This window comes from Rhodococcus sp. PvR044, assembly GCF_040548995.1.
In the GTDB taxonomy this organism is placed as follows: Bacteria; Actinomycetota; Actinomycetes; order Mycobacteriales; family Mycobacteriaceae; genus Rhodococcus_G; species Rhodococcus_G oryzae.
Map to the genome: position 1 here is coordinate 114,081 of NZ_JBEPSX010000011.1, position 56,513 is coordinate 170,593.

Annotated in this window: 54 protein-coding genes and 3 pseudogenes (2 of these 57 cut by a window edge); 34 read left to right on the forward strand and 23 right to left on the reverse strand. The window is 69.4% G+C overall.

Going from position 1 to position 56,513, the window contains the following annotated elements:
- From ABIC28_RS22425 to ABIC28_RS22435, 3 genes are all read left to right on the forward strand, one after another.
- Positions 1-452: the 3' portion of an ABC transporter ATP-binding protein gene (locus ABIC28_RS22425; protein ID WP_097213221.1), read on the forward strand. The gene continues 328 nt to the left of window position 1, outside the view; the window shows 452 of its 780 coding nt (coding positions 329-780); its start codon lies beyond the left edge, outside the window; the stop codon is at positions 450-452.
- Between the two features lie 52 nt (positions 453-504).
- A complete protein-coding gene (polA, locus tag ABIC28_RS22430) occupies positions 505-3,240 on the forward strand; it encodes a DNA polymerase I (RefSeq protein ID WP_097213222.1) in 2,736 nt (911 codons plus the stop codon).
- A gap of 105 nt (positions 3,241-3,345) precedes the next feature.
- Positions 3,346-4,539 carry an alpha/beta hydrolase family protein gene (locus tag ABIC28_RS22435; protein ID WP_257017650.1) on the forward strand — a complete coding sequence of 398 codons (1,194 nt, stop codon included), beginning with the start codon at positions 3,346-3,348 and terminating at the stop codon, positions 4,537-4,539.
- Between the two features lie 28 nt (positions 4,540-4,567).
- Here ABIC28_RS22435 and ABIC28_RS22440 read toward each other — a convergent pair whose 3' ends face one another.
- Positions 4,568-5,002, reverse strand: coding sequence for a protein-tyrosine phosphatase family protein (locus tag ABIC28_RS22440; RefSeq protein WP_097213223.1), 435 nt, complete (start codon positions 5,000-5,002; stop codon positions 4,568-4,570).
- A gap of 60 nt (positions 5,003-5,062) precedes the next feature.
- On the opposite strand from ABIC28_RS22440, the gene ABIC28_RS22445 reads away from it, so the two are divergent.
- Positions 5,063-5,836 (forward strand): PIG-L family deacetylase, encoded by a 774-nt coding sequence (locus ABIC28_RS22445; RefSeq protein ID WP_097213224.1) that lies wholly within the window; start codon positions 5,063-5,065, stop codon positions 5,834-5,836.
- A gap of 82 nt (positions 5,837-5,918) precedes the next feature.
- Here the strand turns inward: ABIC28_RS22445 and ABIC28_RS22450 are convergent.
- From ABIC28_RS22450 to ABIC28_RS22480, 7 genes and pseudogenes are all read right to left on the reverse strand, one after another.
- Positions 5,919-6,042: pseudogene (locus ABIC28_RS22450) on the reverse strand (VIT1/CCC1 transporter family protein); the annotation flags it as partial.
- 155 nt (positions 6,043-6,197) lie between these two features.
- Positions 6,198-6,716, reverse strand: a complete 519-nt coding sequence (locus tag ABIC28_RS22455; RefSeq protein WP_354580956.1) for a DUF2231 domain-containing protein — start codon at positions 6,714-6,716, stop codon at positions 6,198-6,200.
- Positions 6,717-6,796: 80 nt separating this feature from the next.
- Positions 6,797-8,035, reverse strand: coding sequence for a sensor histidine kinase (locus tag ABIC28_RS22460; protein ID WP_354580958.1), 1,239 nt, complete (start codon positions 8,033-8,035; stop codon positions 6,797-6,799).
- On the reverse strand, positions 8,032-8,673 hold the full coding sequence (locus tag ABIC28_RS22465; RefSeq protein WP_502945065.1) for a response regulator transcription factor: 642 nt from the start codon (positions 8,671-8,673) through the stop codon (positions 8,032-8,034). The genes ABIC28_RS22460 and ABIC28_RS22465 overlap by 4 nt, the downstream gene beginning before the upstream one ends.
- Positions 8,559-8,935, reverse strand: a pseudogene (locus ABIC28_RS27280) (SURF1 family cytochrome oxidase biogenesis protein); the annotation flags it as partial. The pseudogene ABIC28_RS27280 and the gene ABIC28_RS22465, both read right to left, overlap by 115 nt.
- 157 nt (positions 8,936-9,092) lie before the next feature.
- Positions 9,093-9,455, reverse strand: coding sequence for a thioredoxin (trxA, locus tag ABIC28_RS22475; protein WP_077041823.1), 363 nt, complete (start codon positions 9,453-9,455; stop codon positions 9,093-9,095).
- 121 nt (positions 9,456-9,576) lie between these two features.
- A complete protein-coding gene (locus ABIC28_RS22480) occupies positions 9,577-10,089 on the reverse strand; it encodes a 2'-5' RNA ligase family protein (protein WP_209926550.1) in 513 nt (170 codons plus the stop codon).
- Between the two features lie 19 nt (positions 10,090-10,108).
- Between ABIC28_RS22480 and ABIC28_RS22485 the strand changes: the two genes are divergently transcribed.
- From ABIC28_RS22485 to ABIC28_RS22510, 6 genes are all read left to right on the forward strand, one after another.
- Positions 10,109-11,278, forward strand: a complete 1,170-nt coding sequence (locus tag ABIC28_RS22485) for an isocitrate/isopropylmalate family dehydrogenase (RefSeq protein ID WP_354580963.1) — start codon at positions 10,109-10,111, stop codon at positions 11,276-11,278.
- 86 nt (positions 11,279-11,364) lie between these two features.
- The gene (locus ABIC28_RS22490; RefSeq protein WP_179800656.1) at positions 11,365-12,309 is read left to right on the forward strand and encodes an ABC transporter substrate-binding protein; all 945 of its coding nucleotides are present in this window, start codon (positions 11,365-11,367) and stop codon (positions 12,307-12,309) included.
- Between the two features lie 20 nt (positions 12,310-12,329).
- Positions 12,330-13,319 (forward strand): amino acid ABC transporter permease, encoded by a 990-nt coding sequence (locus ABIC28_RS22495; RefSeq protein WP_097213231.1) that lies wholly within the window; start codon positions 12,330-12,332, stop codon positions 13,317-13,319.
- Between the two features lie 22 nt (positions 13,320-13,341).
- Positions 13,342-14,103 (forward strand): amino acid ABC transporter ATP-binding protein, encoded by a 762-nt coding sequence (locus ABIC28_RS22500; RefSeq protein WP_354580965.1) that lies wholly within the window; start codon positions 13,342-13,344, stop codon positions 14,101-14,103.
- A 46-nt stretch (positions 14,104-14,149) separates the two neighbouring features.
- On the forward strand, positions 14,150-14,995 hold the full coding sequence (locus ABIC28_RS22505) for an SPFH domain-containing protein (RefSeq protein WP_097213232.1): 846 nt from the start codon (positions 14,150-14,152) through the stop codon (positions 14,993-14,995).
- Between the two features lie 4 nt (positions 14,996-14,999).
- Entirely contained in the window at positions 15,000-15,161 is a 162-nt protein-coding gene (locus tag ABIC28_RS22510; protein ID WP_179800654.1) for a type II toxin-antitoxin system antitoxin, read from the forward strand.
- 11 nt (positions 15,162-15,172) lie between these two features.
- Here ABIC28_RS22510 and ABIC28_RS22515 read toward each other — a convergent pair whose 3' ends face one another.
- Positions 15,173-16,066: a class I SAM-dependent methyltransferase gene (locus ABIC28_RS22515; RefSeq protein ID WP_354580968.1), complete on the reverse strand. Its 894-nt coding sequence runs from the start codon at positions 16,064-16,066 to the stop codon at positions 15,173-15,175.
- Positions 16,067-16,252: 186 nt separating this feature from the next.
- On the opposite strand from ABIC28_RS22515, the gene rpsA reads away from it, so the two are divergent.
- Complete coding sequence (gene rpsA / locus ABIC28_RS22520) at positions 16,253-17,728, forward strand: 30S ribosomal protein S1 (protein WP_097213234.1); 1,476 nt, start codon at positions 16,253-16,255, stop codon at positions 17,726-17,728.
- A 98-nt stretch (positions 17,729-17,826) separates the two neighbouring features.
- Here rpsA and ABIC28_RS22525 read toward each other — a convergent pair whose 3' ends face one another.
- Positions 17,827-18,072: a hypothetical protein gene (locus ABIC28_RS22525; protein ID WP_077041818.1), complete on the reverse strand. Its 246-nt coding sequence runs from the start codon at positions 18,070-18,072 to the stop codon at positions 17,827-17,829.
- A 125-nt stretch (positions 18,073-18,197) separates the two neighbouring features.
- Complete coding sequence (locus ABIC28_RS22530) at positions 18,198-18,410, reverse strand: hypothetical protein (protein ID WP_027502000.1); 213 nt, start codon at positions 18,408-18,410, stop codon at positions 18,198-18,200.
- 124 nt (positions 18,411-18,534) lie between these two features.
- Between ABIC28_RS22530 and coaE the strand changes: the two genes are divergently transcribed.
- Positions 18,535-19,755, forward strand: a complete 1,221-nt coding sequence (coaE, locus tag ABIC28_RS22535; protein ID WP_354580971.1) for a dephospho-CoA kinase — start codon at positions 18,535-18,537, stop codon at positions 19,753-19,755.
- A 39-nt stretch (positions 19,756-19,794) separates the two neighbouring features.
- Here the strand turns inward: coaE and ABIC28_RS22540 are convergent, their stop codons facing one another.
- Entirely contained in the window at positions 19,795-20,304 is a 510-nt protein-coding gene (locus ABIC28_RS22540) for a ribonuclease FAU-1 family protein (protein ID WP_097213236.1), read from the reverse strand.
- 80 nt (positions 20,305-20,384) lie between these two features.
- On the opposite strand from ABIC28_RS22540, the gene uvrB reads away from it, so the two are divergent.
- Both uvrB and ABIC28_RS22550 read left to right on the forward strand, forming a co-directional pair.
- Positions 20,385-22,547 (forward strand): excinuclease ABC subunit UvrB, encoded by a 2,163-nt coding sequence (gene uvrB / locus ABIC28_RS22545; protein ID WP_097213237.1) that lies wholly within the window; start codon positions 20,385-20,387, stop codon positions 22,545-22,547.
- 70 nt (positions 22,548-22,617) lie between these two features.
- Positions 22,618-23,484: an SCO6745 family protein gene (locus tag ABIC28_RS22550; protein WP_097213238.1), complete on the forward strand. Its 867-nt coding sequence runs from the start codon at positions 22,618-22,620 to the stop codon at positions 23,482-23,484.
- 16 nt (positions 23,485-23,500) lie between these two features.
- Here the strand turns inward: ABIC28_RS22550 and ABIC28_RS22555 are convergent, their stop codons facing one another.
- Positions 23,501-24,466 carry an ABC transporter permease gene (locus tag ABIC28_RS22555; protein WP_179800655.1) on the reverse strand — a complete coding sequence of 322 codons (966 nt, stop codon included), beginning with the start codon at positions 24,464-24,466 and terminating at the stop codon, positions 23,501-23,503.
- Positions 24,463-27,276: an alpha/beta fold hydrolase gene (locus ABIC28_RS22560; RefSeq protein WP_097213239.1), complete on the reverse strand. Its 2,814-nt coding sequence runs from the start codon at positions 27,274-27,276 to the stop codon at positions 24,463-24,465. Before ABIC28_RS22560 ends, ABIC28_RS22555 begins: the two co-directional genes overlap by 4 nt.
- 148 nt (positions 27,277-27,424) lie before the next feature.
- On the opposite strand from ABIC28_RS22560, the gene ABIC28_RS22565 reads away from it, so the two are divergent.
- Positions 27,425-27,877 carry a universal stress protein gene (locus ABIC28_RS22565; RefSeq protein ID WP_097213240.1) on the forward strand — a complete coding sequence of 151 codons (453 nt, stop codon included), beginning with the start codon at positions 27,425-27,427 and terminating at the stop codon, positions 27,875-27,877.
- A 70-nt stretch (positions 27,878-27,947) separates the two neighbouring features.
- Here ABIC28_RS22565 and ABIC28_RS22570 read toward each other — a convergent pair whose 3' ends face one another.
- The 4 genes from ABIC28_RS22570 to ABIC28_RS22585 form a co-directional block, all read right to left on the reverse strand.
- Positions 27,948-30,248, reverse strand: coding sequence for a HelD family protein (locus tag ABIC28_RS22570; RefSeq protein ID WP_097213241.1), 2,301 nt, complete (start codon positions 30,246-30,248; stop codon positions 27,948-27,950).
- 118 nt (positions 30,249-30,366) lie between these two features.
- Complete coding sequence (locus ABIC28_RS22575) at positions 30,367-30,780, reverse strand: hypothetical protein (RefSeq protein WP_097213242.1); 414 nt, start codon at positions 30,778-30,780, stop codon at positions 30,367-30,369.
- On the reverse strand, positions 30,777-31,613 hold the full coding sequence (locus ABIC28_RS22580) for a DoxX family protein (protein WP_097213243.1): 837 nt from the start codon (positions 31,611-31,613) through the stop codon (positions 30,777-30,779). Before ABIC28_RS22580 ends, ABIC28_RS22575 begins: the two co-directional genes overlap by 4 nt.
- Positions 31,614-31,665: 52 nt before the next feature.
- Positions 31,666-32,355 (reverse strand): MBL fold metallo-hydrolase, encoded by a 690-nt coding sequence (locus ABIC28_RS22585; RefSeq protein WP_097213244.1) that lies wholly within the window; start codon positions 32,353-32,355, stop codon positions 31,666-31,668.
- A 170-nt stretch (positions 32,356-32,525) separates the two neighbouring features.
- On the opposite strand from ABIC28_RS22585, the gene uvrA reads away from it, so the two are divergent.
- Positions 32,526-35,483, forward strand: coding sequence for an excinuclease ABC subunit UvrA (uvrA, locus tag ABIC28_RS22590; protein ID WP_097213245.1), 2,958 nt, complete (start codon positions 32,526-32,528; stop codon positions 35,481-35,483).
- 82 nt (positions 35,484-35,565) lie between these two features.
- On the opposite strand, the gene ABIC28_RS22595 is transcribed toward uvrA, so the two are convergent.
- The 3 genes from ABIC28_RS22595 to ABIC28_RS22605 all read right to left on the reverse strand — a co-directional run bounded on the left by ABIC28_RS22595 (position 35,566) and on the right by ABIC28_RS22605 (position 36,822).
- Entirely contained in the window at positions 35,566-35,694 is a 129-nt protein-coding gene (locus ABIC28_RS22595) for a hypothetical protein (protein WP_257017658.1), read from the reverse strand.
- Between the two features lie 291 nt (positions 35,695-35,985).
- Entirely contained in the window at positions 35,986-36,405 is a 420-nt protein-coding gene (locus tag ABIC28_RS22600) for a DUF1801 domain-containing protein (RefSeq protein WP_257017659.1), read from the reverse strand.
- A gap of 72 nt (positions 36,406-36,477) precedes the next feature.
- The gene (locus tag ABIC28_RS22605; protein WP_077041805.1) at positions 36,478-36,822 is read right to left on the reverse strand and encodes a DUF1844 domain-containing protein; all 345 of its coding nucleotides are present in this window, start codon (positions 36,820-36,822) and stop codon (positions 36,478-36,480) included.
- A gap of 295 nt (positions 36,823-37,117) precedes the next feature.
- Between ABIC28_RS22605 and infC the strand changes: the two genes are divergently transcribed.
- The 9 genes from infC to ABIC28_RS22650 all read left to right on the forward strand — a co-directional run bounded on the left by infC (position 37,118) and on the right by ABIC28_RS22650 (position 45,015).
- A complete protein-coding gene (gene infC, locus ABIC28_RS22610) occupies positions 37,118-37,822 on the forward strand; it encodes a translation initiation factor IF-3 (RefSeq protein WP_097213247.1) in 705 nt (234 codons plus the stop codon).
- Positions 37,823-37,875: 53 nt separating this feature from the next.
- A complete protein-coding gene (gene rpmI / locus ABIC28_RS22615) occupies positions 37,876-38,070 on the forward strand; it encodes a 50S ribosomal protein L35 (protein WP_027503190.1) in 195 nt (64 codons plus the stop codon).
- Positions 38,071-38,136: 66 nt separating this feature from the next.
- Positions 38,137-38,526 carry a 50S ribosomal protein L20 gene (rplT, locus tag ABIC28_RS22620; RefSeq protein WP_027503191.1) on the forward strand — a complete coding sequence of 130 codons (390 nt, stop codon included), beginning with the start codon at positions 38,137-38,139 and terminating at the stop codon, positions 38,524-38,526.
- A 23-nt stretch (positions 38,527-38,549) separates the two neighbouring features.
- On the forward strand, positions 38,550-39,362 hold the full coding sequence (locus tag ABIC28_RS22625) for a TrmH family RNA methyltransferase (RefSeq protein ID WP_097213248.1): 813 nt from the start codon (positions 38,550-38,552) through the stop codon (positions 39,360-39,362).
- Positions 39,363-39,426: 64 nt separating this feature from the next.
- Positions 39,427-40,497 carry a phenylalanine--tRNA ligase subunit alpha gene (gene pheS / locus ABIC28_RS22630; RefSeq protein WP_269590124.1) on the forward strand — a complete coding sequence of 357 codons (1,071 nt, stop codon included), beginning with the start codon at positions 39,427-39,429 and terminating at the stop codon, positions 40,495-40,497.
- 34 nt (positions 40,498-40,531) lie between these two features.
- A complete protein-coding gene (gene pheT / locus ABIC28_RS22635) occupies positions 40,532-43,018 on the forward strand; it encodes a phenylalanine--tRNA ligase subunit beta (protein ID WP_354580980.1) in 2,487 nt (828 codons plus the stop codon).
- Between the two features lie 112 nt (positions 43,019-43,130).
- Complete coding sequence (locus ABIC28_RS22640) at positions 43,131-43,604, forward strand: hypothetical protein (RefSeq protein WP_354580982.1); 474 nt, start codon at positions 43,131-43,133, stop codon at positions 43,602-43,604.
- A gap of 30 nt (positions 43,605-43,634) precedes the next feature.
- The gene (locus tag ABIC28_RS22645; protein WP_269590121.1) at positions 43,635-44,732 is read left to right on the forward strand and encodes a DUF2332 domain-containing protein; all 1,098 of its coding nucleotides are present in this window, start codon (positions 43,635-43,637) and stop codon (positions 44,730-44,732) included.
- Between the two features lie 94 nt (positions 44,733-44,826).
- Entirely contained in the window at positions 44,827-45,015 is a 189-nt protein-coding gene (locus ABIC28_RS22650; protein WP_097213253.1) for an adenylate cyclase, read from the forward strand.
- 54 nt (positions 45,016-45,069) lie between these two features.
- Here the strand turns inward: ABIC28_RS22650 and ABIC28_RS22655 are convergent, their stop codons facing one another.
- Both ABIC28_RS22655 and ABIC28_RS22660 read right to left on the reverse strand, forming a co-directional pair.
- Positions 45,070-46,722 (reverse strand): acyl-CoA dehydrogenase family protein, encoded by a 1,653-nt coding sequence (locus tag ABIC28_RS22655; protein WP_097213254.1) that lies wholly within the window; start codon positions 46,720-46,722, stop codon positions 45,070-45,072.
- A 29-nt stretch (positions 46,723-46,751) separates the two neighbouring features.
- Positions 46,752-47,372 carry a TetR/AcrR family transcriptional regulator gene (locus ABIC28_RS22660; protein WP_097213255.1) on the reverse strand — a complete coding sequence of 207 codons (621 nt, stop codon included), beginning with the start codon at positions 47,370-47,372 and terminating at the stop codon, positions 46,752-46,754.
- Positions 47,373-47,497: 125 nt separating this feature from the next.
- Here ABIC28_RS22660 and ABIC28_RS22665 point away from each other — a divergent pair.
- The 9 genes and pseudogenes from ABIC28_RS22665 to ABIC28_RS22705 all read left to right on the forward strand — a co-directional run.
- A pseudogene (locus ABIC28_RS22665) lies at positions 47,498-49,029 on the forward strand (class I adenylate-forming enzyme family protein).
- A gap of 97 nt (positions 49,030-49,126) precedes the next feature.
- Positions 49,127-49,615 (forward strand): DUF420 domain-containing protein, encoded by a 489-nt coding sequence (locus ABIC28_RS22670; RefSeq protein WP_143548500.1) that lies wholly within the window; start codon positions 49,127-49,129, stop codon positions 49,613-49,615.
- A 57-nt stretch (positions 49,616-49,672) separates the two neighbouring features.
- Entirely contained in the window at positions 49,673-50,746 is a 1,074-nt protein-coding gene (gene argC, locus ABIC28_RS22675) for an N-acetyl-gamma-glutamyl-phosphate reductase (RefSeq protein WP_097213258.1), read from the forward strand.
- A complete protein-coding gene (argJ, locus tag ABIC28_RS22680; protein ID WP_097213259.1) occupies positions 50,743-51,981 on the forward strand; it encodes a bifunctional glutamate N-acetyltransferase/amino-acid acetyltransferase ArgJ in 1,239 nt (412 codons plus the stop codon). Before argC ends, argJ begins: the two co-directional genes overlap by 4 nt.
- Positions 51,978-52,889, forward strand: coding sequence for an acetylglutamate kinase (gene argB, locus ABIC28_RS22685; protein WP_097213260.1), 912 nt, complete (start codon positions 51,978-51,980; stop codon positions 52,887-52,889). The genes argJ and argB overlap by 4 nt, the downstream gene beginning before the upstream one ends.
- A 127-nt stretch (positions 52,890-53,016) precedes the next feature.
- Positions 53,017-54,225, forward strand: a complete 1,209-nt coding sequence (locus ABIC28_RS22690) for an acetylornithine transaminase (protein ID WP_209926534.1) — start codon at positions 53,017-53,019, stop codon at positions 54,223-54,225.
- A complete protein-coding gene (gene argF / locus ABIC28_RS22695) occupies positions 54,222-55,175 on the forward strand; it encodes an ornithine carbamoyltransferase (RefSeq protein ID WP_209926532.1) in 954 nt (317 codons plus the stop codon). Before ABIC28_RS22690 ends, argF begins: the two co-directional genes overlap by 4 nt.
- A gap of 14 nt (positions 55,176-55,189) precedes the next feature.
- Entirely contained in the window at positions 55,190-55,690 is a 501-nt protein-coding gene (locus ABIC28_RS22700) for an arginine repressor (RefSeq protein ID WP_209928967.1), read from the forward strand.
- 70 nt (positions 55,691-55,760) lie between these two features.
- Positions 55,761-56,513, forward strand: partial view of an argininosuccinate synthase gene (locus tag ABIC28_RS22705; RefSeq protein WP_027503207.1) — the 5' portion only. The gene runs 447 nt beyond the window's last position; 753 of the gene's 1,200 nt are visible here — the first part of the coding sequence; its start codon is at positions 55,761-55,763; its stop codon lies off the right edge, out of view.

The following is a 56,513-nucleotide window of genomic DNA, read 5'->3' on the forward strand; positions in this document are numbered from 1 at the left end:
TTCCCGGGATGACCGTGCAGGAGAACCTCGACATGGGTTGTTATGCACGCAAATTCGAGACGAAGGCCGCGTATACCGAGCGCCTGGAGTGGGTGTTCGAGCTGTTTCCCCGGCTGCAGGAGCGCCGCACCCAGGTCGGCGGGACCATGTCCGGCGGCGAGCAGCAGATGCTGGCCATCGGCCGCTCGCTCATGTCGCGGCCGCGCCTGCTGATGCTGGACGAGCCGTCGATGGGATTGGCGCCCATGGTGATCCAGCAGATCTTCCGGATCATCGCGGAGATCAACGCGCAGGGCACCACCATCCTGCTGGTCGAGCAGAACGCGCAGCAGGCGCTCACCCGGACCGATCGGGCCTACATCCTGGAGACCGGCGCGGTGACCAAGACCGGGACCGGCAAGGAGCTGCTCGCCGATCCGGCGATCAAGCGCGCCTACCTCGGGGTGGGGTAGCGGTGGTCGGGGTGGTTCTCGGGTGTCGGTCCACGTCCCTAGACTCAGTGCGGTGAGCCCAGCAACCGATCAACGGTCCTCCGCCCGTCCCGACGGCGCCGCAACCGCCGACAAGCCGACGTTGTTGCTGCTCGACGGCCATTCCCTGGCCTATCGGGCGTTCTTCGCGCTGCCCGCCGAGAACTTCAAGACGCACAGCGGACAGACCACCAACGCGGTGTACGGGTTCACCTCGATGCTGATCAACCTGCTGCGCGACGAGCAGCCGACGCACGTGGCTGCCGCGTTCGACGTCTCCCGGCAGACCTTCCGCGCGGAGGCCTTCCCGGAATACAAGGCGAACCGCAGCAAGACCCCGGACGAGTTCAAGGGACAGGTGGAGATCACCAAGGACGTGCTCGGCGCGCTGGGCATCCCGGTGATGGCCGAGGCCGGTTTCGAGGCCGACGACATCATCGCCACCCTCACCACCCAGGCCACCGAGCTGGGTTACCGGGTGCTGGTGTGCACCGGCGACCGGGACGCCCTGCAGCTGGTCACGCCGGACGTCACCGTTCTCTACCCGAAGAAGGGCGTCTCCGAGCTCACCCGGTTCACGCCCGAGGAGGTCGAGGCCAAGTACGGCCTGACCCCGAGCCAGTACCCGGACTACGCCGCCCTGCGCGGCGATCCGAGCGACAACCTGCCCGGCATCCCCGGCGTCGGCGAGAAGACCGCGGCGAAGTGGATCCGCGAGTACGGCTCGTTCGACGAGCTGGTGCTGCACGTGGACAAGGTCAAGGGCAAGGTCGGCGACTCGCTGCGCGAGAACCTGAACAGCGTGATCCTCAACCGCCGCCTCACCGAGATGGTCCGCGACGTGCCGCTGCCCTACACCCCGGACCAGCTGGTGCTGGCGCCGTGGGATCGGGATCGGATCCACATGCTGTTCGACGATCTCGAGTTCCGGGTGCTGCGGGACCGGTTGTTCGACACCCTCTCCTCCGCCGAACCCGAGGCAGAGGAGGGCTTCGAGGTGCGCGGCGGCGCGCTGGCGCCGGGCGAGGTGGCGGACTGGCTGGCCGAGCACGCCCGCACCGGGCAGCGGCACGGGCTGTCGGTGGTCGGCTCGAAGCAGCCGTACGGTGGCGACGCCAGCGCGATCGCGATCGCGGCCTCGGACGGCGAGGGCGCGTACATCGTCACCGCCACCGCGAGCCCCGAGGACGAGAAGGCTCTCGGCGCTTGGCTTTCCGACGCGAGCGAGCCGAAGGCGCTGCACGAGGCCAAGGTGGCGATGCACGCCCTCCGTGGTCGCGGCTGGGTGCTGGGCGGGCTGACCAGCGACACCGCGCTCGCGGCGTACCTGGTCCGGCCGGGGCAGCGCAGCTTCAACCTCGACGATCTGTCGCTGCGGTACCTCAAGCGCGAGCTGCGGGTCGAGGAGTCGGGCGAGGCACAGCTCTCGCTGCTCGACGAGGAAGACCAGGCCGACGCGGCCGTCGCCGAGAGCGAGATCCTGCGGGCGAGGGCGGTGGTGGATCTGGCCGCCGCGCTGGACACCGAGCTCGCAGACATCGAGTCGGCCGGGCTGCTCACGGAGATGGAACTGCCGCTGCTCGGCGTGCTCGCAGACATCGAGTACACCGGCATCGCCGTCGACACCGCGCACCTGCACGACCTGCAGAGTCGCTTCGCCGACGCCATCAACGTGGCCGCCAACGCGGCATACGAGGTGATCGGCAAGCAGATCAACCTGGGCTCACCGAAGCAGCTGCAGGTGGTGTTGTTCGAGGACCTCGACATGCCGAAGACGAAGAAGACCAAGACCGGGTACACCACCGACGCGGCCGCGCTCGAGGCGCTGTTCGAGAAGACCGAGCACCCCTTCCTCGAGCACCTGCTCGCGCACCGCGACGCCACCCGGCTCAAGGTGACCGTCGACGGGCTGCTCAAGTCCGTCGCGGAGGACGCCCGGATCCACACCACCTTCAACCAGACGGTGGCCGCCACCGGCCGGCTCTCGTCCACCGAGCCCAACCTGCAGAACATCCCCGTGCGCACCGACGCCGGCCGCGAGATCCGGGACGGCTTCGTCGTCGGGGAGGGCTACGACTACCTGCTGACCGCCGACTACAGCCAGATCGAGATGCGGATCATGGCGCATCTGTCCGGGGACGAGGGCCTGATCGAGGCGTTCAACACCGGCGAGGACCTGCACAGCTTCGTGGGTTCGCGGGCGTTCGGGGTCCCGATCGAGGAGGTCACGCCCGAGCTGCGTCGCCGGGTGAAGGCGATGTCCTACGGGCTGGCGTACGGCCTGAGCGCGTTCGGCCTCGCATCGCAGCTGAAGATCTCCACGGAGGAGGCGAAGGGGCAGATGGACGCCTACTTCGCCCGGTTCGGCGGGGTCCGCGACTACCTGCGCGAGGTCGTCGAGCAGGCCCGCAAGGACGGCTACACCTCCACCCTGTTCGGGAGGCGCCGCTACCTGCCGGACCTGAACAGCGACAACCGTCAGCGTCGCGAGGTGGCGGAGCGGGCCGCGCTCAACGCTCCGATCCAGGGCACCGCCGCCGACATCATCAAGGTCGCGATGATCGACGTGCAGAAGGCTCTCGCCGAGTCGGGGCTGCGCTCACGGATGCTGCTGCAGGTCCACGACGAACTGGTGCTCGAGGTGGTCGAGTCCGAGCGCGAGCAGGTCGAGGCGCTGGTCCGGGAGAAGATGGCGGGCGCCATCGAACTCTCTGTCCCACTGGAGGTCTCGGTGGGCACCGGTCGCAGCTGGGACGCGGCAGCGCACTAGTCGGGCGACGGCGGGGGCGCATCAGCCCGTGGTTGGATTCGGCCGTCGGGAATGGGCGACCGTGGGGCGATGCCTCACGGTCGCCCCGTCCCTAGCGTGGGGCGGGTGATCAAAATCTCCTCCCGAATCGTTCCCGCCGTGGTCCTCGCGCTCGCGCTTCCGCTCACCACGGCCGCCGTCGGCGCTGCGTCTCCGGTCGCGGCGGCCGACGCGGGTTCGTCGGCCATCGGCACGGTCTTCCAACTGCCCTCTCCCACAGGTGCGTTCGCGGTCGGGCGCAACACCCTGCACCTGGTCGACGAGTCCCGCCCCGACCCCTGGGTCACATCGGACCGGCGCGAGCTGATGGTCAGCATGTACTACCCGGCCCACCCCGGGGCAGGCGCGCGGGCTCGGTACGCCACGACCGAGGAGATCAGGCTGCTGCTCGAGGGGCAGGAGTTGGCGGGCCTGGTGCCCGCCGAGGTACTCAGCGCCACCGGCACCCACAGCGTCGTCGACGCTGTGCCGGTGGAGGGCTCGTACCCGATGGTGGTGCTGTCGCCGGGCTTCACCGCCTCCCGCTACACGCTCACCGCCCTGGCCGAGGAGCTGGCCGCCCGTGGCTACGTCGTGGCCGCCGTCGACCATGCGAACGAGTCGTTCGGGACCGAGTTCCCAGGCGGGCGGATGTCCACCTGCCTCGCCTGCGGACGGACCGAGGATGAGGGGACCCTCGGCGTCGTCACCGCGACAAGGGCCGCGGACGTGTCGTTTCTCCTGGACCGGCTCACCGCACCCGATTCGGCCTGGCCGCATTCGCGCCTGATCGACAGGGAGCGCATCGGCATGGCAGGCCACTCGATCGGCGGCGCCAGCACAGCGGAGACGATGGCGTCGGACGATCGCGTTCGCGCTGGCGTCAACATGGACGGCTCCTTCCATATCTCGATGCAGCCGGACGGGGTGAAGGACCGGCCGTTCCTGATGATGGGCACCGACGACGAGGTCCACCGCCCCGGCGGCCGGGACGTGTCGTGGGACGCGGCGTGGAGCCGCCTCGTTGGGTGGAAGCGATGGTTGACCGTGGCCGGCGCGGGCCACGCCTCGTTCACCGACATCCCCGCCCTCGCCGAGCGGTTGGGGATGCCGGTCGGGGCCGCCTCGCCGATCGGGGCCGCACTGCCGGGGGGTCGATCGGTCGACCTCACCCGTGTGTATGTCGGCGCCTTCTTTGACCAGCACCTGCGGGGCGTCCCGCAGCCGATCCTCGACGGACCGAGCCCGGCCTACCCGGAGGTCAGGTTCAACAACCCGTGACCGGGTCGCCACCCTGTTGGTCGACCGGTCACGCGGCGGCGAAGCGGGAGACGTAGCGCCGCTGCCAGGGCGTCTCCACCGCATGGGAATCGAAATGTTCACGCACGAAGGCGACCGCGTCATCGGCGGGGACCCCGTCGAGCACGGCGATGCAGGCCAGCGCGGTGCCGGTGCGGCCCCTGCCGCCGCCGCACGCGACCTCCACCCGCTGCGTGCGGGCGCGCTCCCACGCTTCGCGCAGGGCGTCTCGGGCGTCTGTCCGATCGCTCGGAAGCCGGAAATCCGGCCACCGGACCCAGCGCGATTCCCATTCGTGGGCGGGCGGGGGACTGCCGAGCAGGTAGAGGCCGAACTCGGGACGAGCGCCGTCCGGCAGTGGCTTTCTCAGCGCGCGTCCCCGCACGAGCCGTGTCGACGGAAGCCGCAGCACTCCCGATTCCGCTGTGTCCCATGGCCGGTCCATGGTCGGCAAGTTACTCGGGTCACTCGGGGTCGTGGGGTGATGCTGTGGAAGCATTGCGGCATGAGCGTTCTGGTCTGCTTCCACGCCCACCCCGACGACGAGGTGTTCATCACCGGCGGTGTCATGCGTCAGGCCGCCGACGCCGGCCATCGCGTCGTCGTCGTCACCGCGACCGACGGCGCCCTCGGCGAGGTCCCGGAGGGTCTGCTCGCGGAGGGGGAGTCGCTCGCCGATCGCAGGCGCCGGGAGCTGGAGGAGTCCACCAGCGTGCTCGGAGCGCATCGAGTGGAGCTGCTGCACTACGCGGACTCGGGGATGGCGGGCACACCAGAGAACGCGAACCCGGCGGCGTTCTGCAACGCCGATGTCGAGGAGGCCGCGGCGCGCCTGGCCGCGATCCTCGTCGAGGAGTCCGCGGACGTGGTCACCGTGTACGACCCCAACGGCGGCTACGGGCACCCGGACCATGTGCAGGTGCACCATGTGGGCGTGCGCGCGGCGGAGATCGCGGGCGTGCCGCACGTCTACGAGGCGGCGGTCAGCCGTGATCACATCCGCAGGCTGATGGCGGCCAATCCGGAGTGGTCGGAGGACGCCCAGCCCCCTAACCTCGACACCTTCGGTCTGTCGGAGGAGGACATCACCACCGTGGTCGACGTGACCGCGGCGATGGGTGCCAAGCGGGCCGCGATGCACGCGCACGCCACGCAGGTCGGCGACTTCGGGCCGTTCCTGCAGATGCCGGAGGAGCAGCTGCGGGCCGCGTTCGGTCAGGAGTGGTTCCGGCGCCGGGGTGCCCCCGCCGGTCTGGCGGAGACGGCGCTACCGCTCTGACGCGGCCCGCGGGCGCTCACTCCTGAGCGGCCGCGACCTGCTCGCGGACCTTGTCCATGTCCAGCGCCTGGACCTGGGTCACGAGGTCCGCGTGCGCCGCGAACGACTCGTGCGCGGTCAACTCTTCGGCGACGGTGCGCGCGGTGGCGGGGGACAGACCATTCGCCTTCGCACAGGGACGCCAGTTCGTCGAGTTCGGCGTCAGGAATGGTGACGACAACCCAGCGGTGTGCGGCTTTACGGCATGGGTTCCGGCCTGCTCGACAGCATTCGAGGACTCCTGTTCGAGTTCACGGCGCGAATCGTGTTGCCGACGGCACCGCGTCACCATCTGTGCACGGCTGCCCGAAGTGGTCCGGCGTCACTGCGCGACCGGGGAATCGGCGGCGGTCGAGTCGCCCCAGACTGCTGCCGCACCGCTCTCTCCGATCCGGTAGACCTGCACCATCGATCCGACCGCCAGCGCCACCGCGACGACGGCAAGTCCGGTGGCGACGATGCGTGTCGCAGTGCCGCCCGTCGGCCCGCCGCGTCCGGCCCGCCACGCCTGGAATCGCGGGTGGTGGATCGCCCACCATCCGAGTGCGACGAGGAAAACGCCGGCCGACCAGTAGATCAACTGGTCCCCCAACTCGGCGTGGATCTGCACGAGGGGATCGCGCGGGGTGCGATGCTCGAGCCATTCACCGGCGTGCGTCGTGAGGGGTACGAGAATGAGCGTGACCAGGGCGACCAGCGGGGAGACGATGCCGATCCGCCGTCGCGTCGAGGGCCAGCAGACGGCCAGCAACAGGAGTAGTGCCGAGATCGGCACCAGGACCGCCACGAAGTGCACGAGCAATGGGTGGATGGGTAGACCGTTGAACGTTGTGGGCCCCATGATCACTCGCCTCCGCCGGGTGTGTCCGATGTACCGGCTGCCACGGTAGGCGCGAATTCTTGGAGCCTTCTGGGAGTGTCCTAGGGGTGCCTCGGCAGGACGAGCGTGAAGGTGGCCCCGCGACCGTTCCGTGGATCGACGAGTATCTCGCCGTCGTGGGCAGTCGCGATCTCACGGACGAGCGCGAGCCCGATACCGTACCGCCGGCCGCCGGCAGGCTGCTCGGGGCCGTGTGCGAAGCGGGTGAACAGCCGGTCCAGCTGCCGCGGTTCGATGCCGGTACCCGTGTCGGTCACCGCAATTCGCACCAGGTCGGTGTCGCCGTCGACATGGAGCGTGACCCGTCCGCCGGGGCGCACGTGGGTGACGGCGTTGTCGACAAGTCCGTGCACCGCGCGCCGCAGGGCCGGACGAGACCCGCTCACGATGCAGGGCGCGTCGCCGTGCTCGACGTCGACGTCGACGTCGACGTCGACTCCCAGCGACCGCGCGTGCGCCTCGACGCTGTCGCGGACCTGCTCGCACAGCGCGGCGACGTCGACAGGCTCCCGGGTGTCGGGTCCGGTCTCGAGGGCCGCCGAGAGCAGCAGGTCCTCCACCAGCTCACCGAGCGCGCGGGTGTCGGCGACGATTCCGTCGAGCTGGCGGGATACCTCCTCGGGCTCGAGCTGTCCGACGCGGCGGGCGAGCAGCTGCGCGCGGGTGTGCAGCACCGTGAGCGGGGCACGCAGCTCATGCGACGCATCGGCGACGAAGCGTCGCTGCAGCGACAGCGCCAGGGTCAATGGCCGAATCGATCTGCGGGACAGGAGGACCACCACGACCGAGGAAGCGGCAATACCTGTGATCTCGGCGAGGACAAGGGCCGCGAGCAACCGATGCCGCCCCGCTTCGAACGGCTCGAGGTCGAGGGCGGCGGCGACCCGGCCGTGGGTGTTGTCGCCGACCAGTGCGCGGTAATGCCGCTCACCCGCACGCAGGTCGGAGAAGCCGGCGGGTCCGTCGAGTAGACCCGCGATCTGGGGTGGTGCGTCGGCGCTCACCTGTGTCATACCGTCGGGTCCACGCAATGCGAGTGCCGTGCCGGGTGGGGGATCGTCGACGTCCTCGGTGGCCTCGACCACGGACCGCAGCTGCGTGTCGATCTGCCGCGACTGGAAGCGGGCGTCGACGAGATACATTGCGAGGCCCACCACCAGCAGCACCAGTGCGAGAGCCGCCGCGGCCTGCAGTGCCACGAGACGTCCGGCGCGGCGCAGCAACTGCTCGTCGCCGATGACGGCGGCCGGACGGGTCGCGACGGTCGGCCGCCGCCTCATCGGGCACCGAGCCGGTATCCGACACCGCGAACGGTCTGCACGACGTCGCGCCCGAGTTTGCGTCGCAAGTAGTGCACGTACGTGTCGACGGTGCCCGGCTCGTCGGCGCCGTCGAACGCCGCGTCGAGAAGTTGCGCCCGGGTGAAGACCTGGCTCGGTGCCGCAGCAAGGACGGTGAGCAGCGCACACTCGCTGACGGACAGTTCGACTGCGGTGTCGCCACCGATCACCATCCGACTCGCCAGGTCGAGCCGGCGCTCGCCCACCGGGAGCAGTTCCGCGCGGTCTCGGGGGCGCCTGCGAAGCGCCCGCAGACGGGCCAGCAGTTCGGGCACCTCGAAGGGTTTGATCAGATAGTCCTCCGCGCCGGCATCGAGGCCTTCCACCCGGTCCTCGACGGTGCCGCGCGCGGTCAGCACAAGGGTGGGCGTGGCGACGGCGTGTCGGCGCAGCCCGCGCAGCACCTCCACGCCGTCGAGTACGGGCAGTCCGCGGTCGAGAACGATCAGGTCGTACCGCCGCGTCAGCCCCAGGTGCAGGCCGCGCTGCCCGTCGGTCGCGACCTCGACGACGTAACCCTCCTCGGCGAGCAGGTCGCAGAGGAGGTCGGCGAGGCGGACGTCGTCCTCGACGAGCAAGACCGTCGGCGGGTTGGGTTCGGGCATGGTTCGAGGGTGCCACCAACTTGCGAGGTTCGTCGCACGGTGGGTGGGACGACGGCGCCCGGTTCCGATGCCGCCGGCGCGTCCGCGGTCGCCTTGGCCTTGCGGCGCTCGCGGAGTTCAGCGCGGACGAAGTACGCCAGACCCAGCGGGGACATGATGCCGAACGCCAGCACTGTAACCCGTACGACAGATACGGCCCTGCGTCGAGCTGCGGCAGTGGAGTGGTGCCGAGACCGACTCGGGGATGGCGGGCCCCCGAGAATGCGAACCCGGCGGCGCTCTCCGATGCCGACGTCGAGGAGGCCGCGGCGCGCCTGGCCGCGATCCTCGTCGAGGTGCCGCACGTCTACGAGGCGGCGGTCAGCCGTGAATTCAGACGGGCCCGCGGGTGCTCACTCCTGAGCGGCCGCGACCTGCTCGCGGACCTTGTCCATGTCCAGGGCCTGGACCTGGGTCACCAGATCCTCGAGCGCCGCGGGCGGGAGTGCGCCGGGCTGCGAGAAGACCAGGATGCCCTCACGGAAGGCCATGATCGTCGGGATCGACCGGATGTTGGCCGCGGCCGCGAGTCCCTGCTCGGCCTCGGTGTCCACCTTCGCGTGCACCACGTCGGGATGCTGCTCGGCGGAGGCCTCGAAGGTCGGGGCGAAGTTGCGGCACGGTCCGCACCACGACGCCCAGAAGTCGACGAGGACGACATCGTTCCCGCCGATGACTTCGTCGAAATTCTGCTGGGTCAGGGTCTGCGTGGGCATCTGGATCCTCTCGTCAATGCGTATCGACCGGGTTCAACGCGGCCGCGTGTCCGATTCTTCCCGCCCGGGGCGCGTCGGTGTGGGAGAACTCGCCTGCGGCGAGGGTGGGGAGAAACTCGCCTCAGGCGATCAGCCATTCCCGCTTGGCCTCGCCGTCCCACCGCCTGATCGAGACCGCGTGTCCGGTCAGGTGGGTGGCCGAGACGGCGCAGATCGCGGACCCGATCTGCTCGGGGAGCACCCGTCTGGCCAGCGTGACGTGCGGCGTCCAGTCCCCGGGATGGGTGTGCGCGGGGATCCCCTCGCTGTGGTGCATCAGGCGGAAGACGGTCCGCTGCAGCGACAGCAGACCGGCGGTCGGGACGACCAGGTGTGCCAGCGTCTTTCGATGACCGCCGAACACGACCAGGCCGCCGAGGGTGATCTGGAGGGCGGGGGCGAGCAGTCCCCGCTGCAGCTCGAGGTCGGTCTCGGGGTCGATGTGCTGGGCCACCGCGAGCGTGATGTGCGGGCGGTTCGAGACCTGCCGGACCGCGTCCTGACCGCGGATCCCGGTTCCGGAGACCTGGCGCCACTCCCGGCGCACCGCGGCGTCGAGGCGGTCGTCGAGCAACAACTCCACGGACTGCACCATGGTGAGCAATGATTGTCGGGTGAACCCGACGAGCGCAACGACATCGGAGCCGACCCGGCAAGCGACATCGGAGCCGGCCCGGCAGGCGACATCGGAGCCGGCCCGGCAGGCGACATCGGAGCCGACCCGCTTGGGCCTGCTGGTGGGAGACGGGATCGGCCACGAGATCGTGCCCGCGGCTCGGCGGATCGCGGACGCCGCCGTCGCGGCCGTGGGCGGCACGCCGGTGACCTGGGTACCCCTGGATGTCGGCCTCGAGGCAATCGGCGAGCACGGGACGCCGATGCCGGAGTCGACCCTGGTTGCGCTCGCCGACCTCGACGGCTGGGTGCTCGGCCCGCACGACAGCGCCTCCTATCCGGATCCCTTCCGAGGTCAGTTGACCCCCGGCGGAACCATCCGCAAGCGATTCGACCTGTTTGCCAACGTCAGGCCCGCACGTGCCTTTGCCGGGGTGCGCGCGGTGTCGCCCGAGATGGACCTGGTGATCGTCCGCGAGAACACCGAGGGCTTCTACGCGGACCGCAACATGTTCACCGGCAGTGGCGAGTTCATGCCAACACCCGATGTGGCGATGGCGGTCGGGGTGGTCACCAGGCGGGCCACCGAACGGATCGCCCGCGCCGCCTTCGAGCTCGCCTCCAGGCGCCGCGGCCGGGTCACGGTGGTGCACAAGGCGAATGTGCTCGCGCTGACCACCGGACTCTTTCGCGATGTGTGTCACGAGATCGGGACGCACTACCCGGGCGTCGAGGTGCGAAACGAACACGTCGACGCGATGGCGGCACACCTGGTGCGGCGGGGCGAGGACTTCGATGTGGTGGTCACCGAGAACATGTTCGGTGACATCCTCTCGGATCTGGCAGGGGAGCTGTCCGGTTCGCTCGGCACCGCGCCGTCGCTCAACGCGTCCGAGACCAAGGCGATGGCGCAGGCGGCACACGGGGCCGCCCCCGACATCGCGGGCCGCAATCGCGCCAATCCGACCGCGATGATCCTCTCGACCGCGATGCTCTTCGACTGGTTGAGCACCCGCGGCGGTGACCCCGCGCTCGGTCGGGCGGCGGAGCGGATCCAGACGGCGGTGGCGAACACCCTCCAGGCCGGGGTCGCGACCGCCGACCTCGGCGGGCTGGCGTCGACGGCGGAATTCGCCGAGACCGTGACCGCCAGGGTGGTCCGGCGCTGATCGAGGCGGCCGGTGTCGCTGTCGGGTGACGGCGGCGGCCAGACCTTTCGTCCGGTTGGCCCCCGACCCAGTACTCTTTCCTGGTGATTCCTCGATCCAACTCGTGTTCCGCGGCGCCCGTTCGGGCAGGCCGCCGAGCATGGAGACGCACCAGGGGCGTCGGTGCGGTCGTCGGGGCAACGCTCCTCGCGCTGGTGCTGTCCTCGTGCGTGACCAACAACGAGGGACTGATCCCGGTCGCGGACAACGTGCCCGTAGATCGGGTCGACGAGATCGCCGCGGACCTGCCGCGCGAGGTCGCCGCGTCCGGTCGGTTGATCGCCGGAACGAATGTCCCTTACGCGCCCAACGAGTTCAAGGACGAGGCGGGCAATATCGTCGGCTTCGACGTGGACCTGCTGAACGCCGTCGGCAAGGTCCTCGGACTCACGGTCGACTACAAGCAGGCGGACTTCGACAAGATCATCCCCGCCGTGCAGGCAGGCACCTACACGATGGGCATGTCCTCGTTCACCGATTCGAAGGAGCGCGAGGAGTCGGTCGATTTCGTCACCTACTACCGCGCGGGCATCCAGTGGGCGCAGCGGACCGGTGAGCCGGTGGACCCGAACAACGCGTGCGGGCTCCGGGTCGGCGTGCAGACCACGACCACCGAGGACATCGACGAAGTGCCCGCGAAGAGCGAGGCCTGCGTGGCGGCGGGTAGACCGCCGATCAAGAAGGTGAAGTTCGACAGCCAGGACGACGTCGCGAACGCGTTGATCCTCGGCCGGGTTGATGCCCTCTCCGCCGACTCGCCGGTGACCGCATACGCGATCAAGCGCAGCGGTGGCCGGATGGAGGCAGCCGGTGAGGTGTTCGACTCGGCACCGTACGGTTGGCCGCTCGTCAAGGGATCGCCCCTGGCACCCGTGTTGCAGCGGGCCATGCAGTACCTCATCGACGGCGGTCAGTATCAGCAGATCGCAGACAACTGGGGCGTTGGATCGGGCACGATCACGCAGTCGCAGATCAACGGGGCGGCCGGTTGAGCCGGGAAAGGTGGACACCGATGCCAGCACTGAGTGAGAGCGACGCTCCCGAGACAGGGGGTTCGCCGGAGCCGGAGGCGATCAAGGCGATACCGCTGCGCAGGCCCGGCCGCTGGATCGCCGCGATCGTCGTCGTGACCTTGCTGGGGCTGTTCGTGTACGGCGCCGCCACCAACCCCGCGTTCGCCTGGGATGTCTACGGCCAGTACCTGTTCGACCGACGGATCTCGTCCGCGGCCTGGGTGACCATCCAGCTGACGGTGCTGTCGATGGCGCTCGCGGTGGTGCTTGGCGTCGTGCTCGCGGTGATGCGGCTGTCCCCGAACCCGGTGCTGCGGACGTCGGCGTGGGTCTACCTGTGGATCTTCCGCGGCACCCCGGTGTACGTGCAGCTGGTGTTCTGGGGACTGTTCTCGTCCATCTACAAGACGCTGGACCTGGGCATCCCGTTTGTGCACCAGTTCGCGCACATCGAGCTGCAGGGCCTCGAGGCCGCGTTCCTGTTCGCGATCATCGGGCTCGGGTTGAACGAGGCCGCGTACATGGCGGAGATCGTCCGCGCCGGCGTCAGTTCGGTCAGCGAGGGCCAGACCGAGGCGTCCACCGCGCTTGGCATGTCGTGGTCGCAGACGATGCGCCGGACCGTGCTGCCGCAGGCGATGCGGGTGATCATCCCGCCGACGGGCAACGAACTGATCAGCATGCTCAAGACCACCTCGTTGGTCACCGCGATCCCGTTCAGCCTCGAGCTCTACGGCCGTGCGCGGGACATCTCTGGCGCGAACTTCCAGCCGATCCCGCTGCTGCTGGTGGCCGCGACCTGGTATCTGGCGATCACCAGCGTGCTCATGGTCGGCCAGTTCTACCTCGAGCGGTACTACTCGCGTGGCGTCTCGCGCACTCTGACCACGCGTCAGCTCGAAGCGCTCGCCGACGCCCAGGGCAAACCGGTCACGATCATGCCCGCGCCCGACACCCTGCCCGACACGCCTGGAGGCGAACGCCGATGATCGAGACTGGAGGCGAGCGACGATGACGCTGATGGTGAAGGCCGACCGGGTCTGCAAGAACTACGGCGCCCTCAGGGTGCTGCGAGGGGTGTCCCTCGAGATCGAACGAGGCCAGGTGCTCTGCTTGGTCGGGCCGTCCGGGTCCGGGAAGTCGACGTTCCTGCGCTGCATCAACCACCTCGAGCAGGTCAATGCCGGCCGGCTCTACGTCGACGGCGACCTGGTCGGATACTCCGAGCGCGGCGGCAAGCTCTACGAGCTGCACCCGCGGGCCGCGGCGCGCCAGCGCCGGGACATCGGCATGGTGTTCCAGCACTTCAACCTGTTCCCGCACCGTACCGCGCTCGAGAACATCATCGAGGCGCCGATGCAGGTGAAGAAGGTCCCCAAGAAGAAGGCCGTCGAACGCGCCCGCGACCTCCTCGATCAGGTCGGCCTGAGCGAGAAGGCGGACGCCTATCCCGCGCAGCTCTCCGGCGGCCAGCAGCAGCGGGTCGCGATCGCGCGGGCGCTGGCGATGGACCCGAAGCTGATGCTGTTCGACGAGCCGACCTCCGCTCTCGATCCGGAGCTGGTGGGGGAGGTGCTCGGGGTGATGAAGAACCTCGCCAAGGAGGGCATGACCATGGTCGTGGTGACCCACGAGATGGGTTTCGCCCGCGAGGTCGCCGACGAGCTGGTGTTCATGGACGGTGGCGTGGTCGTCGAGTCCGGCAACCCGAGGGAGCTGCTCGCCAACCCGCAGCACGATCGGACCAAGCTGTTCCTGTCCAAGCTGCTCTGACCCCTTTGCTATCGTGGTGATATCACTTCGATAGCAAAGGTGGGACATGGAGCGTCGGGCGTTTCGGTTGAACGGGTTCGCGGTGTTGCTGGGGCTGGTGGTGCTCGCGGCGGTGGCCGCGGCGGCGGCTTTCGCGGGCCCCGCAGGGGCGGTGGCGGCGATCGTGCTCGCGGTGGTGGTCGTGCTCCTGGCAACCGGCTTCACGGTGATCAACCCGAACGAGGCCAAGGTCGTCCAGTTCTTCGGCCGCTACGTCGGCTCGGTCGCCGATGCGGGCTTCCAGTGGGTGCTCCCGCTCACCACCAAGCGCCGGGTCACCCTGCGGGTGCGCAACTTCGAGACCTCGAAACTGAAGGTCAACGACGCGGCGGGCAATCCGGTCGAGATCGCCGCCGTGGTCGTCTACAAGGTCGTCGACAGCGGCAAGGCGACCTTCGCGGTCGACGACTACGAGGAGTACGTCGCGATCCAGTCCGAGGCGGCGGTCCGGCACCTGGCCACCACGCATCCCTACGACTCGGACCAGACGCAGGGCACGAGCCTGCGCGACGGCACCGAGGTGGCCGCCGAGCTCACCGCCGAGCTGAGGGACAGAACCGACCTGGCAGGCGTCGAGGTGATCGAGGCCCGCATCACCCACCTCGCGTACGCACCGGAGATCGCGCAGGCGATGCTGGTGCGTCAGCAGGCGGCCCAGGTGGTTGCGGCCCGCACCATGATCGTCGAGGGCGCCGTCGGGATGGTCGGCCTCGCGCTCGATCGCCTCCGCGAGCAGGGCGTCGTCGAGCTCGACGAGGAACGCAAGGCGAACATGGTGTCCAACCTGCTGGTGGTCCTGTGCGGCGACAAGGCCACCCAGCCCGTCGTCAACGCGGGCTCGCTGTACTCCTGATCCCATGGCCGAACGCAAGAAGGTGCTGCTGCGGCTGGACCCCGCCGTCTACGACGCCATCGCCAAGTGGGCGGCCGACGACCTGCGCAGCGTCAACGCGCAACTGGAGTACGCGCTGCGGCGGGCGCTCGACGAGGCCGGCCGCAGGCTCCGCGACCCCGACTGACCCGCGCGAGGTCAGTCGGGCTTGCGGCTGACGAAGATCGCGGTGCCGGGAAAGATCTGGCCGCGCAGCGGGCTCCACTGACCCCATTCGCGGTCCAGCCACTCCGGCCAGTCGGGTTCGACGATGTCGCGCACCTCGAGGCCCGCCGCGACGAGCTCGCGCACCCGGTCGCCGATCGTGCGGTGGTGTTCCACGTAGGTCGGCGTGCCGTCGTCGTCGACCTCCACGTAGGGCGTCCGGTCGAAGTACGGCATCGTGGCGGTCAGGCCCTTCGGCCCGGGGTCGTCGGGAAAGATCCAGCGGATCGGGTGGTTCACCGCGAACACCCACAGCCCGCCGGGCCGCAGCACCCGGGCCACCTCGCGCATCACCAGCGCGGAATCTGCGACGAACGGGACCGCGCCGAAGGCGGAGCAGACGATGTCGAAGCTCTCGTCCGCGAACGGCAGCGACTCCGCGCCCGCCTGGACGAGCGGTACCCGCGGACCGCCCTTGGCCATCGCCTCGAGGCCGCGCGTGAGCATTCCCATCGAGAGGTCCAGCCCGACCGCCCGCGCGCCCTGGCCCGCGAGCCAGCGTGCGCAGGGCGCCGAACCGCAGCCGACCTCGAGGACGTCCCGGCCGGTCACGTCGCCGAGCAGGCGGACATCGCCCTCGTGCAGGCCCTCCGGGCACCAGACGAACTCGCCCGCCGCGGAGTCAACGCCGAGGAAGTCGCCGTGCGTGCGGTGATAGTCGGCGGCGTCGGCATCCCACCAGGCTCGACTCGCGCGCTCGCTGTCGGCGGAATCGAGGCGGTCGCGGCTCACGCCACTGGTCCCGAGGATCGAATTGGCCTCGCCGTGACGGTCGGCCGGATCGGTCGGCGGTGTGATGTCTGTTGCGTCATTCGTCGACCCCGGCATGGGCTCAACAGTAGGGTTTCCCGCCGACGTCGGTGCATCCGGGTTTGCCCAGCTCGCTACAGGTCGCGTACCCTAATCCACGCGAGTGTCTGCCGTACGGTGCCGGATTCGGTATGGCGGTGGGGATTCGTGAGTCCGACAGAACACCATCAACCGACTACCCAACCGTCCGGAGCAACTCAACACATGCCCTCCACAACCGTTACCTCGCCGCAGGTAGCCATCAACGACATTGGCTCCGCCGAGGATTTCCTCGCCGCCATCGATGCCACGATCAAGTACTTCAACGATGGCGACATCGTCGAAGGAACCATCGTCAAGGTCGACCGCGACGAGGTCCTGCTCGACATCGGTTACAAGACCGAAGGCGTCATCCCTTCCCGCGAGCTCTCGATCAAGCACGACGTCGACCCAAATGAGGTCGTTTCCGTCGGCGACGCCGTCGAGGCTCTTGTTCTCACCAAGGAGGACAAGGAAGGTCGACTGATCCTGTCGAAGAAGCGCGCACAGTACGAGCGCGCCTGGGGCACCATCGAGGAGCTCAAGGAGAAGGACGAGGCCGTCAAGGGCACCGTCATCGAGGTCGTCAAGGGCGGCCTGATCCTCGACATCGGCCTCCGTGGGTTCCTGCCCGCGTCGCTGGTCGAGATGCGTCGTGTCCGCGATCTGCAGCCGTACGTCGGCAAGGAGATCGAGGCCAAGATCATCGAGCTCGACAAGAACCGCAACAACGTGGTCCTGTCGCGTCGCGCATGGCTCGAGCAGACCCAGTCCGAGGTCCGCAGCGAGTTCCTGCACCAGCTCCAGAAGGGCCAGGTCCGCAAGGGCGTCGTGTCCTCCATCGTCAACTTCGGTGCCTTCGTGGACCTGGGTGGCGTCGACGGCCTTGTGCACGTCTCCGAGCTGTCCTGGAAGCACATCGATCACCCGTCTGAGGTCGTCGAGGTCGGCAACGAGGTCACCGTCGAGGTCCTCGACGTCGACCTGGACCGCGAGCGTGTCTCCCTCTCGCTCAAGGCGACGCAGGAAGACCCGTGGCGTCAGTTCGCCCGCACCCACGCGATCGGCCAGATCGTGCCCGGCAAGGTCACGAAGCTGGTTCCGTTCGGTGCCTTCGTGCGCGTCGAAGAGGGAATCGAAGGCCTCGTCCACATCTCCGAGCTGGCCGAGCGCCACGTGGAGGTTCCGGACCAGGTCGTCGGCGTCGGCGACGATGCCCTCGTCAAGGTCATCGACATCGACCTCGAGCGTCGTCGTATCTCGCTGTCGCTGAAGCAGGCCAACGAGGATTACAACGCCGAGTTCGATCCGTCCAAGTACGGCATGGCCGACTCGTACGACGAGCAGGGCAACTACATCTTCCCCGAGGGCTTCGATCCCGAGACCAACGAATGGCTCGAGGGCTTCGACAAGCAGCGTGAAGAGTGGGAAGGCCGCTACGCCGAGGCCGAGCGTCGCCACAAGATGCACACCGCTCAGATGGAGAAGACCGCTGCGGACGAGGCCGCCGAGGCTGCCAACGCCGCCGCAGGCTACTCCTCCGAGACCGGTTCGGCCGACGCCGGCGAGTCCGCCGGTGCCGCTCCGGAATCCGCTGGTGGCTCGCTCGCCAGCGATGCGCAGCTCGCCGCTCTCCGCGAGAAGCTGTCCGGCAACGCGTGACACGATGACCCGCTAGCCGGGTCTCACAGAACAACCCCGGTCCGTACAGGACCGGGGTTGTTTTGTCTCTCCGGTCAGGCCCCCGGGCTGGACACCGGTCAGGCCCCAGGGCTGGACACGAGTTCGTCGAGCATGGCGGCCTTCTCCACCAGATCGTGTTCGGTGGGGTTGTCGCCGTCGGGTAGTTCTCGGCGGAGGTCCTCGAGGGTGACGACCACCCACGAGGACCGCTTGGCCACCTCGTCTCCCGAGAGAACCTTGAGCGAACCCTCCTCCAGCACCAGCGTGGGCTGCGAGAGGGAGCTGGCCAACAGCAGTCGCAGATCATCGGCTTTGACAGTCATGTCACCAACGGTAGGACGCCGCCGCGGCAACCGCATTCGAATCTGCGTGCGCATCACAGACGAGTGCCCCCGCCCGAATTCGGGCGGGGGCACTCGTGGAGACGGGGGAGTCGGGGGGAGCCCGATCAGCTCACTGCGGCAGGGGCCCAGGCGCTCTGCATCACGGCGGTGCGCTTGCGCATCGTCGCGAAGCTGTGGCGCGCGGGGCTGATCATCTGCGTGAACCAGTTGCGACGGTGCTCGGCCAGAGCGGTGGCGACCTCGGGAATCAGGATGCAATGCACACCGTTGACGATGCCCAGACGGTGCCGACCCTGAAGGATGTAGTGGCTTTGCATGGAATTCCCTTTGTCTCGAGATGGGTGGCCTGGCGCGTCTGTCCGTAGGATACCGAGTCTCGGGTAAACCTGGTGCATTTGGGGCTGGTGTGCTTCGGCGTGTTCAGATGACAGACTGGTGGGCGTGCTGAGAATCGGCCTCACCGGAGGTATTGGAGCGGGTAAGTCCACGGTGTCGAGGATCCTGGCGGATCTCGGTGCTGTGGTCGTCGACAGCGATCTGGTGGCCCGCGAGGTGGTGGAACCGGGCACCGAGGGACTGGCCGCGCTGGTCGCGGAGTTCGGTGACTCGATCCTCCAACCCGACGGTCAGTTGGATCGGCCGGCCCTTGCGGCCGTGGCGTTCGGGGACGACGAGGCGCGGGCACGGCTGAACGCGGTGGTCCATCCGCTGGTCGGCAGGCGCACCACCGAACTCGTCGAGTCCGCCGGGGCGGATGCCGTGGTGGTGCAGGACATTCCGCTCCTGGTCGAGGGCCGGATGGGCGCGCTGTTCCACCTCGTGCTGGTCGTCTACGTGGACGCCGAGGAGCGGGTGCGACGCCTGGTCGAGCTGCGCGGTATGCCCGAGCACGACGCCAGGGCGCGCCTCGCGGCGCAGGCCACCGACGACCAGCGGCGGGCCGCGGCGGATGTCTGGCTGGACAACAGTGGTCCGCAGGGCGGCCTCGACGCCGAGGTGAAGGCCTTGTGGGACCAGCGACTGGTGCCGTTCGAGGAGAACCTGCGGACCGGAACGGTGGTGCGGGTTCGGCCCGTTCTCGCGCCCGCCGACGCTACCTGGCCGGACCAGGCCCGCCGACTGATCGAGCGCCTCTGGCTGGCCTGCGGTGCCGGCGCCCTACGGATCGACCACATCGGCTCGACCTCGGTACCCGGCCTGGACGCCAAGGACGTGATCGACGTGCAGATCACCGTCTCGAGCATCGCTGCCGCGGACGCGCTCGCGGGCCCGCTGGCCGCGGCTGGGTTCCCGCGGATCGAGTCGATCACCCACGACGACCCGAAGCCGGACTACGCCATCGGTGGTGAGGCCGACCCGGCGCTGTGGGACAAGCGCACCCACGGCGGCGCCGATCCCGGCAGGCCCGTGGAGATCAGCCTGCGCGTCGACGGCTGGCCGGGCCAGCGCTTCGCGCTCCTGCTGCGCGACTGGCTGCGCGCCGACGTCGCTGCTCGGGCCGAATTCCTCGAGGTCAAGAGGGTTGCGGTCCGCTGGGCCGCCGCCGACGCGCACACGGGCGAGGCCACCGTGACCTATGCCGCGGCGCTCGCGCCGTGGTTCGATCTTGGCTACCAGCGGGCCTGGGAGTGGGCCGAGCGGAGCGGTTGGTCGCCCTCATGAGGGGCGCGGTCGGCGCAGGCTGCTCGGCATCCCATCCTGTCAGCGCCAGCTGATCGGCATCCCGACCGAGGCGAGCCAGGCGTCGAGGTCGTGACCGTGCGCGGCGATCCCGTCGGCCGCGGTCACCGCCCGGTGGATCGCCAGCTCGGTCGTCGCGGCGTCGAGCAGGCCTGCCGCATGCGCGGCGATCAGTTCGTCCACGTCCAGTAGCTCGGTGTCGCGCCCGGTCCGTACCACCAGGTCCAGGTAGTGGTCCTCGGATCGCCAGACCCCTGGCGCCGCGGTGAACTCGCCGATGTCGACATAGTGGTTCTGATCCCGTGCGTGAAACGGGTGGTAGTGGAAGATCGACGCGCGTAGGCCCAGGTCCGGCAGCAGCCAGGACTCCAGGTAGTGGAAGTGGGCGTGGTCCGAGGTCCTGGCCATGTACAGGCCCCACGGTTCGAGCCGGTAGTGGTCCACCGGTCGAACGAAGCCCTTCGGATCGGTGTTCGTCTTGTCCGCGAGCGAGAAGGACTCGATCTTCGGGGCGTGCACTTCGCCGTCCATGGCTGTTGAACCTACCCGGCGGGTCTGGCTCCCGACGACGATGCCGGGAGGATGTCGGTGCCCCGGCTTACTCTGGTTCCATGGCTTTCGCATCCGAGCATCCCGTGGTGGCGCACTCCGAGTTCCGGCCGGTCGGCGACATCGAACGGTCCGAGGCCCGGTTCGAGGTGGTGAGCCCGCATCAGCCCGCAGGCGACCAGCCCGCGGCGATCGCGGAACTCGAGCGACGGATCCGGGCGGACGAGAAGAACGTGGTGCTGCTCGGTGCCACCGGCACGGGAAAGTCGGCGACGACGGCCTGGCTGATCGAGAAGCTGCAGCGGCCGACGCTGGTGATGGCGCCGAACAAGACCCTCGCCGCGCAGCTCGCGAACGAGCTACGAGAGATGTTGCCGAACAACGCAGTCGAGTACTTCGTCTCGTACTACGACTACTACCAGCCCGAGGCGTACATCGCGCAGACGGACACCTACATCGAGAAGGACTCGTCGATCAACGACGACGTGGAGCGGCTGCGGCACTCCGCGACTTCGAGCCTGCTCTCGCGTCGTGACGTGGTGGTGGTCGCGTCCGTCTCGTGCATCTACGGTCTCGGCACCCCGCAGTCCTACCTGGACCGGTCGATCCAGCTCGACGTCGGCGTCGAGGTGCCCCGCGATGCGCTGCTGCGCCTGCTGGTCGACGTGCAGTACAACCGCAACGACCTGTCCTTCACCCGCGGTTCGTTCCGGGTGCGCGGGGACACGGTGGAGATCATCCCGTCGTACGAGGAGCTCGCGATCCGCATCGAATTCTTCGGCGACGAGATCGAGGCGCTCTACTACCTTCACCCGCTCACCGGCGACGTGGTCCGCCAGGTCGATTCGCTGAGGATCTTCCCGGCCACCCACTACGTCGCGGGTCCGGAGCGGATGGAGCGCGCGGTCAAGGACATCGAGGCCGAGCTCGAGGAGCGGCTCGCCGACCTGGAGGGGCGGGGCAAGCTGCTCGAGGCGCAGCGGCTGCGGATGCGGACCAACTACGACATCGAGATGATCAAGCAGGTCGGGTTCTGCTCCGGGATCGAGAACTACTCGCGGCACATCGACGGCCGCGGTGCCGGCACCGCGCCCGCCACCCTCATCGACTACTTCCCCGAGGACTTCCTGCTGGTCATCGACGAGTCGCACGTCACCGTTCCGCAGATCGGCGCGATGTACGAGGGCGACATGTCCCGCAAGCGCAACCTCGTCGAGTTCGGGTTCCGGTTGCCCTCGGCGACCGACAACCGTCCTCTCACCTGGGAGGAGTTCACCCAGCGGATCGGGCAGACGGTCTACCTGTCGGCCACCCCGGGCAAGTACGAGCTCGGCCAGGCGGGCGGCGAGTTCGTCGAGCAGGTCATCCGGCCGACCGGGCTGGTGGACCCGCAGGTGGTGGTCAAGCCCACCAAGGGCCAGATCGACGACCTCGTGCACGAGATCAGGGAGCGCACCGACAAGGACGAGCGAGTCCTGGTCACCACCCTCACCAAGAAGATGGCCGAGGACCTGACCGACTACCTGCTGGAACTGGGGATCCGGGTGCGGTACCTGCACTCGGACATCGACACCCTCCGCCGGGTCGAGCTGCTCCGACAGCTGCGGCTGGGGGAGTACGACGTGCTCGTCGGCATCAACCTGCTCCGCGAGGGCCTCGACCTGCCGGAGGTCTCGCTCGTCGCGATCCTGGACGCCGACAAGGAAGGCTTCCTGCGCAGTTCCACCAGCCTGATCCAGACCATCGGCCGCGCGGCCCGCAACGTCTCCGGCCAGGTGCACATGTACGCGGACAAGATCACCGACTCGATGGCCCATGCGATCGAGGAGACCGATCGCCGCCGCGAGAAGCAGATCGCCTACAACCGGGAGATGGGCGTCGACCCGCAGCCCCTGCGCAAGAAGATCGCCGACATCCTCGACCAGGTCTACGAGGAGGCCGATGACACGGCCGCGGGCGTGGACGTCGGCGGGTCGGGGCGAAACGCCAGTCGCGGGCGTCGCGCCCAGGGCGAGGCGGGCCGAGCCGTCAGCGCGGGCGTGTACGAGGGCCGCGACGTGAAGTCGATGCCGCGGGCGGAGCTGGCGGACCTGGTCAAGGAACTGACGGACCAGATGATGAACGCCGCGCGCGAGCTGCAGTTCGAGCTGGCCGGGCGGTTGCGCGACGAGATCCAGGACCTGAAGAAGGAGCTTCGGGGTATGGACGCCGCCGGCGTCTCGTAGAGCGAGCCGGGCGTGGGTCGTTCACCGACCGGACGGCGACGTTCCGCTCGCGCCCGCTACGGTCGAGCACATGGACTCACGGACGGCGGGGCAGGCAGCCCGGACCCTTGATCTGATCCACGGCATGTCGTATTTCGCGCCGGAGGTGAACGAGAGCCTCGTCGCCGCGGGCCTGAGCCCGGGCCGGATGTGCTACTTCGCCGGACGGTCCGCCGCGATGGGCGCGGTCGGGGCCGGGGTGGTTGCGGCGACCTTCTACAACTTCAATCCCGAGGCGATCACGTCGGTGATCCCGGTCGCCTGGACGCAGGCAGGGCCTGCGGCCGTCGTGGAGGCCAGATACCGCGGGGTGGACGCGGCGATGCGGCGCATCTATGGCGTCGAGGCGATCGGCTCGTCGGCGTTCGACGAGGCCGCGGCCTTGGCGGCCACCGCGGCGCGCGCCATCCCGGAGGCGTCCGGTCGGCCGCTCTATGCCGGGCACGCCGAGATCGAGTGGCCGACCGAGCCGCACCTGGTGCTCTGGCACGCCCTGACGCTGCTCCGTGAGTACCGAGGTGACGGACACATCGCCGCCTTGCAGACCGCGGGGCTCTCCGGGATCGAGGCGCTGGTGTCGCACACGGCCACCGGCAACGGGTTCCAGGAGCAGTTCGCCAGGTCGCGCCGCGGCTGGTCCGACGAGCAGTGGCGCGTCGCGGTGGACTCGCTCAGCGACCGGGGTCTGCTCGGGGACGACGGGGAGCTCACCGGCGCCGGCTGGGAGTTGCGCGAATGCGTCGAGGAACTGACCGACGAGATGGCGGTGGCCCCGTGGGCGGCGCTCGGCGAGGACGGCGCGGCGCGCCTGCTCGAACTCGGCACCGATCTGCGCGCGGTCCTGGTGGACCAGGGGGTGTTCCCGGACGGGGTGTACGGGTCCGCGGTCCAGCGCTGACCGCGGCCCGGCGCGGTCAGCTGGTGATGTCCTTGACCGCGAACCGCTGCCAGGCAAACAGTCCGAACACCGCCGCGTACGCCAGCGCCGAGAACGACCCGACCACGATGTCGTGCCAGTCCACCGTCGGTGCAAGGAGTCGGGTCCAGGCGAACGAGAAATGCCCCGGCAGATAGTCGCGCCAGTGCCCGAGCGCGGTGATCTGGTCGAGGATCTGCACGAGGATGGACACCATCACCGTGCCGCCGACCGCGCCGAGCGGGGCGTCGGTGAGCACGGAGAGCAGCAGGGCAAGACCCGCCACCCAGGTCAGGTTCACCGCGATGAACGCCAGCGCGACCAGCAGTCGTCCCACCGCCTCGCCATACCCGAGGGAATCGCCGAACGGGGTCACCAGCGGTCCCGTCCCGTACAAGGCGGTGCCGAGCGTGAGCGCCACCCCGAACAGGATCAGGATCGCCAGCGCGGACAGCGCCGCTGACACGATGGCCTTCTGCTGCAGGAGCCGGCTGCGGGGGACCGGGATGGCGAGCAGGTAGCGCAGCGAGGACCAGGACGCCTCGCTCGCGACGGAATCGCCGAAGAACAACGCCACCACCACGATCAGCAGGAAACCGACCGACATGAACAGGCAGAACACGGTGAAGTTCACCCCGCCCGTGGTGCCGAGTTCGATCAGGTCGACCCCGCCGGATCCAGAGGAGTCCGACCCGCCGATGGCGAACGCGATCGCGAGGATCACGGGCAGCAACGCCAGGAAGCCGAGCGCCAGGTGGGTGCGCCTGCGTTTGAACTGTCGCTTGAGCTCGGTGCGCAGCGGCAGGGTGTGCGTCGCCCGGTATCCGGCCGCCCGGCCGTCGGGATGAGACGGCACGGCTCCGCCGTCGGCCCTGGATGTGACGGCTCCGCCGTCGGTATGGGACGTGACGGCCCCGCCGTCGGTATGGGATGTGACGGCTCCGCCGTCGGCCTGGCTGGTCATGCGTCCTCCCTGTCGTGTTCGCGATGGTCGGAGATGTCCACCAGTCGGAGGAACACGTCCTCGAGGCGGGTCGTCTTCGACAGACCCCTGACCCCGATGCCCGCGCCGACGAGGGTGCGCACCAGCGCCGCCGGGTCGGTTTCGCCGAGATCGACCCGCAGCCGGGGATTCTCACCCTCGATCAGGCGCACGGGCCCGAGCCCGTCGACCGACTCGAGAACCACGGCCGCCCGGGAGGGGTCGTCGACCCGCAGTTCGGTGGCGCCCTCGGCGGAGGTGAGCTCCTCGACGGTGCCGGAACTGATCACCCGGCCGTGGTTCATCACCACCACGTCGGTGCAGGTCTGCTCGACCTCGGCCAGCAGGTGGCTGGAGACGAGGACGGTGCGCCCGGTGCGTGCGTAGTTGATCAGCACCTCCCGCATGGTGCGGATCTGCGGCGGGTCGAGCCCGTTGGTGGGTTCGTCCAGGACCATCAGGTCCGGCAGGCCGAGCATCGCCTGCGCGATCGCGAGCCGCTGACGCATTCCCTGGCTGTAGGAACGGACCTTCCGTTCGATCGCATCGCCGAGATCCGCGATCTCGAGGGCCTCGTCCATGCGCGCCTCACCGGCGGGCCGCCCGGTGGCCTCCCAGTACAGCCGCAGATTGTCGATGCCGCTCAGATGCGGCAGCAGGCCGGACCCCTCGACGAAGGACCCGAGCCGGGAGAGCACCGGCGCACCAGGGGTGACCCTGTGGCCGAAGACGCGGATCTCGCCCTCGGTCGGCGTGATCAGCCCCATCAACATCCGCAGGGTGGTGGTCTTGCCCGCGCCGTTGGGACCGAGCAGCCCGAGGACCTGGCCGCGGCGGACGGTGAAACTGACCCCGTCGACCGCGCGGAAGCCATTGTCATAGGTCTTGCGCAGGTCGGTGATGACCAGCGGGGTGTCGACGAAGGCGGGGTCGACCTCGGCAGCCACGCGGCGCCGGCGCCGGATCACGCCGATGGTGACCAGGAGGGCAGCCCCGCCGAGGATGCAGGCGATCCCGATCAGCGGACCGATCGGCAGCGAACGGCTGGAGCTGGTGGCGGGCACGCTCGGGACCAGGAGGCCGGCGTCGTCGGCGAGGGCCACCGAGAACTGGGCCGGGCTGAGGGGGTTCGCGTAGGCCTGGTCGGTGGTGGTGACGACCACTTCGAGGTGGTGTCCCTGCGGCACCTGGAACGCGATACCGGGCAGGGCCACCGCGATCGGGTGCGGTTCGGGGCCCTCGGGCAGCCGGATCGCGGAGACCGCACCGCCGGGCAGGGTGCGCCTGCCGTCGGGGCTCACGTCGTACAGCTTCGCGAACAGCACGGCGTCCCCCGGCGCGGAGGCGGCGGTGACGATGAGCCGGACCGTGGAGACACCCGTGATCGTGAGCGGGTGGTCGAGCGGTGCGGTGGCGAACGCGGCGGACTGGCCGGGCGGGTCGGCCACCAGAGCCGCCGCGGGCCCGCCGACGGCACTCAGGTTCGACAGCGCCGAGCCGAGGCCGGGCACCGCGGACAGGGCGGCAGGCGCGGCGCCGGGCGGCCGGAGGATGCTCTGCGATGCCGGTCCGGCGAGCGCGAGATCGATGGTCGGGGTCGGCGGCGCGTCCGCGACCAGGCCCGGGTAGTCGGCGGCGGTCATCCGCCGATAGGAGGGACGACCCTGATCGGTCGGAGTGCCAGGGAGCGAGAACACGAACTCCTCGTCCACCTCGCCGGACCCGCGGAGTTGCTCGGACAGGAACCGCGACGTCGCGGACTCGCTGAAGCGGGTGCCCTCGCCCCCGGCGTCGTGCCCACCGGGAAACCAGCGCACCTGGACGGGTGTGCCGGTCGCGGCGATCTGGCGCGCGGTCGCGTCGGACTGGTCGAGTCCGAACAGCGTGTCCTGTTCACCCTGGATCAGCAGCGTGGGCGCGGTGATCGCGCCCGCGACCGCCGCGGGCGAGTGCGCACGGAGCAGGTCCAGCAGTTCCTGGCTCGGTTTCCCGGATTCCGCGGCCGCGGCGTACTCCCGGCAGAACTCCAGCGCGAACCGTCCACAGGGTCCCGGTTCCGGCCGCGGTTCGGCCGCGTCCGCGCCTGCCCCGGATGGGGCCGTGCCCGCGCCCGCGCCGAAGAAGATGCCGGCCCAGCCGCGTTTGAGCACGCCCGGGCCGCCGTACCCGGCCGCGGCGGGCGTCGACGGTGGCGGCGACTCGATCGTGCCGAAGTTCGGAAACAGGGCGTGGCCCAGGTCATTCCACGTGATCGCCGCGGCGATCGCATCGATACGCGAGTCGAGTCCGCCGAGCATCAAGGCCAGTGCGCCGCCATAGGATCCGCCCGCCACGCCGATCTTCGGGTCGCCGGGGCCGTCCTGCTCGACCTCGCCGCGCGCGGCCAGCCAGTCGACGAGGCCGCGAGCGTCCGCCACCTCGCGATCCGGGTCGTTCAACGAGATCTGACCGGTGCTCTGCCCGAAACCCCTGGCGCTGTATGCCAGCACCACGAACCCGTCCTCCGCGAGCGCTCCCGCCTGCGCGGCGACGGAGTCCTTGCTGCCGCCGAACCCGTGCGCGAGGAGTACGGCGGGTGCCGGGGTGTGCTGCGGAAGATACAGGCGGGCATCGATTTTGACCTGATCCGGCTCCGCGGGGCCCGCGGGCATCGTCACCGCGACATCCTCGGTCACCGGCGCGGGCGGCTCGGTGATCGACCTGGTCACGGCGATGGCACCGGCGCCGACGGCAACGAGGGCGACGGCCACGACGATCCGGGTCCTGATTCCCTGCGGCCGGGGGATTCGCATGAGATCTAATGTAGCGATGCGGCGCCGATGTGCGTTGTGCCGCAATTCCCCCTAACCCGATCGCGATCCGGCTAGGGTCTTTCCCAGCGGCCGGGCTGTCCGTGATTCTGCGGCGCTCCGGTCAGACCTGAGCACCTTGGAGGAATGAATGAGCGCCTACCGCACCATCGTCGTCGGAACCGATGGCTCGGATTCGTCCCTGAAGGCAGTGGACAAGGCCGCGTCGCTGGCGTCCGATGCCGGCGCGAAACTGGTCATCGCCTGCGCCTACTACCCGGCGGACCCGAAGGACATCGAGGCAGCGCAGGACAGCCTGCGTGAGGATGCGTACCAGATCACCGGTTCCGCGCCCACCTTCGAGATCCTGCGGACCGCTCGCGAGCGGGCGCACGCGGCCGGCGCGGCCGATATCGTCGAGCGTGCCGTCGTCGGCGCTCCCGTGGACTCGCTGCTCGCGCTCATCGACGAGGTCGAGGCCGACCTGCTGGTGATCGGCAACCGTGGACTGAACACGCTGACCGGGCGTCTGCTCGGATCGGTCCCCTCGGACGCGGCGCGTAAGTCCACCTCCGACGTCCTGATCGTGCACACGGTCCGCTAGTCGCGTCCGAACATCTCCCGCCCCCGCCGGCATCGCCGACGGGGGCGGTTTGTCATTGCGCTCGTGAAAACTATTCGAGTGCAGACAGTTTCGACAGTCCGTCCGGGAGCGGGTGTGCGTGCACGACGCCGAGCCGTTGCGTGGCACGGGTGAGCGCGACGTAGAGATCGTTCATCCCGCGCGGTGACTCGTCCACGATCTGACGGGGCTCCACGATGAGGACCGAGTCGAACTCGAGCCCCTTCGCCTGCCGGACCGAGAGCACGCTCACCGAATCCGAGATCAGGTCGAGGAACTCGTCGACGCCCGACTCGCTGGTCAGGACCGCGACGAGACCGGGCCCGGTCTCCGCGGCGACCATCCGACGGACCTGTTCGGCGACCTCGCCCTCGGGCACCCGCCGTGCCCACGGCCGCGTCCCCGAGTCGCGCACCGAACGCGGCACCGTCTGGTCGGGGTCGATCCGGGCGAGCACGTCCTGCGCGACGTCCATGATCTCGGAGGGCGTGCGGTAGTTCACCGTCAGCTCGGTCAGCTTCCAGCGCCGGGCGACGTACGGCTCGAGCACCGTCTGCCAGGACGAGCTGCCCGCCGGATCGCCCGTCTGGGCGGTGTCGCCGACCAGGGTCATCCATCGATTCGGGATGCGCCGCATCAGCATTCGCCAGGCCATCTCCGAGAGTTCCTGCGCCTCGTCCACGATGACGTGCCCGTAGGTCCAGGTGCGGTCGGCCGCCGCGCGCTCGGCCGCGGTCTGGGACTGCCGCAGGTCCTGACGCTGCGCGAGCTGGCCCGCGTCGATCAGGTCGTACGCCATCAGGATCTCGGGATCCAGCTCGTCCTCGAGGTCCTGCGGGGCCGAGCCGGTGAGGATGTCCAGTGCGCCCTGGGCATCGGCGATCTGGGCCCGCCATTCGCGGTCCGCCCGTTCGCGTTCCGCGGCATCGTCCACGCCGAGCAGTTCGGCGAGCTCGTCGAGCAGGGGAGCGTCGGCCGCGCTGAACCCTGCGACGCCGGTGCGGTGCAGCAATTCGCGCTGCTCGGCGGTGAGTTGGCGTGCCGCCGAGTCCAGCCGCTTCCGGGAACCGAGCAGGTCCGCGAGTACCCGCTGGGGTGTCAGCTGCGGCCACAGCCCGTCGATCGCGGCCATCACCTCGGGGTCGCCGCGCATCTCGTCCCGGATGTCGGCGATGTCGTCGCGGCTGAGCAGGTTCGCCCCGCCAAGCACGTTCGACCCGATCCGGGCCGCATGCTGATCGGCGAGGGCTTCGATCACCGCCGAGACGAAGATCGGCCGGGCGAGGTTGTGTGGGCGCCGTGACGAGCGGGCCCGCCCGCGCGCGCGGGTGACGACCTTGCGATCGAGGGAGATGGGGTAGGAGTCGAACCTCAGCCGGATCGGCTCCTGCGGGGTCTCCTGCCGGTCCCGGACCGCCTGCTTGAGCACCTCGACCATCGCGAGCGAACCCTTGACCTCGCCACACTCGAGCGAATCCTGATGCGTGGCACGCACTCCCGGATAGAGGTCGCCGATGGTGGAGAGCAGCACACCGGTCTCACCGAGCGAGGGGAGCACCTGGCCGATGTAGTCGAGAAAGGTGTCGTTGGGCCCGATGATCAGCACGCCGCTCTTCGCCAGCTGCTGCCGGTAGGTGTAGAGCAAGTACGCCGCGCGGTGCAGTGCCACCGCGGTCTTGCCGGTTCCCGGCCCGCCCTGCACGACCATCACCGACTTGTGCTCGGACCGGATGATCGCGTCCTGCTCCGACTGGATGGTCTCGACGATGTCGTTCATGTGGCCGGTCCTGGCCGCGTTGAGCGCGGTGAGCAGGGCGCTCTCACCCGCCACGCCGTCGGCGCCGTCGAGGGCCCCCGCGCGCTCCGCGGTCGCGAGGTCCAGGTACTCGTCGCCGAGCCCGGTGACCTTCCGGCTGCGGGTCCTGATGTGCCTGCGCCGGGTGACGCCCTCGGGTGCGGCCGGGGTCGCCAGGTAGAACGGCCGGGCCAGCGGCGCCCGCCAGTCCAGCAGCAGGGTCTCGTAGTCGTTGGCCTCGTCGAGGATGCCCACACGGCCGATATAGCGCCGCGCGTCGCCGTCGGGAGCTTCCTCGTCCGGATCCTGCCCGTCGAGGTCGATCCGTCCGAAGCAGAGGCCGTTCTCCGCCGCGTCGTATTTGGCGATGTCCTCGGTGTACATCAGGCTGAACGACTCGCGCTCGCTGCGAGCCTGCGGGGTGCCGCCGGTCTCGAGGAGCACCTTGCGCAGGCGGGTTGCGGCGTAGTCACGCAGCGAATCAAGACGGTCGTACAGCATCGACACGTACTGTTGCTCGCGCTCACGTTCGTCGTGCTGCAGCGCCTCGTCCGGCAAGTGGTCTCCTCGGGCGGTAGGGGAGGGAAAAGTGCCAAGCGAGTCTAGTGGGCGGGTGGCGCAGACGCAGAAGGGTCAGGTCAGAGCGTTGTCCGGCGCGTCACCCGCGGCGCGTGGTTCAGTCGGTGCGAAGGGTCTCGTGCACCGAGCGCCAACGGAGTCCGTTGCGGGCGGCCTGCGCGGGGATCAGGACGGCGGTGACCACGCGGACGCCGGACCCGGCCCCGGTCCCGGTGTGATGTGTCTCGGTGAACCGGGCGATCGCCACCTCGGCGGTGGCGAGCTGTACCTCGATCGCCGTGATGACGACCCGGAGGCCGGGGACAGCGCCCCGCGCCCCGCGGAGCGAATCGGCGAGCTGGTCGCCGGACACGACGTGCCCGTCGGTCGTGACGAGTGAGAAGTCCGCGGTGTGGGCGCCGATGAACTCGGTCAGCAGCGCCGGGTCCGCGACGGTCCCGAGCCATCGTTCGAGCACCGCGTGGTGATCCTCGATCTCTCGGATGATCCGGGGTTCCGGGGCAGCGATCACGAGTTCAGGTCCGCGACGGCCCGTCGGGCCCGCCGCACGGCGCGTTCGGTACCAACGCCGACCGTGTGACCGAGGCGGGCGCCGCGCTCGGCCGCCGTTTCGGTCCACTCGGTGCCGTGTTCGCGCGCGAGCGCGAGGAGCTCGGGGGCGCGTTCCTGGGCCGTCTCGGCAAGGGCTGCCCCGCGTTCGCGGGCGAGCGCGAGGAGTTCCGGGGCGTGTTCCTGGGCCGTCTCCGCAAGGACCGCCCCGCGTTCGGCCGCCTCGGCCGCGAGCTCACGGACCCGTTCCGATGCGGACTGGAGTCGCTCACCGACTGCTCCGTGCGCTTCACTCTCCTTGGCCGTTGGCAGCGCCGGCAGCGCCGCCAGTACCGCATCGGAAGCCTGACGGGCCGCTCGGCGGCCCCGCCAGCCGAGCGACGGCTTGCCCTCGGTGTCGACGCCTGCGATCAGCAAACCGCCGAGCAGGCTCATGTTCTTGAAGAACTGGGTCCGGTGCGCGGCCCGCTGTACCGGGTCGGACTCGTTCCAGAAGGCGTGGCCGGCGAGCGTGGTCGGTAGCAGGCTGCCGGCCAAGGTCAGAGATGCGATGCGCGGAGCCTTGCCGATGGCCAGCAACGCGCCCGCACCGACCTGGATCGCCCCGTTCAGGCGCACCAGGTTCGTGGGGTCGGAGGGCACCAGCGCCGCAACACGGTCTGGGAGAGCGCCATGTGCTTGCTGGATGACCGGCTCCGCGATGTCTGCCTTCCCGGCGGGATGTCGGAGTGCATCGATGCCGCCGGTGATGAACACCGTTGCGAGCAGGGGACGGGCGATTCGACGGACCAACATGGTGTGGCCTCCCTCGTGATCGGGTGCACTCCACCCTAGTCAGGGGCGGGCGTCACCAACCGCGTTCCTGCCACTCCGCTAGGAACGGCCGCTCGGCGCCGATCGTGGTGTCCTTGCCGTGTCCCGGGTATACGACGGTGTCGTCGGGGAACCGCTCGAAGAGCTTGGTCGTCACGTCCCGGTAGAGCGAGGCGAACTTCTCCGCATCGGCGGTCTTGCCGACACCCCCGGGGAACAGCGAGTCCCCGCTGAAGAGGTGGACCTGGCCGGTCGCCGGATCCGTCAGTGCCAGCGCGATCGAGCCCGGGGTGTGACCCGCGAGGTGGATGACCTCGAGTGAGAGTCGGCCCACCTCCACCAGGTCGCCGTCGGTGACGGTGCGGTCGGGCGCGACCGGGAGCGGGCCCGCGTCGAGGGCGTGCGCGATGGTGGCGACGCCGGTCTCGGCGACCACCTCGGCGAGCGCCAGCCAGTGGTCCGGATGCTGGTGGGTGGTGACGATCGAGGTGAGCGTCGGCGCCGCGGCCCCGACCAGGCTCACGAGCCGGTCCGCGTCGTTCGCGGCGTCGATGAGCAGGGATTCGCCGGTCTCGGAACAGACCACGAGATAGGCGTTGTTGTCCATGGGGCCGACGGAGATCTTGGTGATGCTGGCGCCCGCGAAGGATCGCCGCTGCGGATCGGAATCCGCCGTGAGCTCTCCGGTGTAGTTGTCGTCGATTGTCATCTGCTGCCCGTCCATGGTGGGGACGCTACCGTCGAATGTGTGCGGACGACGGTTCGGGCACGCGATCGGCCGCGGGTGGGCCCGGGGTCGTTCGATCGCGGCTCCACCGAAGATGTCGGTACCCCGGCCTACCATGTGCAGCGCGTGAGGACTATCGCCTCTGCGTCGACGAGAAGGGACATCGAGTGGCGGACCGCTTGATCGTGCGAGGAGCGCGTGAGCACAACCTGCGAGGCATCGACATTGACCTGCCCCGGGACAGTCTCATCGTCTTCACCGGGTTGTCCGGCTCGGGCAAATCGTCGCTCGCGTTCGACACCATCTTCGCGGAGGGTCAGCGCCGCTACGTCGAATCGCTGTCGGCCTACGCCCGCCAGTTCCTCGGGCAGATGGACAAGCCCGACGTCGATTTCATCGAGGGCCTCTCGCCCGCGGTGTCGATCGACCAGAAGTCGACCAACCGCAATCCGCGATCCACCGTCGGGACCATCACCGAGGTGTACGACTACCTCCGTCTGCTCTACGCCCGTGCCGGCACCCCGCACTGCCCGGTGTGCGGCGAGCAGATCGCGAAGCAGAGCCCCCAGCAGATCGTCGACCAGGTGCTCGCCATGGAGGAGGGCACCCGCTTCCAGGTGCTGGCGCCGGTGGTCCGCACCCGTAAGGGTGAGTTCGTCGACCTCTTCGACCAGCTCAACACCCAGGGGTACGCCCGGGTCCGGGTCGACGGCGTTGTGCATCAGCTGACCGACCCGCCGAAGCTCAAGAAGCAGGAGAAGCACGACATCGAGGTGGTCATCGACCGCCTCACGGTCAAGGCGAGCTCGAAGCAGCGGCTCACGGACTCGGTGGAGACCGCGCTGCGCCTCGCGGACGGCATCGTCGTCCTCGACTTCGTCGATCGGGACGAGAACGCGGCGGACCGGGAACGCCGCTTCTCCGAGTCCCTGGCCTGCCCGAACGGGCATGCCCTCTCGATCGACGATCTCGAACCGCGGTCGTTCTCGTTCAACTCGCCGTACGGCGCCTGCCCCGAGTGCACCGGACTCGGCATCCGCAAGGAGGTCGACCCGGACCTGGTGGTGCCGGATCCCGAGCTGAGCCTCGAGGACGGGGCGATCGCGCCGTGGTCGATGGGGCAGACCTCCGAGTACTTCGGCCGCCTGCTGTCCGGACTCGCCGACATCATGGGTTTCGAGATGTCGACTCCCTGGAACGAACTGCCGGCCAAGGCGCGCAAGGCGGTGCTCGAGGGCAGCGCGGACCAGGTGCACGTCAAGTACAAGAACCGGTACGGGCGGACGCGCTCGTACTACGCCGAGTTCGAGGGCGTGATGCCCTTCCTGCACCGTCGGCTCGAACAGACCGAGTCCGAGCAGATGAAGGAACGCTACGACGGGTACATGCGCGACGTGCCGTGTCCGGCGTGTGACGGTGCCCGGCTCCGGCCGGAGATCCTCTCGGTCACCATCGCGGCGGGCGAGCACGGCAAGAAGTCCATCGCGGACGTCGCCGAGCTGTCGATCTCGGACTGCGCGGATTTCCTGAACAGCCTCACGCTCGGAGCTCGGGAGGAGGCCATCGCCGGTCAGGTCCTCAAGGAGGTGCAGGCTCGGCTCGGCTTCCTGCTCGACGTGGGTCTCGAGTATCTGTCGCTCTCACGTGCGGCAGGCACCCTCTCCGGCGGCGAGGCCCAGCGGATCAGGCTCGCCACCCAGATCGGTTCCGGCCTGGTGGGCGTCCTCTACGTGCTCGACGAGCCCTCCATCGGGCTGCATCAGCGTGACAACCGGCGGCTGATCGAGACGCTCACCCGGTTGCGGGATCTCGGCAACACGCTCATCGTCGTCGAACACGACGAGGACACCATCCGGACCTCGGACTGGGTCGTCGACATCGGCCCGCTTGCGGGTGAGCACGGCGGTCGGGTGGTGCACAGCGGCCCGTACGAGGAGCTGCTGACCTGCGAGGAATCCCTCACGGGCGCATACCTATCCGGCCGGTCGACGATCGACGTTCCTGCCATTCGCAGGGCCGTCGACAAGAAGCGTCAGGTCACGGTGATCGGGGCCAAGGAGCACAACCTCAAGAACATCGACGTCAGCTTCCCGCTCGGCGTTCTCACCTCGGTGACCGGTGTGTCCGGATCGGGCAAGTCGACGCTGGTCAACGACATCCTCGCGACCGTGATGGCGAACAAGCTCAACGGCGCGCGTCAGGTCCCCGGCAGGCACACCCGGATCAACGGGCTGGACCAGCTCGACAAGCTGGTCCAGGTGGACCAGTCGCCGATCGGCCGGACGCCGCGCTCGAACGCGGCCACCTACACCGGCGTGTTCGACAAGATCCGCACCCTGTTCGCCGCGACGACCGAGGCGAAGGTGCGCGGCTACCAGCCGGGACGCTTCTCCTTCAATGTCAAGGGCGGCCGGTGTGAGGCCTGCTCGGGTGACGGCACGCTCAAGATCGAGATGAACTTCCTCCCGGACGTGTACGTCCCGTGCGAGGTGTGTCACGGGGCCCGCTACAACCGGGAGACCCTGGAGGTGCACTACAAGGGCAAGACCATCGCCGAGGTCCTCGACATGTCCATCGAGGAGGCCGCCGACTTCTTCGAGGCGATCACCTCGATCCACCGGTATCTCAAGACGCTCGTGGAGGTCGGGCTCGGCTACGTGCGTCTCGGCCAGCCGGCGCCGACGCTGTCCGGCGGCGAGGCGCAGCGGGTGAAGCTGGCGGCCGAGCTGCAGAAGCGCTCCACCGGTCGCACCGTGTACGTGCTCGACGAGCCGACCACCGGCCTGCATTTCGAGGACATCCGCAAGCTGCTCGGCGTCGTCAACGGACTGGTGGACAAGGGCAACACGGTGATCGTGATCGAGCACAACCTCGACGTGATCAAGACGTCGGACTGGGTGGTCGACATGGGGCCAGAGGGTGGATCGGGCGGCGGAACCGTCGTGGGGGAGGGCACCCCGGAGCAGATCGCGGCGGTGCCCGCCAGCTACACCGGCAGGTTCTTGCGGGACGTGCTCGACCAGCAGGCCACCGCCGTCAACGGCAAGGCGGCCAAGGCCAAGGCGCAGGCGACGGGGGAGCCGAAGCGCAAGAGGGCGCCGCGTAAGGCGGCGGCCGCGGTCTGACGCGGCGGGCACAGAACGCGGAACGGGCCGGGTCGTGAAGACGACCCGGCCCGTTCGGTTGTCAGTGCTTAGCGCAGGTCCCTTACAGGCCCGTGCCCGTCTCGCCCGTGCCCGGGATCGCGCCGGGCATCGACGAGCCACCCGCGAGCATGGAGTTGATGATGTTGGCAATCGATCCGAACAGGCCGTCGATGTCACTGGGGTTGGGCATGTGAGCTCCTTCATTGCGATGTGCGGTGTTCAGTTCCGAGTCGCTGGCTGGCCGGCAACGTCGTTGGCTGGAGACGAATCGAGCTGTTGCCCCATCCCCGGGTGTAGGACGACTGGGGCGGGCAGAGCGAATGTGATCCCCCGATCCGGAATCTTTGTACACGAGCGGGACTGGACGTGCGTACGGAATCTGGGGGCCGATTCGGGCAAAGAATTGTGATGTCCATCACAAAGGGCCGCGGGCTTCGGCGGTCAGCGGCGCTGTGCTGCTCGGCGCGCTGATCGGGTCAGCTCAGGAGTCGGCGGACAGTGCGCGGGCGGCGCGCACCGAGGCCTCGATCAACGCGCGGAGTTCGGACTCGTCGACGTCGGCGAGTCGCTTGATGTAGAGGCAGCCCTTGCCGGTCCGGTGCTTACCGAGGCGCTGCAGGGCGTCACGGTGCTCGTCCAGGTTCAGGCTCAGATAGAGGGTGAGGGCCGTCGATCGGGGGGCGAAGCCGATCAGTGCCGTATTGCCGGTGTGCCCGCTGGCGTAGCGGTAGGTGCGGTCGCCGAATCCGATGATGCTCGGACCCCACATCGCGGCCGGCTCGCCGGTGGAGGCGCGCATCAGGTCGATCAGGCGTTCGGAGTCGGTCCGCTTCACATCGTCGGTCAGCGTGTCGAGGAACGCGTCGACGTCGGCGCCTGTCGGCTGGGTCTTGTTCGCCACGGGACCAGTATCGCCGCTCGCCCCGGCCGCCATCGCGCGAACGGGTCACGCGACGGCGGCTGGGGGCGGGGATCAGTAGACGGGGCCTGTGTACTTCTCGCCCGGGCCGTTGCCGGGCTCGTCGGGATGGGCGGAGGCCTCGCGGAAGGCGCGCTGGAGCGCCTGCAGTCCCTCGCGGATCGGACCCGCGTGCGGCCCGAGGTACTCCACCGAGGCGGTGACCAGGCCCGCGAGTGCGGTGATCACCCGGCGGGCCTCGTCCAGGTCGAGGTGGTCGCTCTCGTCGGGGTCGGGTGAGGAGAGGCCGAGCTTCTCGGCGGCCGAGCTCATCAGCATCACTGCGGCGCGGCTGATGACCTCCACTGCGGGCACATCGGCCAGCTCGCGGACGTCGCCCGTGTGAGTTTGCTCTGTCATGCCTGCTAGACTTCCATACACGACCGCCCCCGACGACGTTGGGGGCAGCAAGTGGAGTCCGACTCCCACCGCTATCTGGCGCCTCAAACACGCTGGTCAGCGGTCCGGTCGCCCGCCCTCAGGGCGTGGCCTCGACACGGTGTTCCGTGTGGAGATCATGTCAGGGGACGGGTTCCCTCATTGTGAGGGGATGAAGGCTGCGAGCGATTGCGGCGGACATCGAACCGGTCGACATCGGGCCTCGCATGGTGAAAATCCAGCGGGGCTCTTTTGTTGGGAGAGAGCGGGCAACGGGCTGCCGGCGGTCAGGACGACCACGCCGCTCAACCTAGGAGGCCCCATCAGCACTGAGACCCGCATCAACGATCGCATCCGCGTACCCGAGGTTCGACTCGTCGGACCTGGCGGTGAGCAGGTCGGGATCGTGCGTGTTGAAGATGCACTCCGCTTGGCCCTCGAGGCCGATCTCGACCTGGTCGAGGTGGCGCCCGACGCCCGTCCGCCGGTGTGCAAGATCATGGACTACGGCAAGTTCAAGTACGAGGCCGCGCAGAAGGCGCGCGAATCGCGCAAGAACCAGACCCTGACCGTGATCAAGGAGCAGAAGCTCCGTCCGAAGATCGACGACCACGACTACGAGACCAAGAAGCGCAACGTCGTTCGCTTCCTCGAGGCCGGGTCCAAGGTCAAGGTCACCATCATGTTCCGCGGTCGCGAGCAGTCCCGCCCCGAGCTGGGCTTCCGTTTGCTGCAGCGCCTCGGTGCCGATGTCGCCGACCTCGGCTTCGTCGAGACCTCGGCGAAGCAGGACGGCCGCAACATGACGATGGTGCTCGCCCCGCACAAGGGTGCGAAGACCCGCGTCAAGGCCCAGGAGAGCGCTCAGGCTCCGGTGCCCCAGGTTCCGAGGCCCGCCTCGGCGCCGCCCGTGCCGGAGGCCCCCGCTGCCGCACCCGAGGCTCCGGCCGAAGGCGCCGCACCCGAGGCACCGACCAGCTAGCAAGACCGTCTCGACCGAACGCAGTACCGAAGAAACACAGAACTGAGGACTCCATGCCCAAGATGAAGAGCCACAGCGGCACCTCGAAGCGATTCAAGGTGTCCGGCAGCGGCAAGATCCTGCGCCAGAAGGCCGGCCGTCGCCACCTGCTCGAGCACAAGCCCACCAAGGTGACCCGTCGCCTCGATGGCAAGGCCGTCGTCAGCAAGGCTGACACCCCGCGCATCAAGCGCCTGCTCGGCATCTGATCGAGACCAGCACTTTTTGACCAACCAGGAGCGCCCGTCGCGCTCCGAGATTGACAGGATTTCCCAGTGGCACGCGTAAAGAGGGCGGTCAACGCCCAGAAGAAGCGTCGTTCAATTCTTGAGGCCTCCAAGGGCTACCGTGGACAGCGCTCGCGCCTGTACACCAAGGCCAAGGAGCAGCAGCTCCACTCGCTCACCTACGCGTACCGCGACCGCCGCGCGCGCAAGGGTGACTTCCGCAAGCTGTGGATCACGCGTATCAACGCCGCCGCGCGCGCGAACGACATGACCTACAACCGCTTCATCCAGGGCCTGAACGCCGCGGGTGTCGAGGTCGACCGCAAGATCCTCGCCGAGCTGGCCGTCTCCGACGCCGAGGCGTTTGCCGGCCTGGTGGCCATCGCCAAGGCCGCACTGCCTGCCGACGTGAACGCCCCCGCCGGGGAAGCAGCCTGAGCAAGCTGAACCAGGAGCGACCCGTGGACCCGTTCACCGAGCGGACTCCACGGGTCGTTTCTGCTGTCAAGCTGCTGCGCGGGGCCGAGCGCAAGAAGGCGGGGCGCTTCCTCGCCGAGGGCGCGAACTCGGTGACCGCGGCGCTCGCCACCGGTCGCGTGGAGGAACTCTTCTTCACCGACGAGGCCGCCGCCAGGTACGGCGACCTGATCGCCGGGGCAACCGCCGCAGGCGTGCGGGTCTCGCCGATCACCGAGCGGGCCGCCAGGTCACTGAGCGACACGGTGACCCCGCCGGGGTTGGTGGCGGTCTGTGGGCTCCTGGACGTTCCGCTCGGCGAGGCGTTGGACGGATCGCCCAGGTTGCTGGCCGTCCCCGTCTCGGTGTCCGAGCCGGGTAACGCGGGAACGGTGATCCGGGTCGCGGACGCGGTCGGAGCCGACGCGGCGATCCTGGCAGGCGACAGCGTCGACCCGCACAACGGCAAGTGCGTTCGCTCCTCGGCGGGCAGCGTCTTCCACTTGCCGATCGCGCGGGAGCGGGACGTGGCACTGGTGCTCGAGCAGATCACCGCCGCGGGTGTGCAGATCCTGGCGACCGCGGCCGACGGCGAGGTCGACCTCGACGATGCGGACGAGTTGCTGGCCAGGCCGACCGCCTGGCTGTTCGGCAACGAGGCGCACGGGCTGGACCCGGCCATCGCCGCGAGGGCCGACCATCGGGTGCGGATTCCCATCCACGGCCGCGCGGAGAGCCTCAACCTGGCGACCGCCGCCGCCATCTGCCTGTACGCGAGCGCGCGGGTGCAGCATCGGCAGGACCGACCAACAACCTAGGATTGTTCTGCCGTGCGCCGGGTGCGCACGGCGCGACGACCATCGACGAGGAGTTTGACCAGCCGTGGCAAAGAACGAGGCCGAGAGTTCAGGACCGATCGACACCGAGGCTCTGACCGAGGACGCGCTCGGTGCCGCGGCCGAGCAGGCCGAGTCGGCGTTCGCGGCCGCAGGCGATCTCGATGCGTTGGCCAAGGCGAAGATCGACCACCTGGGTGACAAGGCGCCGCTGTCGCTCGTCCGGCGTGCGCTCGGCGCGTTGCCCGGCAAGGAGAAGGCGGACGCGGGCAAGCGGGTCAACGCGGCGCGTACCAGGGCCACCACTGCATTCGACGCCCGTCGCGAGGTGCTGCTGGCCGAGCGTGACGCCGCCGTGCTCGTCGCGGAGGCGATCGACGTGACGCTGTCCGCCCAGCGCCGTCCGGTGGGGGCCCGCCACCCGATCACGATCATCTCCGAGCAGGTCTCCGACGTGTTCGTCGCGATGGGCTGGGAGGTTGCCGAGGGCCCCGAGGTCGAGACCGAGCACTTCAACTTCGACGCGCTCAACTTCCTGCCGGACCATCCCGCCCGCACCATGCAGGACACCTTCCACATCGCGCCCGAGGGCTCGCGACAGGTGCTGCGCACGCACACCTCGCCGGTGCAGGTCCGCACCATGCTCTCGCGGGAGGTGCCGATCTACGTGGTGTGCCCGGGGCGCACCTTCCGGACCGACGAGCTGGACGCCACGCATACGCCGGTCTTCTCCCAGTTGGAGGGCCTCGCGATCGACAAGGGCCTGACCATGGCGCACCTGCGCGGCACCCTCGACGCGTTCGCCAGGGCGCTGTTCGGCCCGGACACCAGGACCCGGATGCGGCCCAACTACTTCCCGTTCACCGAGCCGTCCGCCGAGGTGGACGTGTGGTTCCCCGGCAAGAAGGGCGGCGCCGGCTGGGTCGAGTGGGGCGGCTGCGGCATGGTCAACCCGAAGGTGTTGCGGGCCAGTGGAATCGACCCTGACGAGTATTCCGGATTTGCGTTCGGCATGGGACTCGAGCGAACCCTGCAGTTCCGCAACGGCATCCCGGACATGCGGGACATCGTCGAGGGCGACGTGCGATTCACGCTGCCCTTCGGTGTGCGGGCCTGACGAACTTCATCACGAGCGAAAGAGCTGAGAAGACGTGCGAGTAGCGCAATCGTGGCTGACCGAGATCCTGCAGCGGGCGACCCCCGACTGGGAGGTGACGGCCGAGGAGTTGGACGCCGGTTTCGTGCGCGTCGGCCTCGAGGTCGAGGAGGTCGACGTCCTGCACCGGGTGCCGGGGCCGCTGGTGGTCGGCCGGGTCGTTTCGATCACCGAGCTCACCGAGTTCAAGAAGCCGATCCGGATGTGTCAGGTCGACGTGGGAGAGTCCGAGCCCCGCGGAATCGTCTGTGGTGCCAGGAACTTCGCCGAGGGCGACCTGATCGTCGCGGCTCTGCCCGGCGCGGTACTGCCCGGTGACTTCAAGATCGCCGCGCGCAAGACCTACGGTCAGGTGTCCGACGGCATGATCTGCTCGGTGGCCGAACTCGGGATCGGCAAGGATCATTCGGGCATCCTGGTGCTCGAGCCCGGTACGGCCGAGCCCGGTGCCGACGCCAATGACCTGCTCGGTCTCGGCGACACGATCATCGAGCTGAACATCACCCCCGACCGCGGGTACTGCTTCTCGGTTCGCGGGCTGACCAGGGAGCTGGCCTGCGGGTTCGATCTCGAGTTCGCCGATCCCGCGGTGCTGCCAACGCACGGGGCGGACGGAGAGGCGTGGCCGCTGACCGTGGTGCCCGAGTCCGGATCGCCGCGCTTCGCGCTGCGTCGCGTCACCGGGATCGATCCCGCCGCGGTCTCCCCGTGGTGGTTGCAGCGCAGGCTGCTGCTCTCCGGTGTGCGTCCGATCTCCCCGGCGGTCGACGTCACCAACTACGTGCTGCTCGAGCTGGGACAGCCGCTGCACGCCTTCGATGCGAACAAGCTGACCGGTGGCCTCGTCGTGCGGCGGGCCGCCGCTGACGAGAAGCTGACCACCCTCGACGGGGTGGAGCGGACCCTCGACGCCGAGGACGTGGTGATCGCCGACGACACGGGCGCGGTCTCCCTCGCCGGTGTCATGGGTGGTGCCAGCACCGAGGTCGGCGCAGGGACCACCGAGGTGCTGCTCGAGGCCGCGATCTGGAACCCGCTCGCGGTGTTCCGGACCTCCCGCAGGCACAAGCTGATCAGCGAGGCCAGCAAGCGGTACGAGCGCGTGGTTGACCAGGCCCTGCCCGTCGCCGCGCTCGACCGTGCGGCCGCGCTCCTGGTGGAGATCGCGGGCGGCCGGATCGAACCGGTGCTGACCGATGTCGGCGGCGTCAACGAGCCCGCTCCGATCCGCATGGACATCGACCTGCCCGATCGGGTGGCGGGTGTGGCATACCCGAACGGCACCGCGGCGAGGCGGCTGACCCAGGTCGGCTGCGCCGTGGACGTGGGAGTCAGCGAATCCGGCCACGGTCAGCTCGTGGTCACCCCGCCCACCTGGCGGCCGGACCTGGAGCAGCCCGCGGACCTGGTGGAGGAGGTGCTGCGCCTCGAGGGCCTCGAGCAGATCCCGTCCGTGCTGCCCGCCGCGCCCGCAGGCCGCGGCCTGACCCCGCAGCAGCGTCGCCGCCGCGCCGTCGGTCGGGCGCTCGCGTTCGACGGGTACGTCGAGGTGCTGCCCACGGTGTTCCTGCCCACCGGGGTGTTCGACACCTGGGGCCTCGACGCCGATGATCCGCGCCGCACCACCTCGAAGGTGCTCAACCCGCTCGAGACCGATCGCCCCGAGCTGGCCAGCACCCTGCTGCCCGGTCTGCTGGAGATCCTGTCCCGCAACACTTCTCGCGGTCAGCGCGACCTCGCGTTGTTCGGCATCGCGCAGGTGGTCCTGCCGGGACCCGACACCAAGCCGGTGCAGGCACTGCCGGTGGACCGTCGCCCGACCGACGACCAGATCGCCGATCTGCTGAAGTCGCTGCCCGCGCAGCCGACCCACGTCGCCGCGGTGCTGACCGGGCTCAGGGTGCCGAGCGGGCCATGGGGCTCGGGCCGCGCCGTCGAGGCCTCCGATGCCTTCGCGGCCGCGGAGACGATCGCCGATGCGGCGGGCGTGACCCTCGAGCGCAGGGCGGCTCAGTACCTGCCCTGGCATCCGGGCCGCGGCGCCGAGCTGCTGGTCGACGGAATTGTCGTCGGGCACGCGGGTGAGCTGCACCCGGCGGTGCTCGAGCGCAGCGGGTTGCCGCCGCGTACCTGTGCGGTGGAGATCGACCTGACCGCGCTGCCGATCACCGAATCGCTTCCTGCGCCTCGGGTCTCGCCGTTCCCGGCGGTCCTCCAGGATGTCGCGGTCGTGGTCGAGGCCACCGTGCCCGCCGCCACTGTCGAGGCGGCGCTGCGCTCCGGCGCGGGCGAGCTGCTCGAGGAGATCCGCCTGTTCGATGTGTTCGAGGGTGCGCAGGTCGGCGAGGGTCGCAAGTCCCTGGCCTTCGCGCTGCGGTTCCGCGCCGCGGATCGGACGCTCACCGAGGACGAGGCCTCCGCGGCACGGGACGCGGCGGTCGCCGCGGCGTCCGCCGCGGTGGGTGCGCAGCTTCGGGCCTGACCCAACCGTCGAGAGTGCACCTGCCGGGGCATCGGCCGAGTAGGCCGTACGGCAGGTGCACTCTCGACGCGGGCTCACGTAGCCTTGCGGCAAGTCGACGGAATGAGGTGTCATGACCGATTCCCAGAGCGTTGCCGATGGGCTGAGCCGGCTCACCGACCAGGAACTGGTGCGGATGATCGCCGCCGCGACCGCGGGCCGACCGGGGCTCGCATCGATCGCGGCCGCCGCGAACGCGATCGGCGGCGACATCCCGGCGTCGCCGGATGCGCCGATCCCGGCGGAGGTGCCCTTCCCGGCCGACGTGCCGATCCCGCCTGACCCGATGGTGGGGGTGGACGTCCCGGTGCCGACAGCGGGACCCGGGTTGCCGACCGCGATGCCGGCACCCGACTACATCGACTCCGGTGTGCCGACTTTCGACTCGGTGCGCGAGAAGATCGAGACCCGCGCCGGGACCGCGGCGGGTGCCACCGAACTCGACGCCGAGTCCCCGGCGGGCCGCACCGTCGCGGAGCAGTGGGAAGAGCGGCAGAAGGCGGCGAAGAGCAAGCTGGACGAGATCCGAAAGACCATGGACTCCTAGGGCTGTCGTCCACTGGCAAGAATCGACCTGATGCGGAGGCCGGCCGTGGGAAGCGCCGCGCCCGCTGGTAGGGCCCGCACCCTCGCTCAGGCGTACCGACGCTTCGGTGAGGTCGACGCCGCCGGCACATCGCCGCTGTACGAGCGCATCGCCGTCGCGCTGAGTGGGTCCGACGAGGCGCTGCGCGCCATCGAGACGGCGCCGGCGCGCAAGCGGCACCCCACGCTGATCCTCGCCGCGCTGCACGACCTCGCCCTCGCCGGCCGCGCCCCGGCACTTGCCGCGGCCTATGCCGCCGCGGACGGCGACGCGGCCGCGAGCGCGGCGATCGACACGCTGCTGCGATCGACCGACTCGGTCGTGGCCATCGCCGCGCGCCGAAAGCCGCGGACCGACGAGACCGGACACGGCGGCGTGCTGTATCCGGCCATCGCCGAGGCGGCGCACCGGGTGGGCGCGAACGCGCTCGGGCTGATCGACGTGGGCTGTTCGGCCGGGCTGAATCTCACCGTCGATCGCGTCGGCATCACGTACAGCAACGGACAATCGCTGGGCGACCCGTCCTCTCCTGTGCAGCTGTCGACGTCGATCGTGGGAGATCGGCCCGTCCAGCCGCGGGCGATGCCCGAGGTCGTCGCCAGGATCGGCATCGACCGCGATCCGGTCGACGTGACCGACCCGGACGAGGCCCGATGGTTGCGCGCCTGCCTGTGGCCGGACCAGCCGGAGCGGAGCGCGAGGCTCGAAGCGGAGATGACGTTGGCGGCGACCGCCCCTCCACAGCTGTTGCACGGGGACGCCGTCGAGGTGTTGCCCGACGCCTTCGCGCGTGTGCCCGCGGACGCCCTGCCCGTCGTCACCACGACGTGGGCGTTGTCGCGCTTCCCGCTCGAGAGTCGACTGCGCTTCCTGCACCGTCTCGACGAAGCGGCGGCCGGGCGGGCGGTGGCGTGGGTGTCGGCAGAGGGGGTCGGAGTCGCGCCCGCGATCCCGACACTCGGCGATCGCCACGCCTCCGGCCACAGCATCATCGGCCTGGCGGTGTTCGACGGATCGGTGCGCAGGGCTGAGGCAATCGGCCGCTGCTGGTTGCGGGGCCGCATGCTCGCGTGGCTGACGGACTCCTAGTGTCGTGCGGATTCGAGGCGCTCCCCGGGGTCCCTCGGCGTACGGTGTAGCCATCCAAAGTGCAACTTCATAACAAAGACGTGGAGGTAGCGCCATGGTCTGGTCGGACATCGGGGTCGTGTTCGGATTCGCGGTCGTCATCACCACAATCGTGGTCGTCCTGATCGGGGTCACGATGCTCTTCATCGTGTCGATCTGGGAGAACTTCGGGCAGCGCAAGCCCCGCGGATTCCCCGACGAACCGGACGGCCGGAGCCGATCGGCGGCACTGCGCCTGGAGTGAGACGAACTGCCGGCCCGGTCGGACCTGGGTCCCGCCGAGCCGGCCGTCCTCGAACTACTGGCGGTCCAGGATCGCCCCGAAGTCGGTGCCGACGGGGAGCGTGCCGTATTCGAGGTCGCGCTCGGGTCCGAGCCGCGCCGCCAGGAAGGCCTCGGCGACCGCGGTCGGCGCGGTGCGAAGGAGCAGCGCGCCCTGCAGGCCGAGGGCCATCGCCGCGGCTACGGGACGCGCGCGCAGCTGGGCCTGCGCGGTGTCCAGGGTTGCGAGCTCGGCCAGCGCGCCGCGAATCCGGCTGAGGTGGTCGTCGAACAACCGCGACGCCCCGGACGCCAGCGCGAGCTCCGCGTCGAAGGCTGCCACGGATTCGGGTTCTCGGGTCATGGCGCGCAGCACGTCGAGGGCGATCACGTTGCCGGAACCCTCCCACACCGCCATCACCGGCTGCTCGCGGTACCGGCGCGCCAGCGGGAACGCCTCGGTGTAGCCGTTGCCGCCGAGGCATTCGAGCGCCTCGTAGGCGTGATGCGGTCCGCGCTTGCAGATCCAGTACTTGCTGACCGCGGTGGCGAGGCGGCGGAACGCCTTCTCGGCGTCGTCGGCGTCCTCGTCGTGGGCGCGGGCCAGGCGCAGCGCGGTGGCGGTGGCGGCCTCCGATTCGAGCGCCAGGTCGGCGGCGACCGCGGTCATCGCGGGCTGGTCGATCAGTGTCGCGCCGAACGCGGCCCGGTGGCGCACGTGCCACAGCGCCTCCGCGACCGACTGGCGCATGCCCGCCGCCGAGCCGTACACACAGTCCAGGCGGGTGCGCGAGACCATCTCGATGATGGTGCGGACGCCGCGGCCCGGTTCGCCGACCAGATGTCCGATGGTGCCGTCGAGCTCGATCTCCGACGAGGCGTTGGACTTGTTGCCGAGCTTGTCCTTGAGGCGCTGGATGCGGAAAACGTTGCGGGTGCCGTCCTCGAGCACCCGGGGGACCAGGAAGCAGGACATGCCTTCGTCGGAGTAGGCCAGGATGAGGAAGCCGTCCGACATCGGCGCCGAGCAGAACCACTTGTGCCCGGTCAGCGACCAGGTGCCGTCGGAGTTCGGGACCGCGCGGGTGGTGTTGGCGCGGACGTCGGATCCGCCCTGCTTCTCGGTCATCGCCATGCCGAACAGCACGCCGGGCTTGCCGCCGGGCGCGGCGAGGCCGCCGTCGTAGCCGCGGGCATAGAGGCGTGGCAGCCACAGCTCGGCCAGCTCGGGGGAGAAGTCCAGTGCCGGCACGACCGAATGGGTCATGGAGACCGGGCACGAGTGGCCGGGCTCGACCTGGGCGAACATCATGAACGTGGCGGCGCGGGCGACATTGGCGCCGGGCTTCGGGTCGGCCCACGCGGAGGTGTGGGCGCCGTGCTGGACGGCCGCGCCGATGATCCGGTGGTAGCTCGGGTGGTACTCCACCTCGTCGATCCGATGCCCGTACTTGTCGTGCGAGTGCAGGGTCGGGAGCACGGTGTTGGCCAGCTCCGCGTCGTGCTGGAACTCCTCCGTGCCGACCAGCGCGCCGACCTCGGTGAGATCGCTCTGCGCCCAGTCGGCGTCGTACCGGCGCACGCCCTCCACGAGCGGGACGTTCGAGGTGTACTCGTTGACCTCCACCCGCGGGGGTGCCTGGTTGAAGACCTCGTGGGTGTTGTGCGGCGAGGCGACTGTGTTCGTCATGGTGGTTCCTTCTTGGGTATCGGCTGCGGTCAGGCGGCGAAACCGACCGCGCGCAGGCACAGTTGGAGGATGGCGTCGACGATGTCGTCGTCGGAGAAGGTGTCGGGCAGCTCCACCGGGATGGGGGAGAGCCGGCCGGTGAGGGACTCGCTGATGGCGCCGATCAGCGCCGCCGCGGCGATCCCGACGTGCTGGTCGGGCAGTTCGCCCTCCTCGATGCCGTCGCGCAGGATCGCGGTGGTCAGCTCGGCATAGGAGCCGCGGTAGATGAGCCGCTCCTCGTCGACCAGGGGATCGACCGGTTCGAACAGCAGCGACCAGGCCATCTGGCGGCCCCGGATGGCGCGGCGGGCGAACGTCTCGACGAGCGCGCGCAGTCGGTCCGCCGCGCCCGAGTGTTCGGCGACGGCCATCCGCACTTCATTCAGTTCCTGGTCGGCGCCGCGGCGGAACACGGCGGCCAGCAGGTCGGACCTGCCGTCGAAGTACGAGTACACCGAGCCGACACTGACGCCGCAGTTCTCCGCGATGGCCTTGACCGAGGCCGCGGAGAATCCGCCGGCCGCGACCAGTTTCCCGGCCTCGGCGAGCAGCACCTCCCGACGTTCTGCCTGGGCCGCGCGGGTCTTCTCCGTCGCTCGGTAGGCCATCTCGGCGGCGCCTTTCGCAAAACTATGAATCGTGATTCAATCCTTGACGATCCCGACTGTAGAACGAATCGCCGTAGACGGCAATCCGGCCGCAACGCAGGCCGGGCGCCACCCGAGGAGGACCCATGGACCTGACGACGATGCTGGAGAGCACCTGCAGGAAGTTCCCGGACAAGGAGGCGGTGGTCTACGGGGCCGAGCGCCTCAGCTATCGCGAACTCGTCGCCGCGTCGAAGCGGGCGGCCGAGGTGCTGCGCGGCAGGGGCGTCCGGCGCGGCGACCGGGTCGCGGTGATGACGTACAACACCCCCGGCTTCGTGATCGCGGCCTTCGGGGCGTGGCGGGCGGGCGCGGTCCTGGTGCCGGTCAACCACAAGCTGGCGCCCCCGGAGGTCGAGTACACGCTCACCCACTGCGGCGCGAAGGTGGGTGTGGTGTCCGCTGGGCTCCGAGCGAATGCGGAGGCCGGTGCGCCGCAGGTGGATTGGCTGCTGACCGAGCTGGGTGGCGACGCCGAGGGCCAGGCCGATCGGGACTTCGACGCGCTCGTGGACGTCGCCGACGAGTGGGACGGCGTCGCCGTCGACGAGACCGAGATCGCCCAGGTGCTCTACACGTCGGGGACCACCAGTGCCCCAAGGGCTGTCTGCACACCCATCGCTCGATCACGACCGTCGCGCCGTACATCGCGACCACCCTCGGCCTGGACCGCGACGAACGGGTGCTGATCGCGATGCCGATCTGGCACGCGGCCCCGCTCAACGTCTGGTTCGTCCCGACGATGTTCCTCGGCGGCACGGTGGTGTTGATGCGCGAGTATGCGCCGCTGCCCTTCCTCGAGATCATCGGCGCCGAGAAGATCACCGCGTTCTTCGGCGCACCGATCGCGTACCTGGCTCCGCTGCAGGTCGCCCGCGCCGCAGGCATCGACATGTCCACCTACGACTTCTCGACCATGCGGCGATGGACCTACGGCGGTGCGCCGATCGGAGCCGAGGTGGCGCGGCAGCTGCAGCAGGCGTACCGGTCCGAGGACTTCTATCAGGTGTACGGGATGAGTGAGATGGGCCCGACCGGCACCGCGCTCTACCCGCACGAGCAGATCGCGAAGGCCGGGTCGATCGGGCGCGGCGGCATGCCCGGCGTCGACCTGCGGGTGGTCCGGCCGGACGGTCTCGACGCCGGGCCGGGGGAGACGGGCGAGATCTGGCTCAGTGGGGACACCCGGATGCTCGGCTACCTCGACAACGACGAGGCCACAGCCGAGGTGTTCGAGGGCCGCTGGTACCGCTCCGGCGACGTCGCGCGGATCGACGAGGACGGCTACCTGTACATCGTCGACCGCACCAAGGACGTCATCATCACCGGCGGCGAGAACGTCTACTCGCAGGAGGTGGAGGAGGCGATCCGCCCGCGCGCGGACATCGTCGACGTGGCGGTGATCGGGCGGCCGCACCCGCAGTGGGGCGAGACGGTGGTCGCGGTGGTGGCGACCGTCGGCGGCGCGAACCTGGACCTGGACGAGCTGCGGGACTACCTGGCGGACAAGCTGGCCCGCTACAAGATCCCGCGGGAGCTGGTGGTCGTCGACGAACTGCCGCGCAATCCTTCCGGGAAGCTCACCAAGCACGTGATCCGGGAGGCGGTGCTGTCCTGACCGGCGCGGGGCCCGCTGCGGTGGCCTGATAGCTTGCGAACCACGCATCTTCCCGACACGGTGTCGGGAAGATTGGGACAAGGGTGTGGTTTCGGCGATGAACGATTTCAGTGGGATCGACGGCTTCCTCGGCACGAGGGCCTCCTCGGCCATGGACATGATGGTGCTGTTGATGGCACTTGTGGTCGTGGTCCTCGGTTGGAGCGTCTATCAGGTCAGGGTCGGCAGGCGCTTCCGGTTGCACAGGTCGGTGCAGCTGGCACTCGGCGTCGCGCTGCTCGTGGCGGTCGTCCTTTTCGAGTTGGACGTGCGCTTCAATGGGTGGGAGGAGCGGTCCGCGGGTGTTGTCGGCGGCTCGGCGTCGAGCCTGGTGTGGTCGGTGCTGTGGGTCCACCTGGTCTTCGCCGTCTTCTCGGTCCTGCTGTGGCCGGTGGTAATCGTTCGGGCGATGCGGAACTTCGGCAGCTCGCCGCAGCCAGGGGTCCACAGTGCGTGGCATCGGCGATGGGCTCGGATCGCCGCGATCGGCATGACCTTGACCGCGGTGTCCTGCTGGGCCTTCTACTGGGTTGCATTCGTCGTCTGACCTCAGCCCGCGGCCCTGAATATGAATGGGCTTGCATGATGATGCATAATCAATCGTATGGTCACTTCAGCAGCTTCCTCAGGCCCGGCGTCCACGCCGATCCGGGTCGCCATCGCCGGTGCGAGCGGATACGCGGGCGGTGAGGTCCTTCGACTGCTGTTGGGGCACCCCGCCTATCGCGACGGCTCGCTGACCATCGGCGCCCTCACTGCGGGAAGCAACGCGGGCAGCACGCTCGGCGAACATCATCCGCACCTGCTGCCGCTGGCCGATCGCGTCCTCGAGCCGACGACCGTCGAGCAGCTCGCCGGCCACGACGTGGTGTTCCTCGGTCTGCCGCACGGCAATTCGGCCGAGATCGCCAAGCAGTTGCCGGAGAGCACCGTCATCATCGACTGCGGCGCCGACTTCCGGCTGGCGAGTGCGGCGGACTGGGAGAAGTACTACAAGAGCGAGCACGCCGGGACCTGGCCGTACGGCCTGCCGGAACTGCCGGGCCACCGGGAGAAGCTCGTCGGCGCGACCCGGATCGCGGTCCCCGGCTGCTACCCGACCGCGGCCAGCCTCGCCCTCGCCCCCGCGGTCGCGGCCGGGATCGTCGAGCCTCGGGTGACCGTGGTCGCGGTCAGCGGCACCTCCGGTGCGGGCCGCGCGCCCAAGGCCGACCTGCTCGGCTCCGAGGTGATGGGGTCGGCCCGGGCGTACGGGGTCGGCGGCGTGCACCGGCACACTCCCGAGATCATCCAGAACCTCTCGCCCCTCGCGGGCACCGAGGTCACCGTGTCCTTCACCCCGGTGCTGGCGCCGATGCCCCGTGGCATCCTGGCCACCTGCACCGCGCCGACCACCGTCACCGAGGCGGAGGCTCGCGCGGTGTACGAAAAGGCCTACGCCGATGAGCCTTTCGTGCACGTGCTGCCCGAGCACGTCTTCCCGCAGACCGGCGCCGTGATCGGATCCAATGCCGCCCAGATCGGCGTCACGGTCGACGCCGACGCGGGCCTGCTCGTCGTCATCGCCGCCATCGACAACCTCACCAAGGGAACCGCGGGCGGCGCCGTGCAATCGATGAACCTTGCCCTTGGCCTGCCCGAGACCGATGGTCTCTCGACAGTGGGAGTAGCCCCGTGAACACCACCCCCGTCATCCCCGACTCGGTCGCCGTCGCAGGCGGCAAGCTCGTGCGCACCCAGGGCGTCACCGCGCCTGCCGGGTTCCGTGGCGCAGGCATCGCGGCGGGCATCAAGGTCAGCGGACGCCAGGACCTGGCCCTGGTCTTCAACGAGGGCCCGGACACCGCCGCCGCCGGGGTGTTCACCAGCAACAAGGTCAAGGCCGCGCCGGTGCTGTGGTCGCAGCAGGTGCTGACCGGCGGCAGGGTCCGCGCGGTCGTGCTGAACTCCGGCGGCGCCAACGCCTGCACCGGCGCGCCCGGATTCCAGGACACCCATCAGACCGCCGAGCACGTCGCCGCGACGCTGAGCGACTGGGGCACAGAGACCGGCGCCGGGGAGGTCGCGGTGTGCTCGACCGGACTCATCGGAGACCGGCTGCCGATGGACAAGCTCCTCGCGGGCGTCACCGAGATCGTGCACGAACTGGCGGGCGGGATCTCTGGCGGCACCGACGCCGCCTACGCGATCATGACCACCGACACCGTGCCGAAGCAGGCTGCGCTGCATCACACGAACAAGTGGAACGTCGGTGGCATGGCCAAGGGTGCGGGCATGCTCGCCCCCGCGCTGGCCACCATGCTCTGTGTCGTCACCACCGACGCGATCGCCACCGCCGAGCAGCTCGACGAGGCGCTCCGCAACGCGACCCGGCTGTCCTTCGACAGGCTGGACGTGGACGGCGCGACCTCCACCAACGACACCGTGCTCCTCCTCGCCTCGGGTGCGAGTTCCGTTGCGCCCAGCCAGGAAGAGCTCAACGCCGCCGTGCTCGCGGTCTGCGACGACCTGGCCGACCAGCTGATGGCCGACGCGGAGGGCGTGACCAAGCGGGTCACCGTCACGGTGTCCGGTGCGGCCTCCGAGCAGGACGCGCTCGTCGCCGCTCGGACCGTTGCCCGCGACAGTCTCGTCAAGACGGCGCTCTTCGGTTCCGACCCGAACTGGGGCCGCGTCCTCGCTGCCGTCGGTATCGCCCCGATCGAGCTCGACCCGAACCGGATCTCGGTGTCCTTCAACGGAAACCCGGTCTGCATCGACGGGGTCGGCGCGCCCGGCGCCAGGGAGGTCGACCTCTCCGGCATCGACATCGCGCTGCGGATCGAGCTCGGCGTCGGTGATGCCGAGGTCTCCATCCGCACGACCGACCTCTCGCACGCGTACGTGGAAGAGAACTCGGCGTACTCGTCATGACCCGGCACATCGACAGCATCGAGCACATCACCGCCACCGAGAAGGCACACGTCCTCGCGGAGGCACTGCCCTGGCTGGAGCGGTTCCACGGAAAGATCGTGGTGGTCAAGTACGGCGGCAACGCGATGGTCGACGACGACCTCAAGCGGGCCTTCGCCGCGGACATGGCGTTCCTGCGCACCGTCGGCATCCACCCTGTCGTGGTGCACGGCGGCGGCCCGCAGATCAATGCCATGCTTAAGCGTCTCGGCATGGAGGGTGAGTTCCGCGGGGGCTTCCGTGTCACCACCCCCGAGGTGATGGACGTGGTCCGGATGGTGCTGTTCGGTCAGGTGGGGCGCGAGCTCGTCGGCCTGATCAACAGCCACGGCCCGTACGCGGTCGGGATCTCGGGCGAGGACGCTCACCTGTTCACCGCGACCAGGCGCACGGTCCAGGTCGACGGGGTGGCTACCGACATCGGGCTCGTCGGCGACGTCACCACGGTCAACCCGGACGCGGTGCTCGACCTGATCGAGGCAGGCCGGATCCCGGTGGTCTCCACGATCGCGCCCGACGCGGACGGGGTCGTGCACAACATCAACGCCGACACCGCGGCCGCGGCGCTTGCCGAGGCGATCGGCGCGGAGAAGCTGGTGATGCTCACCGACGTCGAGGGCCTCTACACCGACTGGCCGGACCGCTCCTCCCTCGCCAGTGAGATCGACTCGGCCGCACTGGAACTGCTGTTGCCGACGCTCGACGCGGGGATGGTCCCCAAGATGGAGGCCTGCCTGCGGGCGGTGCACGGTGGGGTTTCGTCGGCGCACGTGATCGACGGCCGGGTGGCGCATTCGGTGCTCCTGGAGCTGCTCACGGGCGAGGGCATCGGCACCATGGTCACCCAGACGAATCAGGAAGGGCAGTGATGACCGTGCACCCCGTCGCGGCCCTTCCGTCCGCTCCTCGTTGCGTTCCTCGCTTCGCTGTATCCGATTACCGCCACGGTGCCGCACCGACGGCACTTACTACGATGCTCCGGAAGGACCTCGCCTCATGACCGAACCTCTGCAGCAGCGCTGGTCGAACGCGTTGATGGACACCTACGGGGTCCCGCGCCTGGCCCTGGTCCGCGGCGAGGGCGCGGTGGTCACGGACGCCGACGGCAAGCAGTATCTCGACCTGCTGGCCGGGATCGCCGTCAACATCCTCGGACACGCGCACCCCGCAATCGTCGAGGCAGTCACCGCGCAGCTCTCCACGCTCGGCCACACCTCGAACCTGTACGCCACCGAGCCGGGCATCGCGCTCGCCGAGCAGCTGCTCGCGCATCTCGGCGCACACGGGGCGAGCGGCGCGACGGGGGATGTGCACGGCCGGGTGTTCCTGTGCAACTCGGGCACCGAGGCCAACGAGGCCGCGTTCAAGCTCGCGCGGGCCACCGGCAGGCCCAACATCATCGCCGCCGAGAATGCGTTCCACGGCCGCACAATGGGGGCGCTCGCGCTCACCGGGCAGCCCGCCAAGCGGGCGCCCTTCGAGCCGATGCCGCCCGGTGTCTCGCACGTGCCCTACGGCGACATCGAGGCGCTCGACCGGGCGGTCGACGCCGACACCGCCGCGGTGTTCCTGGAACCGATCATGGGCGAGAGCGGCGTCGTCGTGCCGCCCGACGGCTACCTGGCCGCGGCCAGGCAGATCACTGCGGACCGCGGTGCGCTGTTGATCCTCGACGAGGTGCAGACCGGGATCGGCCGCACCGGCTGGTTCTACGCGCACCAGGCCGTCGGGATCGTGCCGGACGTGATGACCCTGGCCAAGGGTCTCGGCGGCGGCATGCCGATCGGGGCCTGCATCGCCACCGGTGCGGCGGCCGAACTGTTCGGGCCCGGTAAGCACGGCACCACCTTCGGCGGCAATCCGGTGTGCGCGGCGGCCGCGCTCGCGGTGCTGCGGACGGTCGCCGATCAGGACCTGATCAGTCATGCGGACACCCTCGGCAAGTCGATCACGCACGGGATCGAGAACCTCGGTCACCCGCTGATCGACCACGTCCGCGGTGCCGGGCTGCTGCTCGGCGTCGTGCTGACCCGGGACGTGGCCCCCGCGGTGGAGGCCGCGGCCCGTGACGCCGGGTTCCTGGTCAACGCACCGGCGCCCGGCGTGATCCGGCTGGCGCCGCCGCTGATCCTCACCGAGGAGCAGGCGAACGGATTCGTCGCGGCACTGCCCGCGATCCTCGATGTGGTGGAGGGACAGAAATGAGCACGACCGTCAAGCACTTCTTGAGGGACGACGACCTCACGCCCGCCCAGCAGGCCGAGGTCCTCGCGCTCGCCGCGGAGCTGAAGCGGTCCCCGTTCGCGAAGCGGACGCTGGAGGGCCCCCGTGGCGTCGGAGTGATCTTCGAGAAGAACTCCACCCGGACGCGCTTCTCCTTCGAGATGGGCATCGCCCAGCTCGGCGGGCACGCGGTCGTCGTCGACGGTCGCAGCACCCAGCTCGGCCGCGAGGAGACGCTGCAGGACACCGGTCGGGTGCTCTCGCGGTACGTCGACGCGGTGGTCTGGCGCACCTTCGGGCAGAAGCGGCTCGAACAGATGGCGGCGGGGGCGACCGTGCCGATCGTCAACGCGCTGTCCGACGAGTTCCACCCGTGCCAGGTGCTGGCGGACCTGCAGACGCTCGCCGAGCGCAAGGGCGAGCTCAAGGGCCTCAAGCTGACCTACCTCGGCGACGGTGCCAACAACATGGCGCACTCGCTGCTGCTCGGCGGCGTCACCGCGGGCATCGACGTCACGATCGCGGCGCCTGCCGGCTTCGCGCCGCTCGACTACATCGTCGAGGCGGCCAGGGCCCGCGCCGAGCAGACCGGCGCGACGATCACGCTGACCGACGACCCGGTCGCGGGCGCCAAGGGTGCCGACGCCCTGGTCACCGACACGTGGACGTCGATGGGCCAGGAGAACGACGGCCTCGACCGGGTCGGACCGTTCCGGCCGTTCCAGATCAACGCCGCGCTGCTGGCGCACGCGGCCCCGGACGTGACGGTGCTGCACTGCCTGCCCGCGCACCGCGGCGAGGAGATCACCGATGAGGTGATCGACGGGCCGCAGAGCGCGGTCTGGGACGAGGCGGAGAACCGGCTGCACGCGCAGAAGGCGCTGCTGGTGTGGCTGCTCGAGCAGCGGGGCGGACCGGGGAGCCGGCCGTGACCACCGCCAAGCCGATGGCGGTGGCGTCGGCGAAGGTCACCGTCGCGCCGACCCGAGCGGGCAGGCAGGCCCGGATCACCGCCCTGCTGTCGGTGCACGAGGTGCGCAGCCAGCCGGAGCTCTCGGCGCTGCTCGCGGCCGAGGGCATCGAGGTCTCCAACGCCACGCTGTCGCGCGACCTCGAGGAGCTCGGGGCCGTGAAGCTGCGGGCCGCGGACGGGGGCGCGGGTGTCTACGTGGTGCCCGAGGACGGCAGCCCGGTCCGCGGGGTGTCCGGGGGTACCGACCGGCTCTCGCGGCTGCTCGGCGAGCTGCTGGTGTCCACCGATGCCAGTGGAAACCTGGCGGTCCTGCGGACGCCGCCGGGTGCCGCGCACTACCTCGCGAGCGCCCTCGACCGGGCTTCGCTGCCCGAGGTTGTCGGAACCATTGCCGGGGATGACACCATTCTTGTTATCGCCCGCGAACCACTCACCGGCGCACAGCTGGCGGAGATGGTCGAGAAACTCGCCTGACGGGTTCGAATCCGCCGGCTGACAACTGAAGATCTTGTGAAGAGTTACAACCTGAAGGAGCACAAAGACCATGGCTGAACGCGTCGTACTCGCCTACTCGGGCGGGCTGGACACCTCAGTGGCCATCAGCTGGATCGGCAAGGAGACGGGCAAAGAGGTCGTCGCCGTCGCCATCGATCTCGGCCAGGGCGGCGAGGACATGGAGGTCGTGCGTCAGCGTGCCCTCGACTGCGGCGCGGTGGAGTCCGTCGTGGTCGACGCCCGCGACGAGTTCGCGAACGAGTACTGCCTGCCGACGATCCAGGCCAACGCGCTGTACATGGACCGGTACCCGCTGGTCTCTGCGATCAGCCGGCCGCTGATCGTCAAGCACATCGTCGAGGCCGCGCGCGCCCACGGTGGCACCGTCGTCTCGCACGGCTGCACCGGCAAGGGCAACGACCAGGTCCGCTTCGAGGTCGGCTTCGGCGCCCTCGCGCCCGACCTCGAGGTCATCGCGCCGGTCCGCGACTACGCGTGGACCCGCGAGAAGGCGATCAAGTTCGCCGAAGAGAACAACATCCCGATCAACGTCTCCAAGAAGTCGCCGTTCTCGATCGACCAGAACGTCTGGGGCCGCGCCGTGGAGACCGGGTTCCTCGAGGACCTGTGGAACGCGCCGACGAAGGACGTCTACGACTACACCCAGGACCCCACGGTCAACTGGAACGCGCCCGACGAACTGATCATCAGCTTCGAGGCGGGCAAGCCCGTCGCGATCGACGGCAAGCCGGTCACCGTGCTCGAGGCCATCCAGGAGCTCAACAAGCGCGCCGGTGCCCAG

What these genes read in the sequence shown, in the direction of transcription:
- ABIC28_RS22440 (WP_097213223.1), bottom strand. Translation starts at nt 5,002, where the DNA reads ATGGACCGGCCATGGGACACAGCGGAATCGGGAGTGCTGCGGCTTCCG.
- ABIC28_RS22445 (WP_097213224.1), top strand. Translation starts at nt 5,063, where the DNA reads ATGAGCGTTCTGGTCTGCTTCCACGCCCACCCCGACGACGAGGTGTTC.
- ABIC28_RS22455 (WP_354580956.1), bottom strand. Translation starts at nt 6,716, where the DNA reads ATGGGGCCCACAACGTTCAACGGTCTACCCATCCACCCATTGCTCGTG.
- ABIC28_RS22460 (WP_354580958.1), bottom strand. Translation starts at nt 8,035, where the DNA reads ATGAGGCGGCGGCCGACCGTCGCGACCCGTCCGGCCGCCGTCATCGGC.
- trxA (WP_077041823.1), bottom strand. Translation starts at nt 9,455, where the DNA reads ATGCCCACGCAGACCCTGACCCAGCAGAATTTCGACGAAGTCATCGGC.
- ABIC28_RS22480 (WP_209926550.1), bottom strand. Translation starts at nt 10,089, where the DNA reads ATGGTGCAGTCCGTGGAGTTGTTGCTCGACGACCGCCTCGACGCCGCG.
- ABIC28_RS22495 (WP_097213231.1), top strand. Translation starts at nt 12,330, where the DNA reads ATGCCAGCACTGAGTGAGAGCGACGCTCCCGAGACAGGGGGTTCGCCG.
- ABIC28_RS22500 (WP_354580965.1), top strand. Translation starts at nt 13,342, where the DNA reads ATGACGCTGATGGTGAAGGCCGACCGGGTCTGCAAGAACTACGGCGCC.
- ABIC28_RS22505 (WP_097213232.1), top strand. Translation starts at nt 14,150, where the DNA reads ATGGAGCGTCGGGCGTTTCGGTTGAACGGGTTCGCGGTGTTGCTGGGG.
- ABIC28_RS22510 (WP_179800654.1), top strand. Translation starts at nt 15,000, where the DNA reads ATGGCCGAACGCAAGAAGGTGCTGCTGCGGCTGGACCCCGCCGTCTAC.
- ABIC28_RS22515 (WP_354580968.1), bottom strand. Translation starts at nt 16,066, where the DNA reads ATGCCGGGGTCGACGAATGACGCAACAGACATCACACCGCCGACCGAT.
- rpsA (WP_097213234.1), top strand. Translation starts at nt 16,253, where the DNA reads ATGCCCTCCACAACCGTTACCTCGCCGCAGGTAGCCATCAACGACATT.
- ABIC28_RS22525 (WP_077041818.1), bottom strand. Translation starts at nt 18,072, where the DNA reads ATGACTGTCAAAGCCGATGATCTGCGACTGCTGTTGGCCAGCTCCCTC.
- ABIC28_RS22530 (WP_027502000.1), bottom strand. Translation starts at nt 18,410, where the DNA reads ATGCAAAGCCACTACATCCTTCAGGGTCGGCACCGTCTGGGCATCGTC.
- ABIC28_RS22540 (WP_097213236.1), bottom strand. Translation starts at nt 20,304, where the DNA reads ATGGACGGCGAAGTGCACGCCCCGAAGATCGAGTCCTTCTCGCTCGCG.
- uvrB (WP_097213237.1), top strand. Translation starts at nt 20,385, where the DNA reads ATGGCTTTCGCATCCGAGCATCCCGTGGTGGCGCACTCCGAGTTCCGG.
- ABIC28_RS22550 (WP_097213238.1), top strand. Translation starts at nt 22,618, where the DNA reads ATGGACTCACGGACGGCGGGGCAGGCAGCCCGGACCCTTGATCTGATC.
- ABIC28_RS22555 (WP_179800655.1), bottom strand. Translation starts at nt 24,466, where the DNA reads ATGACCAGCCAGGCCGACGGCGGAGCCGTCACATCCCATACCGACGGC.
- ABIC28_RS22560 (WP_097213239.1), bottom strand. Translation starts at nt 27,276, where the DNA reads ATGCGAATCCCCCGGCCGCAGGGAATCAGGACCCGGATCGTCGTGGCC.
- ABIC28_RS22565 (WP_097213240.1), top strand. Translation starts at nt 27,425, where the DNA reads ATGAGCGCCTACCGCACCATCGTCGTCGGAACCGATGGCTCGGATTCG.
- ABIC28_RS22580 (WP_097213243.1), bottom strand. Translation starts at nt 31,613, where the DNA reads ATGTTGGTCCGTCGAATCGCCCGTCCCCTGCTCGCAACGGTGTTCATC.
- ABIC28_RS22585 (WP_097213244.1), bottom strand. Translation starts at nt 32,355, where the DNA reads ATGGACGGGCAGCAGATGACAATCGACGACAACTACACCGGAGAGCTC.
- ABIC28_RS22595 (WP_257017658.1), bottom strand. Translation starts at nt 35,694, where the DNA reads ATGCCCAACCCCAGTGACATCGACGGCCTGTTCGGATCGATTGCCAAC.
- ABIC28_RS22605 (WP_077041805.1), bottom strand. Translation starts at nt 36,822, where the DNA reads ATGACAGAGCAAACTCACACGGGCGACGTCCGCGAGCTGGCCGATGTG.
- rpmI (WP_027503190.1), top strand. Translation starts at nt 37,876, where the DNA reads ATGCCCAAGATGAAGAGCCACAGCGGCACCTCGAAGCGATTCAAGGTG.
- ABIC28_RS22640 (WP_354580982.1), top strand. Translation starts at nt 43,131, where the DNA reads ATGACCGATTCCCAGAGCGTTGCCGATGGGCTGAGCCGGCTCACCGAC.
- ABIC28_RS22645 (WP_269590121.1), top strand. Translation starts at nt 43,635, where the DNA reads ATGCGGAGGCCGGCCGTGGGAAGCGCCGCGCCCGCTGGTAGGGCCCGC.
- ABIC28_RS22650 (WP_097213253.1), top strand. Translation starts at nt 44,827, where the DNA reads ATGGTCTGGTCGGACATCGGGGTCGTGTTCGGATTCGCGGTCGTCATC.
- ABIC28_RS22655 (WP_097213254.1), bottom strand. Translation starts at nt 46,722, where the DNA reads ATGACGAACACAGTCGCCTCGCCGCACAACACCCACGAGGTCTTCAAC.
- ABIC28_RS22660 (WP_097213255.1), bottom strand. Translation starts at nt 47,372, where the DNA reads ATGGCCTACCGAGCGACGGAGAAGACCCGCGCGGCCCAGGCAGAACGT.
- ABIC28_RS22670 (WP_143548500.1), top strand. Translation starts at nt 49,127, where the DNA reads ATGAACGATTTCAGTGGGATCGACGGCTTCCTCGGCACGAGGGCCTCC.
- argC (WP_097213258.1), top strand. Translation starts at nt 49,673, where the DNA reads ATGGTCACTTCAGCAGCTTCCTCAGGCCCGGCGTCCACGCCGATCCGG.
- argB (WP_097213260.1), top strand. Translation starts at nt 51,978, where the DNA reads ATGACCCGGCACATCGACAGCATCGAGCACATCACCGCCACCGAGAAG.
- ABIC28_RS22690 (WP_209926534.1), top strand. Translation starts at nt 53,017, where the DNA reads ATGACCGAACCTCTGCAGCAGCGCTGGTCGAACGCGTTGATGGACACC.
- argF (WP_209926532.1), top strand. Translation starts at nt 54,222, where the DNA reads ATGAGCACGACCGTCAAGCACTTCTTGAGGGACGACGACCTCACGCCC.
- ABIC28_RS22700 (WP_209928967.1), top strand. Translation starts at nt 55,190, where the DNA reads ATGGCGGTGGCGTCGGCGAAGGTCACCGTCGCGCCGACCCGAGCGGGC.